This is a genomic window from Occallatibacter sp. FHG110214_02 (genome assembly GCF_059115385.1).
Genome location: NZ_JBZYWK010000025.1, coordinates 1 through 56361, shown reverse-complemented (window position 1 = coordinate 56361; position 56361 = coordinate 1). Strand labels below are relative to the sequence as shown.

General features: G+C 56.8%; 55 protein-coding genes (1 of these 55 only partly in view). 19 read left to right on the top strand and 36 right to left on the bottom strand.

Annotated features, from left to right (window positions below; genetic code table 11):
• The 10 genes from AC5S3R_RS17840 to AC5S3R_RS17795 all read right to left on the bottom strand — a co-directional run.
• Positions 1-266 carry the 5' portion of a hypothetical protein gene (locus AC5S3R_RS17840; protein WP_494268517.1) on the bottom strand. It extends 190 nt beyond the left edge of the window, so only the first 266 of its 456 coding nucleotides appear in the window; its start codon is at positions 264-266; its stop codon lies off the left edge, out of view.
• 3 nt (positions 267-269) lie between these two features.
• Positions 270-1589 (bottom strand): FliI/YscN family ATPase, encoded by a 1320-nt coding sequence (locus AC5S3R_RS17835; RefSeq protein ID WP_494268516.1) that lies wholly within the window; start codon positions 1587-1589, stop codon positions 270-272.
• 5 nt (positions 1590-1594) lie between these two features.
• The gene (locus AC5S3R_RS17830) at positions 1595-2440 is read right to left on the bottom strand and encodes a FliH/SctL family protein (RefSeq protein ID WP_494268515.1); all 846 of its coding nucleotides are present in this window, start codon (positions 2438-2440) and stop codon (positions 1595-1597) included.
• 21 nt (positions 2441-2461) lie between these two features.
• Positions 2462-3565: a flagellar motor switch protein FliG gene (fliG, locus tag AC5S3R_RS17825; protein ID WP_494268513.1), complete on the bottom strand. Its 1104-nt coding sequence runs from the start codon at positions 3563-3565 to the stop codon at positions 2462-2464.
• Positions 3566-3568: 3 nt separating this feature from the next.
• A complete protein-coding gene (gene fliF / locus AC5S3R_RS17820; RefSeq protein ID WP_494268512.1) occupies positions 3569-5206 on the bottom strand; it encodes a flagellar basal-body MS-ring/collar protein FliF in 1638 nt (545 codons plus the stop codon).
• A 112-nt stretch (positions 5207-5318) separates the two neighbouring features.
• The gene (fliE, locus tag AC5S3R_RS17815) at positions 5319-5675 is read right to left on the bottom strand and encodes a flagellar hook-basal body complex protein FliE (protein WP_494268511.1); all 357 of its coding nucleotides are present in this window, start codon (positions 5673-5675) and stop codon (positions 5319-5321) included.
• Positions 5676-5710: 35 nt separating this feature from the next.
• Positions 5711-6202, bottom strand: a complete 492-nt coding sequence (gene flgC, locus AC5S3R_RS17810) for a flagellar basal body rod protein FlgC (RefSeq protein ID WP_494268510.1) — start codon at positions 6200-6202, stop codon at positions 5711-5713.
• A gap of 57 nt (positions 6203-6259) precedes the next feature.
• On the bottom strand, positions 6260-6622 hold the full coding sequence (gene flgB, locus AC5S3R_RS17805; RefSeq protein ID WP_494268509.1) for a flagellar basal body rod protein FlgB: 363 nt from the start codon (positions 6620-6622) through the stop codon (positions 6260-6262).
• Between the two features lie 34 nt (positions 6623-6656).
• Entirely contained in the window at positions 6657-7982 is a 1326-nt protein-coding gene (locus tag AC5S3R_RS17800; RefSeq protein ID WP_494268508.1) for a sigma-54 interaction domain-containing protein, read from the bottom strand.
• A 31-nt stretch (positions 7983-8013) separates the two neighbouring features.
• Positions 8014-8760: a response regulator transcription factor gene (locus AC5S3R_RS17795; protein ID WP_494268507.1), complete on the bottom strand. Its 747-nt coding sequence runs from the start codon at positions 8758-8760 to the stop codon at positions 8014-8016.
• A 312-nt stretch (positions 8761-9072) separates the two neighbouring features.
• Between AC5S3R_RS17795 and lexA the strand changes: the two genes are divergently transcribed.
• On the top strand, positions 9073-9678 hold the full coding sequence (gene lexA, locus AC5S3R_RS17790; RefSeq protein ID WP_494268506.1) for a transcriptional repressor LexA: 606 nt from the start codon (positions 9073-9075) through the stop codon (positions 9676-9678).
• Between the two features lie 97 nt (positions 9679-9775).
• On the opposite strand, the gene trxA is transcribed toward lexA, so the two are convergent.
• From trxA to thrC, 3 genes are all read right to left on the bottom strand, one after another.
• Complete coding sequence (gene trxA, locus AC5S3R_RS17785) at positions 9776-10108, bottom strand: thioredoxin (RefSeq protein WP_494268505.1); 333 nt, start codon at positions 10106-10108, stop codon at positions 9776-9778.
• 412 nt (positions 10109-10520) lie between these two features.
• The gene (gene thrB / locus AC5S3R_RS17780) at positions 10521-11429 is read right to left on the bottom strand and encodes a homoserine kinase (protein ID WP_494268504.1); all 909 of its coding nucleotides are present in this window, start codon (positions 11427-11429) and stop codon (positions 10521-10523) included.
• Entirely contained in the window at positions 11426-12781 is a 1356-nt protein-coding gene (thrC, locus tag AC5S3R_RS17775) for a threonine synthase (protein ID WP_494268503.1), read from the bottom strand. The genes thrB and thrC overlap by 4 nt, the downstream gene beginning before the upstream one ends.
• A gap of 53 nt (positions 12782-12834) precedes the next feature.
• Here thrC and modA point away from each other — a divergent pair, with 53 nt between their 5' ends.
• The 3 genes from modA to AC5S3R_RS17760 all read left to right on the top strand — a co-directional run bounded on the left by modA (position 12835) and on the right by AC5S3R_RS17760 (position 15056).
• On the top strand, positions 12835-13623 hold the full coding sequence (modA, locus tag AC5S3R_RS17770; RefSeq protein WP_494268502.1) for a molybdate ABC transporter substrate-binding protein: 789 nt from the start codon (positions 12835-12837) through the stop codon (positions 13621-13623).
• A gap of 49 nt (positions 13624-13672) precedes the next feature.
• On the top strand, positions 13673-14350 hold the full coding sequence (gene modB, locus AC5S3R_RS17765; protein ID WP_494268501.1) for a molybdate ABC transporter permease subunit: 678 nt from the start codon (positions 13673-13675) through the stop codon (positions 14348-14350).
• Between the two features lie 115 nt (positions 14351-14465).
• Positions 14466-15056: an ATP-binding cassette domain-containing protein gene (locus AC5S3R_RS17760; protein WP_494268547.1), complete on the top strand. Its 591-nt coding sequence runs from the start codon at positions 14466-14468 to the stop codon at positions 15054-15056.
• On the opposite strand, the gene AC5S3R_RS17755 is transcribed toward AC5S3R_RS17760, so the two are convergent.
• Positions 15042-16079, bottom strand: a complete 1038-nt coding sequence (locus AC5S3R_RS17755; RefSeq protein WP_494268500.1) for a UDP-N-acetylmuramate dehydrogenase — start codon at positions 16077-16079, stop codon at positions 15042-15044. The two genes, AC5S3R_RS17760 and AC5S3R_RS17755, sit on opposite strands and share 15 nt — an antisense overlap.
• A 102-nt stretch (positions 16080-16181) precedes the next feature.
• Here AC5S3R_RS17755 and AC5S3R_RS17750 point away from each other — a divergent pair, with 102 nt between their 5' ends.
• Positions 16182-16610: a BrxA/BrxB family bacilliredoxin gene (locus AC5S3R_RS17750; RefSeq protein ID WP_494268499.1), complete on the top strand. Its 429-nt coding sequence runs from the start codon at positions 16182-16184 to the stop codon at positions 16608-16610.
• On the opposite strand, the gene AC5S3R_RS17745 is transcribed toward AC5S3R_RS17750, so the two are convergent.
• From AC5S3R_RS17745 to AC5S3R_RS17705, 9 genes are all read right to left on the bottom strand, one after another.
• Positions 16607-16825, bottom strand: coding sequence for a type II toxin-antitoxin system VapC family toxin (locus tag AC5S3R_RS17745; RefSeq protein WP_494268498.1), 219 nt, complete (start codon positions 16823-16825; stop codon positions 16607-16609). The genes AC5S3R_RS17750 and AC5S3R_RS17745 overlap by 4 nt on opposite strands.
• A 545-nt stretch (positions 16826-17370) precedes the next feature.
• Positions 17371-18903, bottom strand: a complete 1533-nt coding sequence (locus AC5S3R_RS17740; RefSeq protein ID WP_494268497.1) for an amino acid permease — start codon at positions 18901-18903, stop codon at positions 17371-17373.
• A 24-nt stretch (positions 18904-18927) separates the two neighbouring features.
• On the bottom strand, positions 18928-20520 hold the full coding sequence (locus tag AC5S3R_RS17735; RefSeq protein WP_494268496.1) for an APC family permease: 1593 nt from the start codon (positions 20518-20520) through the stop codon (positions 18928-18930).
• Positions 20521-20612: 92 nt separating this feature from the next.
• Entirely contained in the window at positions 20613-21260 is a 648-nt protein-coding gene (locus tag AC5S3R_RS17730) for a thiamine phosphate synthase (protein ID WP_494268495.1), read from the bottom strand.
• Between the two features lie 49 nt (positions 21261-21309).
• Entirely contained in the window at positions 21310-21807 is a 498-nt protein-coding gene (locus AC5S3R_RS17725; protein WP_494268494.1) for a DinB family protein, read from the bottom strand.
• Between the two features lie 137 nt (positions 21808-21944).
• Positions 21945-24305 (bottom strand): c-type cytochrome, encoded by a 2361-nt coding sequence (locus tag AC5S3R_RS17720; protein WP_494268493.1) that lies wholly within the window; start codon positions 24303-24305, stop codon positions 21945-21947.
• Positions 24306-24398: 93 nt separating this feature from the next.
• The gene (gene accC / locus AC5S3R_RS17715) at positions 24399-25751 is read right to left on the bottom strand and encodes an acetyl-CoA carboxylase biotin carboxylase subunit (protein ID WP_494268492.1); all 1353 of its coding nucleotides are present in this window, start codon (positions 25749-25751) and stop codon (positions 24399-24401) included.
• A gap of 35 nt (positions 25752-25786) precedes the next feature.
• Positions 25787-26266 carry an acetyl-CoA carboxylase biotin carboxyl carrier protein gene (accB, locus tag AC5S3R_RS17710; RefSeq protein ID WP_494268491.1) on the bottom strand — a complete coding sequence of 160 codons (480 nt, stop codon included), beginning with the start codon at positions 26264-26266 and terminating at the stop codon, positions 25787-25789.
• A 52-nt stretch (positions 26267-26318) separates the two neighbouring features.
• Positions 26319-27383, bottom strand: coding sequence for a M24 family metallopeptidase (locus AC5S3R_RS17705; protein ID WP_494268490.1), 1065 nt, complete (start codon positions 27381-27383; stop codon positions 26319-26321).
• A gap of 185 nt (positions 27384-27568) precedes the next feature.
• On the opposite strand from AC5S3R_RS17705, the gene AC5S3R_RS17700 reads away from it, so the two are divergent.
• Both AC5S3R_RS17700 and AC5S3R_RS17695 read left to right on the top strand, forming a co-directional pair.
• Complete coding sequence (locus tag AC5S3R_RS17700) at positions 27569-28468, top strand: nucleotidyltransferase family protein (protein WP_494268489.1); 900 nt, start codon at positions 27569-27571, stop codon at positions 28466-28468.
• Positions 28459-29571, top strand: a complete 1113-nt coding sequence (locus AC5S3R_RS17695; RefSeq protein WP_494268488.1) for a phosphotransferase enzyme family protein — start codon at positions 28459-28461, stop codon at positions 29569-29571. The genes AC5S3R_RS17700 and AC5S3R_RS17695 overlap by 10 nt, the downstream gene beginning before the upstream one ends.
• Positions 29572-29578: 7 nt before the next feature.
• On the opposite strand, the gene AC5S3R_RS17690 is transcribed toward AC5S3R_RS17695, so the two are convergent.
• The gene (locus tag AC5S3R_RS17690) at positions 29579-31093 is read right to left on the bottom strand and encodes a glucuronyl esterase domain-containing protein (protein WP_494268487.1); all 1515 of its coding nucleotides are present in this window, start codon (positions 31091-31093) and stop codon (positions 29579-29581) included.
• A 120-nt stretch (positions 31094-31213) separates the two neighbouring features.
• Between AC5S3R_RS17690 and AC5S3R_RS17685 the strand changes: the two genes are divergently transcribed.
• Entirely contained in the window at positions 31214-31756 is a 543-nt protein-coding gene (locus AC5S3R_RS17685; RefSeq protein ID WP_494268486.1) for an SGNH/GDSL hydrolase family protein, read from the top strand.
• Between the two features lie 258 nt (positions 31757-32014).
• The gene (locus AC5S3R_RS17680) at positions 32015-34555 is read left to right on the top strand and encodes an ABC transporter permease (RefSeq protein WP_494268485.1); all 2541 of its coding nucleotides are present in this window, start codon (positions 32015-32017) and stop codon (positions 34553-34555) included.
• Positions 34556-34623: 68 nt separating this feature from the next.
• Here AC5S3R_RS17680 and AC5S3R_RS17675 read toward each other — a convergent pair whose 3' ends face one another.
• The 6 genes from AC5S3R_RS17675 to AC5S3R_RS17650 all read right to left on the bottom strand — a co-directional run bounded on the left by AC5S3R_RS17675 (position 34624) and on the right by AC5S3R_RS17650 (position 37751).
• On the bottom strand, positions 34624-34893 hold the full coding sequence (locus AC5S3R_RS17675) for a helix-turn-helix domain-containing protein (protein WP_494268484.1): 270 nt from the start codon (positions 34891-34893) through the stop codon (positions 34624-34626).
• Positions 34894-35132: 239 nt separating this feature from the next.
• Positions 35133-35357, bottom strand: coding sequence for a type II toxin-antitoxin system PemK/MazF family toxin (locus tag AC5S3R_RS17670; RefSeq protein WP_494268546.1), 225 nt, complete (start codon positions 35355-35357; stop codon positions 35133-35135).
• A 151-nt stretch (positions 35358-35508) separates the two neighbouring features.
• Complete coding sequence (locus AC5S3R_RS17665; protein WP_494268483.1) at positions 35509-35748, bottom strand: hypothetical protein; 240 nt, start codon at positions 35746-35748, stop codon at positions 35509-35511.
• Between the two features lie 66 nt (positions 35749-35814).
• A complete protein-coding gene (locus AC5S3R_RS17660) occupies positions 35815-36129 on the bottom strand; it encodes a hypothetical protein (RefSeq protein ID WP_494268482.1) in 315 nt (104 codons plus the stop codon).
• A gap of 108 nt (positions 36130-36237) precedes the next feature.
• On the bottom strand, positions 36238-37557 hold the full coding sequence (locus AC5S3R_RS17655; RefSeq protein WP_494268481.1) for a M48 family metallopeptidase: 1320 nt from the start codon (positions 37555-37557) through the stop codon (positions 36238-36240).
• Positions 37554-37751: a hypothetical protein gene (locus AC5S3R_RS17650; protein WP_494268480.1), complete on the bottom strand. Its 198-nt coding sequence runs from the start codon at positions 37749-37751 to the stop codon at positions 37554-37556. Before AC5S3R_RS17650 ends, AC5S3R_RS17655 begins: the two co-directional genes overlap by 4 nt.
• An 89-nt stretch (positions 37752-37840) precedes the next feature.
• On the opposite strand from AC5S3R_RS17650, the gene AC5S3R_RS17645 reads away from it, so the two are divergent.
• From AC5S3R_RS17645 to AC5S3R_RS17635, 3 genes are read left to right on the top strand one after another with little or no spacing between them, the layout of a single operon-like run.
• Positions 37841-39982 carry a PP2C family protein-serine/threonine phosphatase gene (locus tag AC5S3R_RS17645; RefSeq protein WP_494268479.1) on the top strand — a complete coding sequence of 714 codons (2142 nt, stop codon included), beginning with the start codon at positions 37841-37843 and terminating at the stop codon, positions 39980-39982.
• 54 nt (positions 39983-40036) lie between these two features.
• Positions 40037-40285, top strand: a complete 249-nt coding sequence (locus AC5S3R_RS17640; RefSeq protein WP_494268478.1) for a type II toxin-antitoxin system Phd/YefM family antitoxin — start codon at positions 40037-40039, stop codon at positions 40283-40285.
• The gene (locus AC5S3R_RS17635; RefSeq protein ID WP_494268477.1) at positions 40282-40695 is read left to right on the top strand and encodes a type II toxin-antitoxin system VapC family toxin; all 414 of its coding nucleotides are present in this window, start codon (positions 40282-40284) and stop codon (positions 40693-40695) included. Before AC5S3R_RS17640 ends, AC5S3R_RS17635 begins: the two co-directional genes overlap by 4 nt.
• 83 nt (positions 40696-40778) lie before the next feature.
• Here the strand turns inward: AC5S3R_RS17635 and AC5S3R_RS17630 are convergent, their stop codons facing one another.
• On the bottom strand, positions 40779-42101 hold the full coding sequence (locus AC5S3R_RS17630; RefSeq protein WP_494268476.1) for an inositol-3-phosphate synthase: 1323 nt from the start codon (positions 42099-42101) through the stop codon (positions 40779-40781).
• A gap of 89 nt (positions 42102-42190) precedes the next feature.
• Complete coding sequence (locus AC5S3R_RS17625) at positions 42191-42832, bottom strand: DedA family protein (protein WP_494268475.1); 642 nt, start codon at positions 42830-42832, stop codon at positions 42191-42193.
• A 197-nt stretch (positions 42833-43029) separates the two neighbouring features.
• Here AC5S3R_RS17625 and AC5S3R_RS17620 point away from each other — a divergent pair, with 197 nt between their 5' ends.
• The 3 genes from AC5S3R_RS17620 (at position 43030) to nth (ending at position 45238) form a co-directional block, all read left to right on the top strand.
• A complete protein-coding gene (locus tag AC5S3R_RS17620; protein ID WP_494268474.1) occupies positions 43030-43293 on the top strand; it encodes a hypothetical protein in 264 nt (87 codons plus the stop codon).
• Positions 43294-43353: 60 nt separating this feature from the next.
• Positions 43354-44184, top strand: coding sequence for a hydrogen peroxide-dependent heme synthase (gene hemQ / locus AC5S3R_RS17615; protein ID WP_494268472.1), 831 nt, complete (start codon positions 43354-43356; stop codon positions 44182-44184).
• A gap of 346 nt (positions 44185-44530) precedes the next feature.
• The gene (gene nth / locus AC5S3R_RS17610; RefSeq protein ID WP_494268471.1) at positions 44531-45238 is read left to right on the top strand and encodes an endonuclease III; all 708 of its coding nucleotides are present in this window, start codon (positions 44531-44533) and stop codon (positions 45236-45238) included.
• A 17-nt stretch (positions 45239-45255) separates the two neighbouring features.
• On the opposite strand, the gene AC5S3R_RS17605 is transcribed toward nth, so the two are convergent.
• Genes AC5S3R_RS17605 through AC5S3R_RS17590 form a run of 4 tightly spaced genes read right to left on the bottom strand, consistent with a single transcriptional unit; the run spans position 45256 to position 49173 of the window.
• Positions 45256-46026 (bottom strand): uroporphyrinogen-III synthase, encoded by a 771-nt coding sequence (locus AC5S3R_RS17605; RefSeq protein WP_494268470.1) that lies wholly within the window; start codon positions 46024-46026, stop codon positions 45256-45258.
• Positions 46023-46955: a hydroxymethylbilane synthase gene (gene hemC, locus AC5S3R_RS17600; RefSeq protein ID WP_494268469.1), complete on the bottom strand. Its 933-nt coding sequence runs from the start codon at positions 46953-46955 to the stop codon at positions 46023-46025. The genes AC5S3R_RS17605 and hemC overlap by 4 nt, the downstream gene beginning before the upstream one ends.
• Positions 46952-48349, bottom strand: a complete 1398-nt coding sequence (gene hemA, locus AC5S3R_RS17595; protein WP_494268468.1) for a glutamyl-tRNA reductase — start codon at positions 48347-48349, stop codon at positions 46952-46954. The genes hemC and hemA overlap by 4 nt, the downstream gene beginning before the upstream one ends.
• Positions 48346-49173, bottom strand: a complete 828-nt coding sequence (locus AC5S3R_RS17590; RefSeq protein WP_494268467.1) for a cytochrome C assembly family protein — start codon at positions 49171-49173, stop codon at positions 48346-48348. Before AC5S3R_RS17590 ends, hemA begins: the two co-directional genes overlap by 4 nt.
• 278 nt (positions 49174-49451) lie before the next feature.
• On the opposite strand from AC5S3R_RS17590, the gene mutS reads away from it, so the two are divergent.
• Genes mutS through AC5S3R_RS17570 form a run of 4 tightly spaced genes read left to right on the top strand, consistent with a single transcriptional unit; the run spans position 49452 to position 55924 of the window.
• Positions 49452-52106 (top strand): DNA mismatch repair protein MutS, encoded by a 2655-nt coding sequence (gene mutS / locus AC5S3R_RS17585; RefSeq protein WP_494268545.1) that lies wholly within the window; start codon positions 49452-49454, stop codon positions 52104-52106.
• 2 nt (positions 52107-52108) lie between these two features.
• Complete coding sequence (nagZ, locus tag AC5S3R_RS17580; protein ID WP_494268466.1) at positions 52109-53251, top strand: beta-N-acetylhexosaminidase; 1143 nt, start codon at positions 52109-52111, stop codon at positions 53249-53251.
• Complete coding sequence (locus AC5S3R_RS17575) at positions 53248-54417, top strand: anhydro-N-acetylmuramic acid kinase (protein ID WP_494268465.1); 1170 nt, start codon at positions 53248-53250, stop codon at positions 54415-54417. Before nagZ ends, AC5S3R_RS17575 begins: the two co-directional genes overlap by 4 nt.
• Complete coding sequence (locus AC5S3R_RS17570) at positions 54410-55924, top strand: ABC transporter substrate-binding protein (protein WP_494268464.1); 1515 nt, start codon at positions 54410-54412, stop codon at positions 55922-55924. The genes AC5S3R_RS17575 and AC5S3R_RS17570 overlap by 8 nt, the downstream gene beginning before the upstream one ends.
• Positions 55925-56361: the final 437 nt, after the last annotated feature.

Genomic DNA, 56361 nt, shown 5'->3' with positions numbered 1-56361 from the left:
GCATGCGAAAGCATCGGACCGAGCGCAAATCTATGTCGTTCGCCAATGTTCGTTTCTACAAGAGCTGTATGACGCACGACAGATTCACCTGCACCCACGCTTGCAGTGAACTCACCACGCCCGTTATGTTCCCGTTCCGTTGCTGCGGAGAGTGCATCTTCGAGCATACGCAGTTCAGAAAGCGCTGATTCAAGCGCTATACGATGCTGCTCCTGCTCTATATCGCGTATACGAAGAAGACGTTTGAGTGCGTTCGAGACAGGCACAGGCTAAACCTCGCTGGCAATCGCTTCAAGCTGGCTAAGCGCAGCATCAAAGCGTACCTGGTCATGTGCCTTCTGCGTGAAAAATCCTCTCAGTTTAGAACGCGCAGCGATAGCTCTATCAAGTTCAGGATCTGTGCCTGGGCGATAGGCCCCAATGCGTATAAGATCTTCTGAGCGTGCGTAAATAGCTATGAGCCGGCGCAGAAGCGCTGCCTGTTCACGATGTTTAGGAGATGCAACCGCAGGCATGAGACGGCTGATAGAATCGAGCACTTCGATAGGTGGATACCAGCCTTCCGAAGCTAGAGCACGAGAGAGAACGACATGGCCATCCAGCAACGAACGTACTGCATCTACCAAAGGGTCTTGCTGGTCGTCTCCTTCCATGAGCACGGTATAAAAGGCCGTAATAGATCCAGAGCGAAACTGTCCGGTGCGTTCAATCAGCTTAGCAAGCCGCGTGAAGACCGAAGGTGTATATCCTTTCGCCGTCGGCGGCTCTCCCGCTGCAAGCCCAATCTCACGCGCAGCCATGGCAAAGCGTGTCAATGAGTCCAGGACAAGCAGCACATGTTTCCCTTTTGCCGCAAAAGACTCAGCGACGGTGGTGGCAACAAGTGCTGCCCTCATACGCAACAGCGGAGATTCGTCCGAAGTAGACACAACAACAACAGAGCGCTTGCGCCCCTCTTCACCGAGCGCGTCTTCGAGAAACTCGCCAACCTCTCTGCCGCGCTCGCCCACAAGGCCAACGACTGTCACGTCTGCCTCAGTGTTACGCGTCATCATCCCTATCAGCGTGCTCTTGCCAACCCCGGAGCCCCCGAAAACACCTACACGCTGACCGCGTCCGACAGTAAGAAGAGAGTCAATCGCGCGAATGCCTGTACCTAGCGGGCTCTTGATCGGCACGCGGTCAAACGGAGAACGAACCTGTCCGTCAATGGATGCCGTTGCGGAAGAAGCAGGGGGGCGAAGTCCATCGATTGGCTCACCCAATGCATTGAGCACGCGGCCTATCAACTCGGGGCCTATTTCAATCTCTGGATACGTACCCGATGCCCATACTTCATCGCCAAAGCGAATGCCTTCATTGCTTTCTACTGGCATGGAGAGAACGTTAGAGCCACGAAAGCCAATCACCTCAGCACGGTGTACTCGACCGAAGCGGTCAACAGTCTCACAACACTCCCCTACCGAGGCAAGCGGACCAGTTGACTCGATAGTCTGACCTATAGATTCAAGTACCTGCCCTCGCCAGCGCCATGGCTGAACCCTATTCAGGCGGCTAAAGTATCTGCACAGTGAAGGGGTCGTTTGCATTGCCATCATGCACTCGCCTCGTTTGCCGTTTCTACAGAAGCGCTGGAAGGCACCGTCAGGGCATTTGGGCGATCAAAGAAGCCTCGTTCAATCTCGCTCAGCTGTGCACGTACACCGAGATCGACAGAACCTAGTTCTGTTTCGATAATGCAATCGCCAAGACGCATATTTTCACCCGGAAAAACCTCTGGACGAACAGAAAGCTTAGGCAGATGCGCAATCGCTTCCTTCCATAACTGCAGATCATTCGATGGAACCTTCAACCGTACCTTGCTCGAAGCAGAAATCTGCCCGAGGGCCACCCGAACTGCCCCGGTGAGCAGAAGTGGATCCATCTGCGCCTCGCGGCGCAAAATACGGGCGGCAACGGCAAGAGCCAGCCGAACAACCTCTGGCTCCATCGTGTGTGAGTAGCGCTCGCATGCTTCATCAAAATTCTGAGCCAGTTTTACGAACTCCGATTTGCGCATCTCATCTACGGAGCGGGAGCGCTCCATCAATGCTGTGTGCGCCTCCTCCTCTGCGGCAAGTCTGCCTTCTTCGTACCCCTGCTTATGGCCAGCCTCGTACCCTTGCTGACGAACTTCACTTAAGAGAGCTTCCGTTGCTGCAGATGATGACAAAGGATCATCTTTAGAAGCAGCGACTTCACCCTCTGGAAAAATATCTTTCGCCTCATCTGGAATCACGCCAGGTTCCCACGCCTCGACAACCTCTTTTCCGAAAGCTGCGGAATCCTGCTCAATCAAATTAGGCTCGAATATTGGATACTCAAACTTCTTGATAGTCCATGCCGCTCCAGAGCGGTCTAGCGAAGATGACTCAGTGAACGACATACGGATTTTCTGCACGATTACTCCTCTTTCGACACGTTATGCAATCATTTCGTCACCGGTCTCAAGCTTGAGAATCACCTTGCCTTCTGACTCAAGCTTACGTGCAAGGCTAAGAATTTCCTGCTGGGCCTGTGCCACCTCACGCGAGCGTACTGGGCCAAGCACTTCCATATCTTCCTGCAGCATTTCAACAGCACGTGAACTCATGGCCTTGAAGACCTGTGCTTGCAGATCTTCCTTTGCACCACGCAGGGCAAGCGCAAGCTGCCGCTTATCAACACCGGATACGATTTCGCGAATCGTCGCCGGAGGAACGGTGACAAGATCTTCAAAGGTAAACATGAGATTGCGTATGCTAATTGCCATCTCAGGTGCGCCTTCTTCAATCGCTTCCAGGATATGCTTGGATTCCTCGACATGCAGCCGGTTAAGAAGATCGGCTACGGCCTTAAAGCCGGAATACGCCTTGCGTCCCGTATCGCCAACATTCTCAAGCCGCCTGTGGAGAATGTGCGCAACCTTCTGCGCCATCTCGGGAGAAAACTGGCGCATCTCGGCAAGCCTGCGAACCGCTACAACTTTATGCTCCGGACTGAGATTATCAAGCACTTGCGCAGCGCGCCGTGGATCAAGATGCGCAAGTACAAGTGCAATGGTCTGCGGATGCTCGCTATCAAGAAGCTTGCCGAGCTGTACAGGATCCGTGCGCTGTAGCTTGGCCAGATTCCCCTGCGATGCTTCCTGCGAGCGACGCACCATATGCATCAAATCTTCGGCGCGCTCTTTTCCAAAGGCTTCCACCAGCAACCGGCTAGCGTATTCTGCGCCACCATGCATGATGTAGTTTTGCGTTTCGATCAACTGCCAGAACTCTTCAAGAACCTGTGCCGAGAGCGCTGGCTGAATATTACGCAGATCGGCAAGTTCCTCTGTTAGCCGCTGCACATCGGGCTCTGGCAGTGCACGTAAAACCTCTTTGGCAGTATCTTCGCCTACAGCAACCAGCAGGATGGCAGCTTTGCGCACCCCTTTGATCTGTGCGGTGATACGCCGATTCTCTTCGCGATTTTCGATTTCAAGCTGCGTAGTCAACTCTGCCGTCCTTGCTGGTTGTTCCTGATTGGGCATACTGTTTGGCATCGCTTACTCTGAGTGGATCCAGCTCTGCAATAGACGCGAACTCTGCGCCGGTTCCCTTTTCAACTGATCAGTAACCTGCTCGAGAATCTGCTGCGCACGCGTTCTCTCAAATTCAAGTTCGAGTGGAGAATCAGAGGATTCAAGAGTATCGAGAGCAACCTCTTCGGGAGTCGCAGATGCGGGCAACTCCGGCGTGGTGTTCTTTTCCGAAGGACGTGCGGAACGTGCTCGATGCAATGCGGGACGTACTCCGAGCGCCAAAATCAGTACCACAGCCAGCAGGAGCGCCACATATTTGATAAGCACCGGAGATTGCTCCGCCGTCTTGAGCGCGCGATCTAGCGATGAGACTGGCACTTCGCGATTCGTGTCAAAGGAGAGATCTTCCACTGTTACAAGATCGCCGCGAGCATTATCGAATCCCACTGCAGCCTGCGCCAAGGCAGTGAGATTACGCAGTTCATCTGCTGAGCGAGGTTGCCATACTGCAGGCTTGATGCTTGTAGATGCCTGCATCAGGCGGTCATTGACAACGATGGCTGCAGTAAGACGACGAATCTTGCCAGGATTTTCGAGTGTATGACGCATCGTCTTTGAGACACCATAGGTCCCACTCTCTGTCTTAGCAGTCTGTGGAGGTGTGTTTACCTGGGGATAAACCGGAAGTGCTTGTGCGTTAGGCGCGTTCGATGCTGTGCCTGGAATTCCAGCAGCGACAGGCTGAGGGCCTGTCGATTGCTCTGTTCGCTGCATCGTGAGCGTAGCAGTCTGATTAGGATCGTAGCTCTCAGCGGTAACTTCCGTCGCCGTCGGATCATAGTCAAGCGTAACCGAGGCGCGCACGTTCCCAACCCCTGTGACAGGCTCAAGCGTAGCAATAAGCTTCTCTTCAAGTGCCTGCTCTGCAGTGAGACGCAATGCGTCCGGCGTCTTGGGGCCAAGAGGGAGATGTCCGGCAGCATCAACGAGAGCAACACGATCGGGAGTTAGTCCATCGACCGCAGACGCAACCATATTGCGAATCGCATCGGCCTCACCATCCGCAAGATTCGCATGACGCAACTTGAGCACAACAGATGCTTTCGCAGGACGCTCTTGTTCCCGGAAAAGAGAGTCATGCGTCATCACAAGATGCACGCGTGCTGATTCCACATCAGAAAGCGTCCCAATAGTATGCTCCAGTTCCCCCTCAAGAGCACGTTGATAATTCACCTGCTCGTCGAACTCCGAGCCAACCCAATTAGGCTTATCGAAGATTTCAAACCCCATGCGCCCACTCTTGGTGCCACCTTTTGCCGCTGTGGCAAGACGAGCTTTATCAAGCTGGGCAGCAGGCACACGAATCGTACCGCCCTGTGCGGCAACGTCAAAAGGAATCTGCCCCTGAGCAAGAACCTGCTCGATCTGCCGAGCGTCGTCGGTATCAAGGCCCGTGTAGAGAACTTTCCAATCGGTATGCAACCCATACCAGGCAAGGAATCCAGCAACCACTGCCAGAAGTGCGGCGGCAGTAATTGCCCATGTACGCTGGCGCGGCTCCATCTCTGCCCAGCGGATTTTAGCACGCGTTCCGAGCGCGCCTACTCTCCCGGCCCATTGCGCCTTGCCGGTTTCGCCATCTCTGAGAGGCGGCGTACTCATCTCTAATTGTGTTCCTGCAGCCATGCTCGTATGCACCTTGTGCTAATGAAGCTGGTTTGAAGAAAGATTTCGTCCGTTCAGTTCCGCTCTCACCTGCGGATCACTTGCACGCCTAGAATTGCATGCTCATAACCTGCTGATAGGCCTGCACTGCTTTGTTGCGAACCGAGAGTGCAAGCTCAAAAGCCATGTTGGCTTTTTCTGTTGCAATCATCGCCTGATGCACATCCACTCCGGTGCCCGTCATCAACCCTTTCACCGTGGAACGCGCCGTATCCTGCAAGCGATTTACCTCACCAACCGCATCCGTAAGCAAATCGGCAAAGGGCATCGTTTCTGAGCCATCTGCAGGGAGCACAAACCCAGAAAGCTGCGAAGTTTGGGCCGATTGCAGTTGAGTCGGAATGCCGTTGGTCAACATCGCATTATTGATGCTACTGGCAATAGCCTGGATAGCTGCTGCGGACATTCTTGTTCTCCCTTTAGATGAGTTCCGTGAAAATGCTAAGCCTTGGCGATATCGAGCGCTGTGCCGATCATGCTCTTTTCAGCCTGTACCGCAGAGCCATTCAGTCCATAAGCACGAGTGGCTCCCATCAGATCCACCATCTCCGTGAGAGGATTGATGTCGGGATATTCGACATAACCATCCGCGCCAGCGTCCGGATGGCCAGGGTCATAACGGCGAAGAGGCGCGGCAGGATCCTGCACCACCTGCGCAATGTGCACGCCACCTGCTGGTCCCTCATTCGTGTTCATTCCCGGCAACGGAAGAAGTGGGAGCGGTGCAGGCGCATCCAATACTCCATTCATGGTTTGTGCAAATGCTGGATCATTGCCATTCGCGGCGAAGACAACATGCTGACGGTGATAGGCTCCTCCGTCGGCCGTACGTGTTGTCTCCGCATTGGCCATATTCGTTGCGACTACTTCAGCTCGCATGCGCTCCGCCTGCATAGCACTCCCCGAGGTCTCCATCAATCCAAATAAATTCATTTCCTGCCTCTTCCTCCTGGCAAATCTGCTAAAGATTCCGCTGCAAGCATAGACATACTACTTACTGTCCGCATGAATCGCGTCCATCTCTGTCTGGTACTCCTGCTTGATAAGCGCAATCCCCGTCTTGTACTTCAACTGTGACTCCGCCATATGCAAACTCTCGCGGTCCATCGAAACATTATTACCATCAGGACGCGTGATCAGGTTTTCTTCTGGACGCAGCTTCGGACGGGAAGGAACGATGCCCTCTTCTATTCCAAACATTGCCTGTCGCATCTCGGTCTCGAAATCAAAGCCCATAGCCCGGAATCCAGGCGTGTCCACATTCGCCATATTCGTCGCAGTAAGCTTTGTCTCATCAGCCGCAAGATCCAGGTATCGCGCTAGTTGATCGCTCATCATCGTTTGAATCTGCATCGTTTCCTCCAGTCATTCCCATGCACACGCACAGTCAATTCGTCATAGCACCAAAATCAATCTCGTTCGCTGTAATTACCGGCGCGTCGCCAGCGAGAATTGCTGCACGCTCAAGCACATGCTGCAGTTCGCGTACATTGCCGGGCCATGCGTGGGAAGCCAATACGGCCATCGCATCCGCGTCAATGCGCTTCACTGGCTCCACGCGTCCCAGCTTGTCAAGAAAGTACTGCACAAGCGGTTGCAGGTCGGAACCGCGCTCAGCCAGCGCGGGAGTGCGAATGAGAAAAACCGCAAGACGATAGTAGAGGTCTGAGCGGAAGATACCCTCAGTCGCATTTTTCGCAAGCGGTCGGTGTGTAGCAGCAATAATCCGCACATCCACCTTGATGGTTTCGTTATCGCCAACACGCTGCAGTTCTCCACACTCCACAAAGCGCAGTAGCTTCGATTGCAGGGCCAGCGGCATCTCCCCAATCTCATCCAGGAAGAGCGTGCCTCCATCTGCCGCCTCAATGCGCCCCTGTCTTCCCTGCACCGCCCCCGTAAAGGCGCCGCGCGTATGGCCAAAGAGTTCAGCTTCGAGCAGCGCTTCCGGAATTGCCGCGCAGTTAATAACAGCAAATGGCTTTCGGTTGCGCGGGGAAAGACGATGCAATGCGCGAGCCACCAGTTCTTTGCCAGTGCCCGTGGGCCCCTCAATCAGCACAGGTGTTGAACGAGGGGCAACGAGACGAATGCGGCGACTTACTTCGAGCATCTGCGGCGCATTACCAATCAGCTCGGGAAGGCGTTCCACCTGTGGCGTAACAGAATTAACTGTTTGTGAAACCAGCGCAGGAGCATAACTCGTTTTCGTAAAGGTTGCAGAAGTAGCTGCCTCAAGCACAACAGGTGCCGTATTCCAAGCCGCCGTGTCAGACCGGCTAGCCCCTGAAACATCCACCGATTCAGCGCCTATGCTCTGATTGCTGCGCAACACATACAGCAACTCCTGTCGATACGCGCTGCGCGTTCCCTCAACAGGAGTCTCTCCCTCTGCTGTCAGAATATCCACGCCTGCAAAAACTGCCTGAAACTCCCGAAGGAATTCTCCCAGATCAAGATCTGGCAACCAGGAATCGACAATGACCGCCTCAAGCGCGGCAGCATCGGCTTCTGCCCAGGCCTGCGCTCCGCTTACAGCCTCACGCACCTGCCACCGAAGCCCCACAAGCACATCGCGCAACCGTTGCCGAAAGCCAGCATCCGTGCTGACCACAAGAACTGTACGCTGACGTGACCGTGCTGCCGAAATAGACGCAGAAGAGGGGCTAAACGGCAGCGAGCCATGATTCAAATATGAGGCGGGTTGCGGCATGAGCGATTCTCCTTTGCAAAAATAGTTAGGCTTAGGCCTGAGACGCGATTCTCGCGATAGGTCCGGTTCCCGAAGGATCGACTATCGCCACCGGGGGCAACGCAAGCTCAGCATCCGAAGGGATGCGGTACCCCTGCCCGCGTACGGTACGCACCAAGTGGCCGGGCGGAGGATCCTTAAGCTTGCGACGCAGGTAGTTCACATAAACATCTACGATGTTGGTTGTCTGCGCCGGCTCCATATTCCAAACCGAGTCGAGAAGATCAACACGCGAGACACACTGGCCGCGATTGAGCATCAGTTGCTCAAGAAGTGCAAACTCTTTGTTGGTAAGCGAGACGGGTTGGCCCGCACGGCGTACAGAGTGCTCCATGCGATCCACCTCCAGATCACCCGCGCGAAGTACTAGGCGAGCCTCCCTCTTGCGGCGCAGCAGGGCACGGCAACGGGCACGCAACTCATGCAGGCTGAAGGGTTTGCTCATCAGATCGTCCGCGCCAAGATCAAGACAACGTACCCGTGTTTCAAGCTCCGTGCGCCCGGTCAGCACAAGCACTGGCAGATCCGCATCCAGCCGACGTAGTTCTTCCAACACCTGCTCGCCATCCATAACCGGCATATTTAGATCAAGAATCGTCAGATCGGGAAAATCCTCTCGGAATGCGGCCAAGGCCTCAGCTCCGTTCTGGGCCAGTCGAACCCGGTGTCCGTCGGACTCAAGGCCGCGCGAGAGAAATACCCCCAGCGCTGGATCGTCTTCGGCAATCAGTAGTCTCATGAAAAACCTTTTCTCCTGCGCCCTGTCTTAATGCAGTAGCTTGTCCACATTTAAGCCATCTGAATAAGAAAGCTCTCATGTGTGCATCTCCACCATCGCGTGAGAATCTTTTGAAGACAAGATTGGAAAGCAGAAAAGATAAGAGCGAATTCCATGTATGGGATTCGCAGTTTATAAGTTTCAAAATGGGCGTCTACTAAGAGCGGACAAAGAGATAACAAAACTCAGGCACATCTCAAGAGTTTTTGTTATTGCCTTACTTTCTGCTCCTTATTTTTTTGCAATTCGCTTTTTATTCGCTATAATGCGCCCATGGCTATTACCCGTAGACAGAAGGAAGTCCTCGATTTTCTCGAATCCTTTGTGAGCCGCAATGGCTACTCCCCCTCCTTCGAGGAAATCGCACGCGGCATGGGGCTCAAGAGCCTCGCAACCGTGCACAAACACATCACAAACCTCGAAAAAAAGGGCCTTCTGGACCGTGTACACAACCGCAGCCGCTCGATTGACCTACTACCGCCTGGAACGCGTTCGCGTACCAGCGATAGGCTCCCGCTTGCGGGCCGCATCGCAGCCGGCAGGCCCGTAGAGACAAATGAGGCAGCAGAGAGTATTTCCCTGCATGATGTAGTGGGCAACCGCGATGTCTTTGCACTCGAAGTGCGCGGCGACTCCATGCGCGATGAGCACATCATCAGTGGCGACTATGTGCTCGTAGAGCGCACCAATGTCGCACGGCAGGGAGAGATTGTGGTTGCCTTGGTCCACGGTGCGGAAACGACGCTGAAGCGTTATTATGCTGAGGGGAAAACAGTGCGTCTTCAACCGGCAAACCTGGAGATGGAGCCTATCTACATACCAGCCTCCCAGGTTTCCATTCAGGGACGCGTGCTGGGTGTCTTAAGAAAGTACCACTGAGACAACGTTCAGGAAGCCGTCCACATAATCAACAAAAGCAAAGGCCCGGCATAATGCCGGGCCTTATGTCTTTCTAACCACGAATCACTGAGCGCCGTTACGCAATCAGCTTTTCAACCTTCTCGGCAATCGCTTCCTGCGGGACATAACCAACAATCTGGTCAGCCACCTTGCCTCCCTTAAAAAACAAAAGCGCAGGGATGCCACGGATACCATAGCGCGAGGGGGTGGCGCCATTCTGGTCCACATTCACCTTCGCTACCTTGATCTTGCCCTCATATTGGGCGGCAATGCCGTCCACAAAAGGCGCAATCATCTTACAGGGGCCGCACCAACCTGCCCAGAAATCTACCAGAACGGGCTGCTCGCTCTGCAGCACCTCCTGCTCAAAGCTACCATCCGTTACTTCCAAGATACCTGCTCCCGCCATGTTCCTCCTTCGTGCATCTGCCGACTCAAGCCGGCTTCTCTGCAACCAGTCTCTCATGGGATGCGTTAGAGAAGCAGAAAGTCGCAAAGGGGGCATTCGGAAGAGCAACGAAGCGGAAAATCAAAGACCTAGAGGAACAAAAACGCACTGCAAAGGAAAAGCGCCCGGATCCCCATCAAGGAATCTCGGGCGCTAGAGCAGCCCTCCCCCAGAACTGCCCACGATGCGTAGAGTATGGGTTTTGTCCACTTGAAGCAAGAAATCTTAGGTAACCAAAAAGTAACCAAATTTCGCAGTATGAAACTGGCCTGCACGCGCCGATAAATAGTGCCTTTTGTGCGGGATTCCGTCGAAGAACGCTCACGAACGTAACCGGGGTAACATAGTTTGAGGCACTGGCACTGTAGAAAACCTAGTCAGTAAAAATCGATCCGCCAACAGGCTCAAATTGGCTAACTTGCAATTCGACAGCAGGCAGGCCAGCGAGCGAGTCTCGAATCGCCGCAGAAGCTGCTACGACTCCTGCTTCGCTCTCGGCAATTACTAGTACTGCCGGTCCGGCCCCACTCAGTGCCACGCCCAGAATGCCAGGCGTCCCCGCCAATGGCAGAATGCGTGGCAGCATAGGACAGATTAACTCCCGGTACGGCTGATGAATCGTGTCGGACATGGCCGTCTTAAGCAACTCACCATTTCCCTGGGCAAAGGCAAGCCCTAATAGCGCCACGGACTGCAGATTCGCAACCACATCCGCTCGCGAATAGCTTGAGGGAAGTACAGCGCGGGCTTTACTGGTCGCCAGAGGTTCAGCGGGTATCACCACAATCGCACGCCAACTTGCCGGAGGCTTAACACGAACTACTTCGACTTTACCGCCCCTCTGCGCCGCTACGACAAAGCCCCCCAGCCAGCAGGCGGCCACGTTATCCGGATGGCCTTCCAACTGCACAGCTTCTTCCAGTATTTGCTCGTTGGACCACCCAAGGTTCCCGAACCTTACTGCTAACATCAGCGCCGCCAAACGACCGGCAGCCGAAGAGCCACATCCCATCCCCAGCGGAATTTCGTTCCGCATGCGAACGGCAAGCGGAACCACCTGCTTTCCCTCCCGCGCAAGCATGGCGCGATAGAGGTCAAGCACCAGATTGTCTTCCAAACGGCCACAGCGCTCCGCATCGCGCCCCGTGGCTTGAATGGAAAACACCTCTGCAGGCTCTGCTTCAACTTCCAGATGAAAATCGAGCGCCACGGCTGCGGTATCAAAACCGGGGCCAAGGTTCGCCGATGTTGCCGGCAGTTTGATCCGGAAAGGTTCACTCATGCCGAGGCGTCCTTCATGGCTGCAAGTACCGCAGAAGCAGTTGCATCGACAGAAACAGCATTTCGCTGCAGTGGCTCAATCTGCCCCGAAACGCCAGCCTTCTCCTCGTCCATCAGCAAGCTGCCGCGGTGAAAACCGATGGTGTAATCCGCATCCTTGAGAGTATGCCCTGTCAGCACAAGCACTACCGTGTCGCTAGATCCGATGAGCCCCTTCGCACGCAGTTTTTTCAAACCTGCAAGCGTGACAGCCGAAGCAGGCTCACACCCTAGCCCTTCAGCGCCAATTTCTGCCTTGGCAATGGCGATCTCCGCCTCTGTAACGTCAATGCACCAGCCGCCGGTCTCCTCAATCACTTTGGCAGCCTTGCGCCACGACGCAGGGTTCCCAATGCGAATTGCCGTAGCACGCGTATCGGCTTCGACAGGCTCAAGCGTGGCGCCCGGCCCAAGCGCCAGCGTCCGCACCAGCGGATTTGCCCCCTGTGCCTGCACTACGGTAATTCGCGGAATCCGAGAAACGAGCCCGAGCTCCTTCAGTTCGCGGAAGCCCTTACCCAACGCGGAGCTGTTGCCCAGATTGCCGCCGGGAACAATCAGATGGTCCGGCACATTCCAGTCCAGCGCTTCGGCAATCTCAAACGCGGGAGTCTTCTGGCCTTCCAGACGATAAGGATTGACCGAGTTCAGCAGATAAATAGGCGCCTCATTCACAATCTGCGTAAGCAGCCGCAGGCAGCCGTCAAAGTCTGTTGGAAGCTGGCATGTTACCGCACCATAATCCATCGCCTGCGAGAGCTTGCCCCAGGCAATCTTCCCTTCCGGAATCAGCACAAGGCTCCGCATGCCGGCACGAGCCGCATAGGCGGCCATAGCAGCAGAAGTGTTGCCCGTCGAAGCGCAGGCCACCCACTCAAAACCCCGCTCATGCGCAACGCTAAGAGCCGCTGTCATGCCGGTATCTTTGAAAGAGCCGGTCGGGTTCATGCCCTGGTGCTTGGCATAGATCTGGTCAATGCCAAGAGCTTTTTGAGCACGCGTGAGCGGATAGAGCGGTGTATTCCCTTCCCGCAGCGTCACGGCATTGCCAAAACTATCGAGAAACGGAAGCAGCTCTCGAAAACGCCACACACCGGAGTGGTCAATCGTCTCCGAGGAAGCTCGTCGCTCGCGCCAAAGCCACTTGAGCGCGCCGGGGTTGGGCCGGTCCGGCCCGCCACGCTTAGCCCAACCAGGATACTCCACTTCAAACAGGTCTCCACAGACAGCGCAGCGGAAGTCCGGCCGTGCCTCCTGGCCGGAGATACGCGCACCGCAGCCAAAACAACGTAACTGATGCAGATTGTCGTTCATCTCTGCTGATAGCCTACCAGTGAGAGGGAAAGTTTGTTTTTGGGGAGAAGAGAATGCGGAGAAAACCTGTTCAATTTGCGCTGATTTTCATGCTGGGAATCCTTGCGAGCTTCTCAGGCGCGGCGCAAACCACGCTCCGCATTGCCGCAGCCGCGGACCTGCAGCCGGTACTGCCTCCAATCCTTGCAGAGTTTGAAAAGACAACGGGAATTCATGCAGAGGCAACCTACGAGGCCTCCGCTGCACTGACCACGCAGATTCAAAACGGCGCGCCGTTTGACGTGTTTCTTTCCGCGGACCTGAGCTATCCGAAGAAGCTGGTGGATGCAGGGCTGGCAGATGCGACGGGCTTCGCAGATTCTTCCGCACCGATTACCTATGCAAAAGGAACGCTGGTTTTGTGGACGCGCAAAGACTCAGGATTAGGCACCCCCACGCTCGACACGCTGAAAAGCCCTGCGCTTAGGCGGCTGGCGATTGCGAATCCCGACCGTGCGCCCTATGGCCGGGCTGCTGTCGCTGCTCTTAAGAGCCTTGGGCTGCATGACTCGCTGCAGCCAAAGCTGGTGACGGCGGAAAACATTGCGCAGACTGCGCAATTTGCGGATTCCGCAAATGCGGATGCTGGGCTGATTTCACTGACATCGGCCAATACTGCGCGCATGTCGTCTTCTGGAAGCTACTTCGTGATTCCGCGTAATCTTTATCCGCCGATTGAGCAGGGCGCAGTCATCGTGAAGAAGACCTCGCAGCGCGACAGAGCACACAAGTTTCTCAGCTATCTGCTCTCAGCTTCGGTACAGGCGCAGTTCGCAAAGAGCGGACTGGCTCCGGCAAAATAACGGAACTAACCGCGCACCGACTTAGCCACGTATTCTGTTTAATAAATACATGGACTGGCAGGCTCTCCTCCTCACCTTACGGCTGGCAACGCTGACGACAGTCATTCTGCTCGCAATCGCAGTGCCGTTGGCTGCGCTCCTCACCCTGGGACGCGGGCGCTGGCTTGCCGTGCTGCAAGCGCTCACAGCTCTGCCTCTGGTGCTGCCGCCCACGGTGCTTGGCTTCTTCCTATTGGTGCTGCTTGGGCCGCGCACATCCATCGGACAAGCCATTATTGCTGTGCTTGGGCATCCACTTGCGTTTTCCTTTTCCGGACTGGTCGTTGGATCGGTAATTTACAGCCTGCCCTTTGCTGTGCAGCCAATTACTGCCGGATTCTCTGCCGTCCACCCTTCGCTGATAGATGCGGCCCGGTTGCTCAGTGCAGGCAGGCTACGGCTAATTGCAACCATCCTCATACCGTTGGCACGCAGGTCGTTGATTACCGCCGCAGTGCTCAGCTTTCTGCATACCGTGGGCGAGTTTGGCGTGGTACTGATGCTCGGCGGTGACATACCGGGTGCTACGCGCACGCTTTCTATCGTGCTCTATAACCAGGTGGAGAACTTCGATTACGCATCTGCAACGCGTACGGCGGCAGTTTTGCTCGGGATGAGCCTGGTTGCACTTGCGGTAATTTATGCCACAGGCCAACAACGCAGCGCACGGAGTACCCATCATGATTGAGTGCTCCATCGATATACGGCGCGGTAGTTTTCATTTGCAAATGCAATGCCGCTTTGCCTCTGAGTGGACAGTACTCTTTGGTCCGTCCGGTTCCGGGAAAAGTACGCTATTGCGTGTGATGGCAGGGCTTGAACGTGGTGGCTTGATGCGAGTTGCTCTCGACGGTCAGGAGATTGCGAACGTGAAGCCAGGTGCGAGACGAATCGGGATGGTTGCTCAGCAGCCCGCTCTCTTCCCTCACCTGAGCGTGACCGGCAACGTTGGCTATGGATTGCATGCGCAGGATAGCGCAACGCGAAACAAACGTGTGCAGCAGATGTTACAGCTTGTGCAGGCGGAGCACTTGCTGAGCCGCCGTGTGCAGCACCTATCCGGCGGCGAGTCACAGCGAATTGCATTGGCGCGAGCGCTGGCGCCAATGCCGCGTTTGTTGCTTATGGATGAGCCTTTTTCTGCGCTCGACGGCAAAGCCAGTGACGCGTTGCTGGAACGCCTGCAACCGTGGCTGCATGAGCATGGCGTGCAGGTTATTCAGGCTACGCATGACGCAACCGATGCGTTTCTGACAGATGCGGAGGTTGTGCTTGTTCGCGGTGGACAGCTTGTGGCGCAGGGGCCTGCGCAGGAAGTGCTGCGCGAAGAACGCGAACGGCTGGAACGCAGCCTTCAATCTGCACACAAGCCTGCGGACTTAAAAACCGACTAGCACTGGTTCCATCTCCAACTGAACGCTGAATTTTTCTCGTACGGCGATGCGGATTTCTTCTGCAAGTGCGAGCACGTCGGAAGCTGTTGCAGCGCCGCGATTCACGAGGGCGAGCGTATGGCATGTTGAGACGCCTGCTTCTCCATGCACATAGCCTTTTGAGAAACCGGCTTGCTCAATTAGCCATGCGGCGGAGATTTTTGCATGCTGCGCATCTCCGGCTGGGAACTTTGGTGGTTCTTTTCCGGTGGCTGCTGTGATTGCGCTTACTGTTTCGAGTGGCACTATCGGGTTTTTGAAGAAGCTTCCGGCGCTGCGACAGTCTGCATCGCCTTCTACGAGCAGCATGCCTTTGGTTTGGCGAATGCGGCGTACTGTTGCGGCGACCTCTACGAGAGAAGGATGCGCGTTTCCGGCAAAGCCTTGCTGTAAATCGGCGTACTTCAGGGTTGGTGCTCCGTTGTACTGCAGGCGGAAATCTACGCGGGTGACAATGTAGCGGCCTTTGTCTGTTGAGTTGAAGCGACTGCGGCGATAGGAGAACTCGCACTCTTCTGCAGAAAACTCGATGAAAGCCTGTTGCTGTGTGTCAAAGGCCCGGACGCGCTCGATTACGGAGGAAACTTCCTGGCCGTAGGCTCCTACGTTCTGGACGGGCGTTCCGCCTACTGTGCCAGGGATTCCGGCGAGGCATTCGATTCCGGCGTTGTTGTCTTCTACGGCTCGCTGAACGAAGTTATCCCAGTTTTCGCCTGCGGCTGCGCGGTACACAACAGCAGCGGAATCCGCGCTTGCAGCTATTTCAATGCCGGTCAGGGCGATGTGCAGTACGAGGCCGTTGAATCCGGCGTCGGAGATGACGAGGTTGCTGCCGCCGCCGAGTACGAAGAGCGGCAGGCCGCGTGTAGCTGCCCATTCGCAGGCTTCTGCAATTTCCTGCTCGGTTTGGGCCTGGCAGAAATAGCGGGCTGGGCCGCCGACTCCCAATGTGGTGAGCGGGCCGAGCGGTTTGTTTTCTTCCATGAGTATCACTAAAGCTACGCTACACGGCCCGGCTGCGCTGTTTTGCATCCCGAGGGCGGGTTTAGAATCAAATTAGGCAAATTCCCCTGCCCGGAGGCAGTAATGTACCCAGAGATTATGGTCATTCCGATGCGCGAAGAACTGGTGCGCGCCGGAATCCAGGAAACAAAGACGGCGGATGAGGTGGATGCAGCCATCGCTCAGCCCGGCACCACGATGGTTGTGGTGAACTCCATTTGCGGCTGCGCCGCCGGCAAGATGCGCCCCGGCGTTCGCCTTGCGTTGGCTAATGCCACTAATCAACCCGACCACAAGATTACGGTCTTCGCCGGTCAGGACCGCGAAGCCACTGATCGTGCCCGCGGCTACTTTGAAGGCCAGCCGCCGTCATCCCCGTCCATCGCCATTATGCGCGACGGCAAACTCATCTACATGATGCCGCGCTTTGTTATCGAGCAGGCTACGGCGCAGCAGATTGCCGGTGAGTTAATTCGCGCGTTTGATGAGTTCTGCGCGAAGGCTACGGCTTAAACTTTCTTGATTGGTTCTGAGTAGCGGGCGATTATCGCATCCGCTGTAAGCAATGTGATCCCTTCGACTATTGCCTGAGCAATCAGCAGACGGTCGAAGGGATCTTTATGTATGGGTGGAAGAGAGGACACGGCCAGAACATGCTGGCTTGTGATTCCAATCTCGCTGTATCCAACATTGCAGGACAGAATCACGTACAAGATGCGGATCGGCATCGAATCCTGAGAGGCCTTTTGCCTGCTTGATGACGATCTCCCAAATGCTTACCGTACTGAAATAAAACTCGTTATCAGCATCGAGAAGCAGTTTTCGTGCTACACGCGAAAGTCGCGGTGAATCTTCTGTTGTGCATGAAAAGATGCGTCCGTGTGTATGCGCACAGTGGGGTGCTTTCCCAGTTCGTTTATTTTGTTTGCGTTGCGGACGATTGCACAGGGACTGTGCAGAATCTTTATTTGTGAACTGTGGAACTGTGGGGAAGACTGGTTACAGGTTTCAGGTGTCAGGTTACAGATGGTTGTGCCTGCCGTTGCGTGCATTAGGGGCTCCTTTCTTTTGAGTTAGCGGAAAACAGAACGGCCCAGTTCCTAAGGAACCGGGCCGTTTTTCTGCTTATTGTTAGTTTGGCATATTTGAGGTTAATTGAGCGCAAACTGGCTGGAGTTTTTTGCTCAATGGAATCAACGTGTTAGAAAATATTTTCCGGCCAGGGGCTTGACAAGAGTTTTCCACATGGCCGGAGAGATGTTCTCGATACGGACTAGTCGCCTTCCGGTGCGACAGCCAGCTTTTGCACCTTGCTGTTCTTGATGGAATAGCTGAAGTAGATGGCCAGGCCGACGACGAGCCAGATGAGCATCACAATCCAGGTGATGGCCGACAGGCGTGTCATGAGGTAGAAGGCTGACACGATGCCGAGGAACGGCACGAGCGGCACCAGCGGGGTTTTGAAAGGCCGCTCCATGTTGGGATGGCGTACGCGGAGAATCCAGACACCAGCGGAGACGATGGTGAAGGCCAGCAGCGTGCCGATGTTGACCAACTGGGCGAGTTTGTCGATGGGAAGGAATGCGGGCATGATGGCCGCGAACAGGCCGAAGATGATGGTGGTAATCCACGGCGTACGGAACCTGGGATGAATCGAGGAGAACGCCTTGGGCAGCAGGCCGTCGCGCGACATGGAGTAGAAGACGCGCGTCTGGCCGAGGAGCATGACGAGCATGACGGTGGCCAGGCCGAAGATGGCGCCGACTTTGACCAGCACCGAGCCCCAGCCTACGCCGGTTGCGTCGATGGCGAGTGCGACGGGAGCTGAGACGTTGAGCGCCTTGTAGCTCACCAGGCCGGTCATAACGAGCGAAACGAGAATGTAGAGAATGGTGCAGACGACCAACGAACCGAGGATGCCGATAGGCATGTCGCGCTGCGGGTTCTTGGCTTCCTGTGCGGCGGTGGAGACGGCGTCAAAGCCGATATAGGCAAAGAAGATGGATGCGGCTGCCACGGGGATTCCAGCCCATCCGAAATTGCCGTTCCCGTCGGGAGGAGGAACGAAGGGATGCCAGTTTGTGGCGGCGATGTGCGGATGCTGCAGGAGGAAAAAGCCGCCGACCACGATGAAGATGCCAACGATGCCGAGCTTGACGATGACGATGGCTGAGTTGAAGTTTGCCGATTCCTGGATGCCGATGACGAGGACCGTTGTTACCACGAGCACGATAAGCACGGCGAGCAGATTGAAGAGGCCGGTGACGTGCGGCAGGCCGAGGTCGCTAACGCCTGTTGGGAGCGACATCTTATCGATCCAGATGCCGTTGTACTTTACCAGTATGTTGCCGGTGGTGGTGGTGAGGGACGGCGGAAAGGTGATGCCGAGTTGCTGGAGGAAGCTGTTGAAGTACCCGGCCCAGCCCGAGGCGACTGTGGATGCGCCAAAGGCGTATTCGAGCGTGAGGTCCCAGCCGATGATCCAGGCGACGATTTCGCCGAGCGTGGCGTAGCCATAGGTGTAGGCCGAGCCGGCGATGGGGATGATAGAGGCGAACTCCGCATAGCACAGGCCGGCGAAAGCACAGGTTAAACCCGCGACGACGAAGCTGAGCGCAACTGCCGGGCCGGCGTGAAGAGCAGCAGCCTGTCCGGTGAGCGTGAAGATGCCCGCGCCGATGACGGCTCCAATGCCGAGCGTGACAAGATTCAGCACTCCGAGCGAACGCTTGAGTGTGTGCTCTCCCTCTTCGTTCGCTTCCTGCGTCAGCAGCGACAAGGGTTTAATGCGAAGCAATCTGGACATAGACGAGGGCTTCCTCCTCAGCAATTAATCAGAATCAGAAACACGTTGGCTGGAGGCACCACGCGACCAGACAAAATAAACGGGAATGCCAAGCAGGACAAGCACCAGTCCGGGCCATGTGTACTGCGGCTTGTAACGCAATAATACGACAGAGACCCATACGGCCATCACGATATAGAGCGCGGGCAGAACGGGATAACCAAGCGCGCGGTAGGGCCGCTCGGCATTGGGCTTTTTAGCACGCAGAACAAAGAGTCCCACGATGGTGAGTGCGTAGAAAACAAGCTCGGCAAAGATGATGTAGTCGAGCAACTGCCCGTAAGAACCGGAGATGCAGAGCACAACCGTCCACACGGCTTGCAGAAGCAGCGCGGCGGCGGGTGTGCGCCACTTGGGATGCAGCTTGCCGACGGACTTGAAGAAGAGGCCGTCCTGGCTCATGGCGTAGTAAACGCGGGCGCCAGCGAGGGTGATTCCGTTGGCGCAGCCGAAGGTGGAGATGAGCACTGCCGCTGCCATGATTTGCGCGCCACCGGAGCGGAAGATCTGCTCCAAGGCTGCCGTGCCGATGCGGTCTTCCGTGGCGTGCTGAATGCCTCGTGCGAGCGCGGTGGCTCCGGCGGGATCACCGTGCATGGGGAGTACGACAAGATAGGCCAACGAGACCAGGAAGTAGACGGTCAGCACAAAGCCTGTACCAAGGATGAGCGAGAGTGGGATGTTGCGCTTAGGGTTCTTCACTTCTCCGGCGGTGAAGGTGATGCTGTTCCACGAGTCTGCCGAGAAGAGCGAGCCTACCTGCACCACGGCGAGGATTACCAAGAGGTTGACCATGGCCATCGGTCCGCCGACGCCAACCTGAACGGGATGCAGGTCATGCCAGCCGGAGCCTTGCCAGAAGTTGTGCCAGCCTGTGCCGAAGTTGGCGTTCCATGCGGTGGCGTTGATGCCGACGGTGAAAGCCAGCAGAATGACTCCGGCGATGGAGATTGCCTTGGCGGAGGTGAAGATGTTTTGGATGAGCGCGCCGAGGCTGACGCCGAACATATTGATAAAGGCCAGCAGCAGGACGATGATGATTCCGACAAAGTTGGCGGTGTTGACGCCGATGTCCATGTTGCCGAGAACCATGGGGCCGACGGGAATTGCCGGAACGTGGGTAATGTGCCAGAGCCAGTGCGTGGTGGAGATGGACGGAAAGAAGACACCGAGGAATTTGCCGAAAGCTACGCAGACGGCGGCGATGGTGCCTGTTTCAATGACCAGGAACATGGTCCAGCCGTAAAGGAATCCCCATACTGGGCCTAGCGACTCGCGCAGGTAGACGTATTGGCCGCCGGCGCGGGGCATCATGGCTGCCAGTTCGCCGTAGCTGAGCGCGGCGATTACGGTCATGATGGCGGTTACAACCCATGCGCCGAGGTAGAGCGCGGGCGAGTTGGTTACGCGGGCAATGTCGGAGTCTACGAGGAAGATTCCCGAGCCGATCATGGAGCCGACGACGAGCGCTGTGGAGCTATAGAGTCCCAGGCTTTGCACCAGCTTGTTGGAAGACGATGCGGATTCAGCAGTCTTGGGCGTTTCGGTCAGCGTTTGGCTCGGGCTCGGAGAAGTCACTGGAAAGATTTTTACCTGATTTTCGCGGGTCTGTCTTTCAAATTCTATCTGCTCAGGTATCAGAACCGCATAAGCATCTGGAAACCAACAGGCTAGCCTAGCTGCTTATGCCAGCGAAGGAATTCGGCTGCCGGGTCTTCTGTGCGGAAGATGGCGGAAGCGACGGCTACGGTGGTGGCTCCTGCGGCGAGGACGTGCGGGGCTGTTTCGAGGGTGATTCCCGCGGCAGCAGTGAGGACGGTGGTGGGGCTGGCCTGGAAGCGTAGCTCACGGACGCCGTCAATGCCGATGGGGGGCTTGCTGGTCTGCTTGGTGGTGGTATGGAAGACGGGGCCGATGGCGAAGTAGTCGGCGGGCTCACTCAGAATGCCGGTGAGGAACATGAAGTAATCGTTGGCCGGGCCGCCGTAAGTGCCAATGATGCGGTCGGGGCCGAGGAGCTTTCGCGCTTCGGCTACGGGCATGTCGCCGGTGTCCAGATGTACGCCGTCAAAGCCAGTTTGCGGGACGAGGTTGGCGCGGTCATCGAGGATTAGCTTGGTGGATGGCATGGCGCGGCGGAGGATTTCGCTGTCGGCAAGGAGTTCGGTGTCGGCGCCGGTTTTGTTGCGGTATTCCAGCAGCGTTACGCCGTTGTCGGCGAGCTTGCGGCCCAGCATGTCGAGGAATTCCGCACGACCTGCCTGCGGGATGAAGGACGAGTCGAGAATCGGATAGATGCGCGGGAACGAAAATGCCATGCACACAGATTAGTGCGCCGTGGCCGGTTGCGTCCCGCGTTCTGGATTGCTACATTTCGTCGGCAGAGGGGCCGTAGCAGCCGGGGATTTTGGCTCCGAGCAGACGCAGGTAGACCGTTAACTGGCCGCGGTGATGTGCGCCGTGGTTGAGGACGAAATTGCGCCAGACTTCGTACTTGGGCTGGTCGATGAAGACCTGTCCGTTGGCGGCAAGTATCCAGTGCTTGTCCCAGTCGGCGGGGCTGAGGGCGGCGAGCGCGGCCTTGGCTTCGGCGGTTTCTCTTGTGAGCGTTTCGAGCAGCTCGGCCTTGTTGGCAGCGGTCACGGAGTGCTTCGTAACATCCCAGTCAAAACGGTCTTTGGCGAGTGTCGTGGTGGCCCAGTCTCCGCTCATTTGTGCAACGTGGGATGCGAGGCGGCCCAGCGTCATGGATTTTTCGTGTGGCTTCCAACTAAAGTCCGCAGTGTCGGGGATGGCTTCGAGCAGCTTGCGCGTACGCGCCGTCTCAAGGTCGAATTCAGCAATCAGTTGTTTTTGAAGGTCCATTCCGCAGCCTCCTTGGATTGCGGAAAGGATACTGCGCCGGACGGGGAAAACGGGCTGATTGCGAACAAATTTTTGGGGATTTCAACTTATGGATGAGGAAGCTGCTGGATAAGATTGCGTTGATATGCACTTATTGCTCAGGGGAGAGCGAAGGCTACGTAGGCTCCGCCCTGGGAGTTCTGCGGTGTACGGGCGTTGCTGGCGGCGATGACTACGTACTGCCGTCCGCCAATCATGTAGGTGGCGGGGGTGGCTACGCCGGCGAAGGGCAGCTCGGCGTGCCACAGCAGGTCTCCAGTTGTGGCGTCGAAGGCGCGGAAGGTGTGGTCGTAGACCGTGGCTCCGATGAAGACGACTCCGCCAGCGGTGACGATGGGGCCGCCGTAGTTTTCTGAGCCGGTATTGGCAAGGCCGTGGCGCGCCAGCTCGGGGTATTCGCCGAGATTTACTTTCCAGAGATATTTGCCGGTGGTGAGATCGATGGCGTTGAGGGTTCCCCATGGAGGGGCTACGGCGGGGTAGCCGTCGGGGTCGAGGAAGCGGTGGTAACCGGTGAAAACGTAGTCCTGCGATTGCTGGTCGGCGGGGTTGGGCTGGCCGTAGCCGAGGAAGCGGAGCAGCGCATCGAGATCGCCTGCCTGAATGTCCGGGGTGGGCGGCATGCGGTCTTTGCCTTTGTGGATGAGGTCCGTGGCTTGTGCGGCGGAGACGCGGCCACTGACGCCGAGAAGCATGGGGAAATGCGAGGAGACGCCGCGCCGGTCGTCTCCGTGGCAGACAGAGCAGCGCTCGGTGTAGATTTCTTTTCCGTGCGTGTCGAGCGGGTCGTCCGCGGTCTTTGTGGTGGAGGCTAGTTCTGTCTTCTCCAACTCGTTGGGCTTGGTGTTGCGCAGGAAAGCAATCAGGCTCGGGAGGTCATTCGCGGAGATATTTGGGAAAGCAGGCATGCGGCCACTTCCCTTCCGGATGGTATCGATGACCTTGGCTTCGCCGAGACGCTTGACTACGTCCACGAGAGACGGGAGTACGGGAGGTGAGCCGCCGAGCTTGGGACCGTGGCAGACCATACACTGCGAGCGGTAGATGCGCTCGCCGGGTGTGCCACCTTGTCCTGCGGAGGTGAGGCCTCCGGTCCAGACCATCTCGTTGGCGTTGACGTAGAGGATGTTGTGCAACGGATCAATGGCGGGACCGCCCCACTCCCCGCCGCCGTCAAAACCCGGAAAGATGACCGTATCCTTGTCGAGGGAGAACGGAATGAACTGACCGTCGCTGTGGAATGACCGGAAGGTTTTAACGGCCCAATCGTGCGCATCCGGAGTACGCGTGGTGAGCATGTCTTCCGTGAGGCGCTGGCGGGCGAAGGGCTCGGGCCAGTCAGGCAGTGGCTGCGTTTTCGCAGTCTGCTCACCGGGAACCGTGCTGGCCGGGTAGGAATGCTCGTGAATGGGAAAGAGCGGTTCGCCGGTCATGCGATTGAAGAGATAGAGCCAGCCCTGCTTGGAGGTTTGCGCAACGGCTGAGATTGTTTTGCCATTACGCACCACGGTGAAAAGTGCTGGCGGAGAGGGAAAGTCGCGGTCCCATATGTCGTGATGCACCGCCTGAAAGTGCCAGATACGCTTGCCGGTGTTGGCGTCGAGCGCAAGCAGTGAGTTGGCGTAGAGGTCATTCCCGATGCGGTCGCCGCCGTAGAAATCCATGACAGCAGAGCCCGTCGGCGCGTAGAGGATGCCGTTCACTTCATCGAGCACCATGCCGGCCCAATTGTTTACGGCTCCGGCGGACTTCCATGCGTCGGGCGGCCATGTTTCATATCCGGGCTCGCCGGGGAGCGGAATGGTGTGGAATGCCCAGCGAAGCTTGCCGGTGTGTATGTCAAAGGCACGGATGTAGCCGGGAGGCGCGGGGTGCGTCTCCGGAAAGCGGCCACCGACGATAATCATGTCCTTCCAGAGCACGCCGGGAGAGGTCAGGACTACCGATTGTTTCTCGTAATCGGCGTCGCTCGGGTCACGACTGAGGCCTTTGCGCAGGTCGATTCTTCCCTGCTCTCCAAAGCCTGCAATGGGTTTGCCGGTATCCGGGTCGAGGCAGTAGAGAAAGTTCATGACGCCGGCAAAGAGGCGCTTTTCCCTGCCGTCGGTCCAGTACGTGAGGCCGCGCGACGGCTGCGTGCCTACAACGCCGGAATCAAACTTCCAGAGGAGCTTGCCGGTTGCGGCATCGAGCGCGATAACTTTTTGCGTTGGCGTGTAGGCGTAGAGCGTGCGGCCAATGATGAGCGGGTTGGTTTGGATGCCGCCCTTTTCGCCTGTGTCGAAGCGCCATGCTTCTTTGAGGCGGTCCACGTTGGAGCGGTTAATCTGCGTCAGCCTTGAATAATGGTCGCCGTCGGTGCCGCCGTTATACGCAGGCCATGGAACGTCCTTCTGCGTAAACGCAGTTGCCGGGATAAAAGAGAATGCCAGCAAGGCAACAACAATGCGAGACAGCACGTATCCAGTGGGCCTTTAAGGTCAAATTAAGTCGCGCACTGTGATTGGACCATCTGACGGGCAAGACGGGCAAGCGGACTGCGCCAGGGCGGATTAGCCCTGGCGCGCTGCCAGAAACCGCTCCATGAATTTGGTGTCAAACTCGCCTTTGCGGAAGTTCTCATCCGCGAAGATTTCCTGATGCAGCGAAATCGAGGTCTCAATTCCCTGCACCACGAACTGACCCAGCGCGCGCTGCATGCGGTTCATGGCTTCTTCACGCGTTGCCCCGTGGACGATGAGCTTGGCGATGAGCGAATCGTAGTAGGGCGGGACGACGCCTTCCGCATACTGCGCTGTATCCACGCGGACGCCGTTGCCGCCGGGAACGTTGAAGGCCGTGATGCGGCCTGCGCTTGGCGTGAACTTGACCGGGTGCTCGGCGTTGATGCGGCATTCGATGGCGTGGCCACGGATTTCCAGCTTGGGCGGAAGAATGCTGCTCAGCTTTTCGCCTGCTGCAATGCGGAGCTGCGCTTTCACCAAATCCACTCCGGTGATGAACTCCGTTACCGGATGCTCCACCTGGATGCGAGTGTTCATCTCGATGAAGTAAATCTGGCCGTCTTCGTCCATGAGGAATTCAACGGTGCCCGCGTTCTGGTAGCCGATTTCCGTAAGGCAGCGACGCAGAGTCTTGTCGATCTCTTCGCGGATTTTTGGCGTTACCTGCAGCGAGGGAGCTTCTTCAATGAGTTTTTGATGGCGGCGCTGGATGGAGCACTCGCGCTCAAAAAGCGTGGCCACGTTGCCGTGCTCATCAGCCAGCACCTGGAACTCAATGTGGCGCGGCTGCTCGATGAACTTCTCCATGTAAAGCTCGCCGTTGCCGAAGGCATTGGCTGCTTCCGTGCTGGCGGCGTGATAAAGGTTCGGCAGTTCTTCGGCGCTGCGCACAATACGCATGCCGCGCCCGCCGCCGCCCGCCTTGGCCTTGAGAATGACGGGGTAGCCGACCTTCTTTGCCCATGCCAGAGCGTCTTCTTCGGAAGCAATGACGCCATCGGAACCGGGCAGAATCGGCACCTTGGCCTTCTTCATAGCCTGACGGGCTTTTTCTTTTTCGCCCATGAGGCGCGTGACTTCCGGCGGAGGTCCGATGAACTTGATATTCGAGGCGCGGCAGACTTCGGCGAAGTTGGCGTTTTCGCTAAGAAGGCCGTAGCCAGGATGGATTGCGTCCACGTCGGCGATTTCCGCGGCGGAGATGACGGCAGGCACGTTGAGATAGCTGTCTGCGGGGCGTGGCGGCCCGATGCAGATGGCCTCGTCCGCAAAGCGCACATGCAGCGAGTTGCGATCGGCTTCGCTATACACGGCAACCGTGCGAATGCCAAGCTCCCGGCAAGCGTTAATCACACGCAGCGCAATTTCGCCACGATTGGCAACTAGAACCTTATGAAACATTCCTATCCTTTGAGGCGAAGGGCACCAAGAGCCTGTTATGCCGTGCGAATCGAAAAAAGCGGCTGGCCGTATTCAACAGGCTGGCCGTTGGTTACGAGCACCTTTACGACTTCGCCGGAGGCATCGGCTTCAATCTCGTTCATCAGCTTCATGGCCTCAACAATGCAAACCACCTGGCCCTTTTCCACGCGTTCTCCGACAGAGACAAACGACGACGCACCCGGAGACGGCGAGCCATAGAACGTGCCTACAATCGGCGACTTGATGATATGCAGGCCTTCGTCAACGACAGGGGCAGCCACCGGCGCGGCAACGGCAACGGGAGTAGCGGCGACAGGCACCGGCAGCGGAGCCGCAACGGCGGACGACGGCGAAAACGAGACAACCGGAGCCACCGGCTGCGCAAACTTGAGCCGCACCTTTACGTCTTCGCGCTCAAGGTCGAATTCGGCAACGCCGTGTTCCTTGAGGAACTCAATCAGTTGCTGCAGGTCCTGAATATCTTCTTGTTTCATTCGTTCCTTTGTATTTCACTCGGCCCGAAGGCACAAATCCTGTCTTAAAAAATCAAAGCTCAATGAGGGCCTTTGGCGCTGGCGTAAGAATCTCGCCACCCGTGCGCGTTACGGCCACCATATCTTCAATACGGATGCCGAACTGCCCCGGCAGGTAGACACCCGGCTCAATTGTCACCACCATGCCAGCCTCAAGGCGGGTGGTTTGCCTAGCGGCAATCCGCGGCGACTCGTGAATCTCCAGCCCCACGCCATGACCGGTGGAGTGCGAAAAAGCCTCCGCCAATCCTACGGCGCGCAGCGCGCTTCGCGCTGCCTCGTCCACGTCTCCGCAGCGAACTCCAGCTGCCACGGCGGCTACTCCTGCTTCCTGCGCCTCAAGCACCGCTTCATATGCGGCTCGCTCTTCCGGACGCGGTTTGCCAAAGTACACCGTGCGGGTCATATCACTGCAATAACCCTTGTGGATTATACCGAAGTCGAGGGTTAAAAAGCCTCTTTTGGGCAGCCGTGCTTCCGTTGCTCGGCCATGCGGTAGCGCGGAACGCACGCCCGAGGCAACGATGGTTTCAAAGGACATACCTTCCGCACCGGCGATGCGCGCGGCGTGTTCCAGCTCGGCTGCGACTTCTACTTCGCGCAGGCCGGGACGTAAAACATTCAGGATGTAGTCGAAAAGGTTGCTGCCGATAAGGGCGGCTTCGCGGATAGTTGCCAGTTCTGCTTCGTCTTTTACCACGCGCAGCGGTTCCACCATGGGCGCGGGCAGCACGGTCAGGAAAGTGCGGCGCAGACGCGCGGGAAGAGCCTCTTTCCACCGAGAAAACTCGGCAACAGTGGTATGCGCGGCGTCGAATCCGGCGAACTCTACGCCCGGCTGCGCGGCCAGCCACTCTACGGCGGCGACGGCGGCGGGACGGCTAATGATTTCCACATCGGCGGAGCGCACCTCTTCCGCGGCCTGCGTGCGATAGCGGCCATCCGTAAAGAGCCGCGCCCTGCGGCGGGTAATTGCCAATGCGGCATTAGAGCCGGTGAATCCGCACAGGTAGCGGACATCATGCAGATGCGTAACCAACAGCCCAGACAATCCGGCCCGTGCCAGCTTGCGGCGCACTGCGCCTATCCGACGAGAGTATTCCACCCGCTTAGTTGTATCACGGGACTGGCCGTCCAGACGGATGCGCCTTTGGCGCCTGTTCCTGTAAAGGAAAGTTTTATGCGCCTGTAAAGAGTATTGCGGAGTGCAACGTGCAGGCATTATGGTGTCGTATCCTGCGAAGTGAGGATTTACGCAAACCTATGACAGCTCCTACATTGCTTGTACTTGCCGCAGGAATGGGCTCGCGCTACGGCGGCCTCAAACAGATTGAACCCGTTGGGCCTTCCGGCGAAGCCATTCTCGATTACTCCGTTTTCGATGCGCTTCGTGCCGGGTTTGGCAAAATCGTTTTCGTTATCCGTCGCGATATTGAAGAAGCATTCCGCACCGTCATTGGCAGCCGTTATGAGGGCCGCGTGGATGTGGAATATGTCTTTCAGGAACTCACCGATCTGCCTGCCGGATACACGCTTCCCGAGGGACGCACCAAGCCGTGGGGAACGGTGCAGGCCGTGCTTGCCGCGAAAGATGCCATCAAGACGCCGTTTGCTGCGCTCAATGCGGACGACTTCTATGGTGCGGACAGCTTCCGCACGCTCGCCGCTAACCTGCAATCGGGTACATCCGATTATTCGCTGGTTGGCTACACACTGCGCAATACGCTTTCTCCTCACGGCTCCGTAGCGCGCGGCGTTTGTGAAGTGGATGAAAACGGTTACCTGAAGGCAATCACCGAGTACACCGCCATTGTGCCGGAAGGCGATGGTGCGCAAACCGTCGAATCAAGCGGCCAGTCGGCACGGTTTACGGGCAACGAGCCTGTCTCCATGAATTACTGGGGCTTTACGCCGCAGGTTTTCTCGCAGCTTGAAGGTGTCTTCGAGAAGTTTCTGGCAGCCAACCACGCAAGCCTCAAGGCTGAGTGCTATCTTCCCAACGCCATTGGCGAACTGGTGAAGGCGGGCAGCGCCAAGGTGCATGTTCTGCCCACCTCCGGCACATGGTTTGGCGTTACCTATCGCGAAGATCATCCGCAGGTTGTGGAAGCTATCTCCGCGCTGGTACGCTCCGGCGCTTACCCGGAGAAGCTGTGGCAATAGGCAACGGACAATGGAATCAACAAAGCCTCGTGGAGATTGCCTCACACTTCTCTTTTGAAGGTGAGTTTGTCTCCGCCGAGGCCATCACCGCCGGGCACATCAACGATTCCTTCCGCGTATTTTTTCGCGACGGCAATGGCACGCGCGACTACTTTCTGCAGCGCATCAATCACCACATCTTCACCAATCCTGCCGCGTTGATGCAGAACATCGAGCGCGTCACTACGCATATCGCGGGCAAGAGCAACACGCCTTCCCGCTCTGCGTTGCGGCTTATCCCTACGCGTGAGGGTGAGGTTTTTCTCACGCACTCTGACGGTACGTACTGGCGCGCCTTTCCGTTTCTTGAAGGCGCACATGCGGGGAGCGCAGTTGCGTCGCCGCACCAGGCTTACCAGGCGGCTTTTGCCTTCGGGCAGTTTCAGCGCCAGTTGGCGGACCTGCCCGGAGCGCGGCTGCATGAAACCATTCCCAACTTTCACAACACGCCGTTGCGCTATGCCGCGTTTGAAAAGGCTCTCGCTGCTGACTCAGTCAATCGCGCATCGGAAGCGTTAGACGTAATTGCATTCGCAACGTCTCGACGGGCCATTGCCGGAGCATTGCTCGCGCTGAATCTTCCCGAGCGCGTGACGCACAACGACACGAAGTTCAACAATGTCTTGCTGGATGATGCAACGGAAGAAGTTCTCTGTGTCGTTGACCTTGATACGGTGATGCCGGGGCTTGCGGGGTATGACTTCGGCGACCTTGTACGCACTGCCGCTACCACTGCAGCCGAGGACGAAGCAGACCTATCCCGCGTTGCCATTGATCTGAAATTCTTTGAGGCGCTAGCACAGGGTTATCTGGCCGCAGCGCAGGGCTTCCTCACGCAGGCCGAGCGCGCCTCCCTTCCGCTGGCGGGCAAGCTCATCACCTTTGAGCAGGGGCTGCGCTTCCTTACCGATCATCTCAACGGTGACACGTACTACAAGATTGACCACCCCGGTCATAATCTGCAGCGGGCTCGTGCGCAGTTTGAGCTGGTGCGCTCCATCGAGCAGAACGAAGAGCAGATGTCGGCCATCATCGAGACAACGCACAATCGCATCGAGCCTTGATTGCGCGTTACTGCGGCTTGTAGTCCATGAACTTGTTGGCCCACTGAATGAACCACTTCATATTCGGCGCATCGGTGTGCCCGCCGTCATGTTGCCGCCACGCAAGCTGACCATCAAGCCAAGCTGTATTTACTGGAGGCATCTGCGCTGTGTGGTAATCCTCCGTTACAGGCAATGCCTTTGCGCCAAGCAGACGGAAGACGCGGCCTGCGTCCACTGTTGCCATGAAGCTTCCCAGGTGGTCGAGCCAGTGTGCATCGCCCTTCTCAGGCGCTCCATAGCTAATGAACGTAAGACGCGGCGCGCACAACGCAATCAACTCATTCGAGTCCACCGGAAGCTGGCCCGGATTGCCGCTGCCGAAGCTGGCCTCCGATGCGCCATACTTCATGAAGCTTCCTGCCATCCAGTAATACTCGCCGCCTGTCAGGCTCTCGACGGCCTCGCCATAGTTACGCCGCAGCAACGTTGCGCCACCTTTGCCCGACGAACCTACCAGCACCATATAGAAGCGCTGGTCATAAGCCATGGTAACGAGCGCCGCTTTGCCATAGCGTGAAACGCCGTCAATGCCAACATGCTTTGCATCCACGCTGGGCTCGGTCTCCAGATAGTCAAGCACGCGACCCGCTCCCCATGCCCATGCACGCAATGCGCCCCAGTCTTCCGGCTTGCGCGGCTGGCCCTTGTTCACCAGTCCGATAATTCCACGCGTCAAACCTGCTCCGTTATCCGCTTGCACACTTGCGGGGTCCAGCAGGACAAAACCCCAGCCTGCTGCGGCTAGCTGCCACATATTCGGCGGGTCACCATCCGCATTCAACTCCGGCGCACGAAACATCGGGGAGTTCTGGAAGGGCATCCATGCTGGATGCTCCTCGAAAATATTCTTCAACGAAGGGTCCTGCTGCACCAGCAGCGACTTCATCGCCGCATTCAAGTGCTGCATCTCTTCTCCGCGAGGCTCATTCGGATTTGGAAAACCCGCCGGGCCGAGCATGATGAGTGTTGGTACAGGGCCTTTTGCGTTTGCAGGAACGACAAGCGTGGCATGAATCTTTACGCTGATTGCCGGATAGTCTGAGTTGTCCACTGTGCCGATGAGGTCTTTGGCAATTACAGGAGTGAAGCCGATCCTCTCGTAGTCGGTCGTTGCGCTCCAGCTTACCTTTGGCACATGGCTTGGCACGCGGCCGTAGACATACCTGGAAAACAGCTCAAGAATCTCTGGCCGCCGCACATCCCACCACTGCTGTGCTGTTGTTACTTTCTGTCCGTTGTTCAACATCAGCGAGTCGGGAATATCCGAATAGGGGTTCGCCTTTGACTCGTCGTAGTTGGCATGGTTCGACGCTTTCTCATCGCCGCTTGGTCCCGGACGCAGCGCCTTGATGCCAAGCTGGTCCATCATGTTCTTCTGGTCCTGCTCCGCGGTAAAGGTTACTGGCGCATTTTGCGAATGGGCAGCAACAGAAATTACATACATCAGCGCGATAAACAATGGCTTGACCAGGCAACGCACAGCAGCCTCCGCGAGTGGTATTCTTTCAGCGTTTTGAGAAAACCGATTGATTCGGCGATTTATCCTACACGGCCAGATATGAAAATTACACTTCGATTCCCCGCCCTTCGGTTTTCAATCTTGATTTGTGCAGCGCAGCTTCTGAGCACAACCTGCAGCAATGCGCAATCGGGAAACTGGATTGTCTCGTGGGGCGCGTCGCACCAGATTCCAGAACCGCAGAATGCTCTTCCCGCAGACGACTTGAAAGATGCCACCGTGCGCCAGATTGTGCATCTCTCGATTGGCGGTTCTACGCTGCGTGTTCATATATCGAATACCTTTGGTACCGAAGCGCTTCACTCTACATCGGTGCATATTGCCAAGCCTGTTTCGCTTATGACGTCTGCGATTGATGCCGTCTCCGATAAGGCGCTCACCTTTGCGGGCAAGAGCGATGTGCTTGTGCAGGCCGGGGACGCTGCCGCCGTTGTTGCTCTTGGGGATTCCATTACCGACGGCCACGGCGCAACCACCAACAGCAACGACTGCTGGACGGACGTGCTGGCTACCCGCCTGCAAGCCAACAAAAAAACACAAAACATCGGCATTACGAACCAGGGCATCGGCGGCAACCATCTGCTCAGTGACGGGCTTGGGCCTAACATGCTCGCCCGCTTATGACAGCGGCGACCATCTGCACCCCGGCGTTGAGGGATACAAGGCGATGGGCTCGGCAATTCCGTTGGGTTTGTTTGCCAAGTAGACTGCCGCTCGGTCGGCGCATTTTCGTCCATTTCCGAACACTCCGTACGCCTTCGGACAGTTACACTCTGTAACAGTTTGATAACTCCCTGATTTTGTTGCACAAAAACCTATCGCGCAGTGGAACCTGGCGTGCATCTCCCACGTACACCGAACTATGTACCGGAGGTCGAGGGGATGAAGGTTCTTTTGCAAGACATAACCTATGCGCTGCGGCAGTTGCGCAAAACACCGGGATTCACCATTACGGTGCTGCTTACGCTGGCCCTGGGCATTGGCGCAAACTCGGCGATTTTTACGCTGGTTAACGCCATTCTGCTGCGCAATCTTCCCGTCACAGACCCTAAATCCCTTGTTCGTATTGGCGACCGCGACGATTGTTGCGTCAACGGTGGCTGGCATGACAACGGCGACTATTCCCTCTTCTCCACTGACGCTTATTACACGTTCAAGAGGAGCTTGCCGGAGTTTGAAGAGCTGGCGGCGATGGAATCCGGCTACGCGTGGCGTCCGCTGACCGTGCGCCGCGAGGGGCCGAACACCGTTGCCAAGTCCGTGATGGGCACCTTTGTCTCCGGCAATTACTTCCGCGTCTTTGGGCTTACGCCTGCGGCTGGGCGCTTCTTTCTCGACTCCGAAGACCAGAAAGGTGCACCCATGACCGCCGTGATGAGCTACGAGGCATGGCAGCAGGATTTTGCAGGCGACTCCGGCGTGGTGGGCAGCACCTTCTTTGTGAACACCAAGCCGGTTACGGTTATCGGCGTTGCGCCCAAGGGGTTTTACGGCGACCGCGTAGACACCAATCCGCCGAAATACTATCTGCCGATGAACGCGATGGACGCTATCAGCGGCGCGCCTTACTTTAACGATCCCGAGACCTCATGGGCATACATCATTGGGCGCGTTAAGCCGGGGACGTCCCTGCCTGCGCTGCAGTCCAAGACCAGCGCCATTCTCAAGCAGGAGTTCACTCCGCTCAAGATGTTCTCCACGCAGCGCGCCAAGCCTTACCTCGACCGCACGCATGTTGTTCTGACACCGGGCGGCGGCGGCATTCAGAATATGCAGGACGACTACAAAGACCATCTCAAACTGCTGCAGTGGATTGCCGCGATGGTTCTTCTTGTTGCGTGTGCCAACATCGCGAATCTTCTGCTTGTTCGCGGCATGAGCCGCCGTGCGGAGTTGTCTATTCGCTCGGCACTTGGGGCGCAGCGTTCGCGCATTGTGCGGCAGCTTCTTACGGAAAGCATTCTGCTTGGCGGCATTGGCGGGCTGCTGGGGCTGGCTATCTCTTTCCTTGGAGCCCACGCTTTGCTTCTGCTTGCCTTCCCCAACCAGCAGAATATGCCGGTGAACGCTTCACCTTCGCCGCTGGTGATTGCTTTTGCCTTCGGCCTCTCGCTGCTTACGGGAGTTCTCTTCGGGCTTGCTCCCGCGCTGATGGCCGCGCGCACGCAGCCTGCTGAGGCGCTTCGCTCCAATGCGCGCACCACTGCGCAGGGAGCATCGTTTCTGCAGCGCGCGCTGGTTGTTCTGCAGGCGGCGCTTTCCCTGGTGCTTCTGGTGGCTGCCGGGCTTTTTGCGCAGAGTCTCAGCAAGGCTGAAAGCACCAACATGCGGCTGGACGCTACGAACCGCTACATCATCCATATCAACCCGCAAGCTGCGGGATACAAGCAGACCGAGTTGGAAGCTCTTTACCGCACTATTGAAGACCGCTTCCACGCGCTGCCAGGCATGGTTAAAGTGGGCCTCGCCACTTACACGCCCATGGAAGAAAACAACTGGGGCACTGGCGTGAAAATCCAGGGCGAGCCCGATCCTAACAAAGGCGCATCGTGGGTGAAAGGCACGTCGGAGTACTTCGACTCGGTGGGAACGCACGTTGTGATGGGGCGCGGCTTCCTGCCTTCGGACACGCTCGCTGCTCCGCCGGTGGCTGTCGTCAACCAGGAGTTCGTCAAGCAGTTCTTCGGCACGCGCAATCCTATTGGCCACCGCTTTGGTTATTCCGACCCCGGCAAAGACGGCAACTATGAGATTGTCGGCGTCGTAGAAGACACCACCTACACCAGCATCTATTGGAAAAACCATGCGATGTACTTCGTGCCGCTGACGCAGCGCCCGCTGGTCAACGACCCGGAAGACACCATCGACAAGGATCTCTCGATGTATGCAGGTGCGATTGTTCTGCAGACCAGCCATCCGATTGCCGGCCTTGAAAAGCTTGCCGGCGATACGCTTGCCAGCATCAATCCCAACCTGACGATTGTGAAGTTCCAGACATTCCAGCAGCAGATTGATGACCGCTTTACGGAAGAGCGCCTTATTGCGCGGCTTACTTCCCTCTTCGGAGTGCTGGCGCTTCTGCTTGCGGCCATCGGCCTCTACGGCGTAACAGCTTACACCGTTGTCCGCCGCACGCCGGAGATAGGCATCCGCATGGCGCTGGGCGCGGCACGTACGCGGGTCATTGGCATGGTTATGCGCGGAGCCATGCTGCAGGCCGCCGTCGGGCTTGTTATCGGAATCCCGGTAGCCGTCTTCTGCGTGCGCTATGTGAAATCGCAGCTCTATGAAATTACAACGGTGAATGTGCCGGTAATGGCAGGGGCGATTGGCGTGTTGCTACTGGCTACGGCGATTGCAGGGCTCATTCCCGCACGCCGCGCTGCGTCGATTGATCCAGTCAAGGCGCTGCGCGTGGACTGAAAACACTTCGCCCGGAGAGCTTAGGCATCTCCGGGCGAATGCTGTTCTGTCCAGAACTGGCAAATCTCTTAGAGCGCTGCGCGAACCGGCTTCTTCTGCTCCGGATCTACGTCCGCAGCCGTATTCATACCTGACTGCTGGTCCATCCACTCGTCCAGCCGCGACCGCTTGAAGCGCCAGCGGTTCCCCAGCTTGAAGGCCGGCACAAACCCCTCGGAGGCGTATTTATAAAGCGTGTCGGGCGAGATTCCCAGGTAATCCGAGGCCTGGCGAATGTCCATGACCTCGCGGATCTCAGGAACCAGAAGGTTGGAACGACGGGCTGCCGCGTTGCTCATGGAACTCCTCCAGATGGGGATGACGATTGGGAACGGCGCGTGCGTTATCTGCCGGTGTTCTTGTATATAACGCGGTTTTACCGGACGTTTCAAGGAGTTTTCGGGTTTTTTCGGTAATTTTTCACCGAGCCATAAGCCATGATCCGGCCCATAAAGGCAAAGAATCGAGCATCTTGGGCCTATCGACAAATACAAACCCAAGATATTGGGTTGTTATGCCGGATGGTGCGCGAATCTTCTTACTGCTTCAGATTAAGGAATTCTGCCAGAGCTATACGGACGGTCTTGAGCGTGTCCTTATCTAAGTATCCGATCCACGTGCCTACCTTATTGCGAGGAACAGTTACGGCTTTGTCGATCATGATTTGCGAACGACGCTGAAGGCCGTTTTCGCGTGTAGGCTCCACCAGAATACGCAACATATTCGATGGAATAATTTCACTCGATATACGCAGAACCGTCATCGAAGGCAAGAGCGAAAAATATCCGACTGCACCACAAGAGCCGGACGTGGTTTGCCATAATCTCCCGAAACGGCAATCGCCACGATGTCCCCATATAGTGCTTCCCTTACTCGCTCCAAAGCGCTTCATCCTTGAGATCTGCTTCGAGTTCTTACATCACAGCAAATTCCTCACTCAAAGAATTTTTTGCATATTCTGCAATCATTTTGGATTGGCGCTCGGCTTCTGCTTTATATGCGCGACGTTCGACGTAGGCCCGCATAAATGTGCGAATCAATTGCGCAGCAGGCTTGTCTTCCGCCTCGGCTGCCTTGGTAAAGGCCGCCTTCAGCTTCGGATCAATTCGCATGGTAAAACTGGTGTCCTTAAGATGCTTTGAGGTGCGTGGCATTCCGCCCTCCTTAAATTTCTATATGTAATAATGCACTTACATTTCACATACAACAAACAAATAGCCTCAAAGCACGTTGCGCCACCAGGAACTCTCTTCACTGCTCAGGAACTTCGTCTTTTCGCCACGCGAGAGGTAGTAATCCCGCCACTCTTTCGGGTGCATGGTGGAGCAGTCCGGCCAGCTAGCGTCCTTTTCCAGGTGCGTAGAGTCGTTGTGCTTGTCCACGAGAGTAACTTCCGTAGCGGAACACTGAATTACCCGCTGCCCCCTCAGAGAAAACGCCGTGCCCGGCGGAGGAGGCGGTGGCACCTGGTTAGCAAGCTTGGTGAGCAGCAGAACGAATACAAATACCGCAACAGCCGTGGCAATCTTCTTCATGCAATATGCAGCCCCGTTGCCTCAAAAAGTTCCTCCAGGCATCCCAAAAAATGCCGTAGGAAGACACAACCAGACTACAGGCGCACTCACCTAATCACAAGCGCGCTGCTACTGGTTCTTCTGATTCTGTTGGCTTTGGCTCTGCCCCTGATCCTCGCGGCGCTTGAGCGTCGGACGGTCATCGCCACCCTTCGAGTCATCATCGCTGCTGTTCGGGTCCGAACCTACGCTGGCGCGACGCAAAGAAGGCTTCTTCGTCTTGTTATCCGTCAGGCGGCGCTTGTTCTCAATGCGGGCAAGCCGCGCCTTGATGTCGTCGAACTCCGACGTTGTGACCGTGTACTCGTCCTTGGCAGGGAGAATCTTCGCAATCTCCTCCTGCGAGTGCAGGATGCGGTCCGGTGTCTGCGGATGGTCTGAGAACGCCTTGGCTACCATGCCCGGCTTCCGCTTCTCCAGCGCCTGCACTTTTTCAAAGAATGCGATAAACGCCTGCGGGTCGTATCCGGCGCGATACATGTATTGCACACCTAGGTAATCGGCCTGCGCTTCAAACTCACGCGAGAAATGCAGGAAGGTTACCGGGATGCCAATGGAGGCCGCTTCGTAAATCCCGTACCCCGTCCAACCACCAATAAAGATGAGCGGAATGGTGCCAAGCTGCGCGTAGTTGGCGCGGGTCATCTCGCGGGCAACATGGTGCGCGCACACATGCGCCGTCTCGTGCGCCATTACGCCGGCAAGCTCCGCCTCTTCATCCGCATTCAAAATCAAGCCGGAATTGACGTAGAAGAATCCGCCCGGCAGCGCCATGGCGTTGATTTCGTCGGAATCAATCACCTTAATCGTGAACGGCACCTTGCAATCGGAGTTCTTCACGATGTTCTGGCCAATGCGATTCACGTACTCCGTAATCACGGGGTCGGTAATGAAGCGGGTACTCTTCTCGATCTCCATGGAGTACTGCTTACCCATCTTGATTTCGGTGTCGGTGGAGTACCAGTTGCCGATGCCGCGTCCGCCAATATCGCGATTGCCGACCGCGCTTACATCGTCAATGCTGCCAGCCTTCACATTTTCCTTCTGGCTGCCCACTTCGACAGTCTTGTCCGGGTCTACATTGGTAGGGGCAACGTCACCTTTCACAGCCTCCGTCCCCGGCTTGTCCTTGTCTTTATCCTTGCTCTTCTTGTCGGACTTCTGGTCCTGCGCGGAATTCTGGGTTGAATTCGCGGAACCCTGATCGGAAGGCTGCTGTGCGGCTGGCTTATCCCCGCCCACCGGAGCTGTGCCGGGGGCAGGCGTTGCCGGGGGCGTTGTTTGAGGGGCGGTCTGCGGAGTGGTCTGCTGGGGCGACTGCGCGAAAGCCGTAGCGGCTGCCGTAAAAACCGCCAGTAAAACTGCTTGCGCTATCTGTCTCTGCTTCATTGCGCCCTCCCCCTCCAGCCTATTATGGAGAATACACCCGCTTCGCTTAATTGTTTAGACGGCGCAATCCGCATCCCGGTCAGCAATGCGCGCGTAATTTTCGCCATATCAAGTTTTTCTTTCCATTCAGTGAAACCAAACTCCGCCCGCAATCGTTCCTGATGCAACAAGCGCTTGAAAACATGCGTAATCACAGGGGAAGAAGATGGTTCCCCACCCCGGAAAGGCTTTGGTCCCGCACCCCCTTCTGCTTTAAAGTGGAGTCCACAGACAGAGATAGCGAATGCCACAAAACTCATTCCTGCGCCGCAGTTTGCTCACCCTGGCCATGCTTTTTGCGTGCATGGGTACGTATGTTTTTGCGCAGCCGTATCCTCATCCGGGCCATCCGCCGGTTCCGCCTGCTCCTACCTCTGCTCCGGCCTTCCTTGACGCCACCCATATCGGCTCGCCCGTTCCGCTCACCAAGGGCTGGCGCATTGGCGTCTCCAGCGACCCAGCAGCAGCCACTGCGAGCTATGACGACTCCAAATGGGATATTCGCGACGCTGCCGAATCCATTGCGGATGTTGACGACGATGCTGACAGCGATTCGGATTCCGGCAATAAGGCCCCCAAAAACGCAGAACGCGAGAATAAGAAATCCCCCAACGATTTCGTCTGGTTCCGTCTGCACGTAAAACTCGCTCCCAACCATGGCCCGCTTGCACTGCTCATGGAAGTGCCGATTAAAACCAGCACGACCATGAACCTTGGTTCCTCTGGCTCCGATGCGGTTGTCTTTGCGAATGGGCAGGAGATTCGCCCGAATGGTCCGAATAGTGGCACCCCGGAGCGCTACCAATCCATCTCCCGCATCTACATGCTGGATATTCCGCCTGGGCAGACCGACCTTACGCTCTCCATTCGCACCCTGTACACGCCTTTTGGCCTGACGGCATATACTCATTTCTTTGCCGCGCGCAAGCTTATGCTGGGCAACCCGGAGTCGCTCGACAGTTGGCTGGAGTTGTGGCACAACCACAGCCTCTTTGAGCGCCTGCCCAAGCTGATTAACTCCATCCTGCTGGTTGTTCTGGCCGGGTTTCTTCTGGCGCTCTTCTTCACTCAGAAGGGGCATCGTGAGTACCTCTGGCTGGCTCTCTACGAGCTGGTGCAGGCGCCTATCAGCTATATCGATATGGCAGGCAGCCTTGCCTACATGGAAACACTGCTGTATTCCGCAATCTTTCTACAGCTTTTCCTGGTATCCGCGTATCTTTACTTCGAGTTCTTGATTGCTTTCCTTAACCTGCGCCGCACCGCGAAGTGGAAGATAACCCGCTGGTCTATCTTCGCGCTCCGCGTGACTGCCCCCATCCTGCTCGGCATGGGCCCCACGCTGCGTTTTGTGGGACATAACCACTTGATTGGGGTGCTGTTTATCCTTGTCGCGCTGGGCAGCACTCTCTGGATTGCCTATTGGCTTTTCTTCTGCGTAGCGGTGCTGATTATCGCAACGGTGCGCCGTAATTATGAAGCGGGAGTGCTGCTGATTCCGCTGGTGCTCACTTTCATCGGGCTGCTTGAGCCTATCTTCACATCGGGGATGCTGGATGTGGAAGGCCACGCTTACCACTCGCCGCTAACGATTTTTGCCGGGCCTATTCCGATTCACTTCGCGTCGATTGCAGATTTCGCAGGGCTGCTTGCCATCGTGCTTATCATCTTTGTCCGCTTTCAGCGCATTCACCGCGACCGCGAACGCAGCGCAAGCGAACTGCACGCCGCGCGCAGCGTGCAATCGGTAATGATTCCGCAGGAAAGAGTGAAAACGCCGGGCTTTGAAGTCGATTCGGTTTACACACCGGCTGCAGAAGTTGGCGGTGACTTCTTTCATCTTGAAACTACGGATGACGGTGGTCTGCTGGTGGTTATTGGCGATGTGGCCGGCAAAGGCCTTCAGGCCGCCATGAATGTCTCCATGCTGGTGGGAGCCCTTCGCCGCGGCGAGGAGCTCCGACCAGCCAAAATTCTCGAAGCCCTGAATCGCGTCCTTGTTGGCAGCGAGAGCTTTACTACATGCGAAGCTGCATGGTTCGGCCCGAATGGCGAACTGGCTGTGGCCAGCGCCGGCCATCTGCCGCCTTATCTCAACAGCCAGGAAATCAACCTGCCCGGCGGCCTTCCTCTCGGCGTCATCCCCAACGCCACTTATGACGAAGTCCGCCTCTATCTCCACCCCGGCGACCGCGTGCTGTTCCTGTCGGACGGTGTCGTAGAAGCTCGCAACCCTGCTGGCGATCTCTTCGGCTTTGAGCGCGTGCACAATCTCAGCAATCAATCGGCGTTCTATATCGCCGATGCCGCCAAAGCCTTCGGGCAGGAGGACGATATTACTGTGCTGACCGTTCGCCGTCTCGCAGCTGCTGTAGCTGCCGCGTAATCTCGCAAAGCAAATCATGTTAAGCTGGCTTAAGCTAGATTATCTGGAGGGCATATGCTTGAAATCGGTGCCTTTGAGGCAAAAAACACCCTTGGCGCTCTACTCGACCGCGTTGAAAATGGCGAAGAGGTTCGCATTACCCGCCACGGACGGCCTGTAGCCCGCCTTGTGCCTGACAAGCCCTACGATAAGGCCAGAGCTCTTGAAGCCGCAAAACGCATCCGTGAACGCGCAGCGCAGAGCAAATCAGGCCCTTTTAATTGGGAAGAGTGGAAGCCCCTGCGTGATGAAGGACGCAAATGAGCCTTGTTCTCGACGCATCTCTAGCATTGGCTTGGGTCCTTCCTGGTGAAAAGACTTCCGAGACAGAATCCGTTCTCGAAATGGTAATGAATGATGGTGCCATTGTGCCTGAACTTTGGCACATTGAAGTTGGCAATATCCTGCTTCACAGTGTTCGCCGTTCTCGTATTTCACGTACATATCGAGACGAATCACTCGATGATCTAAACGATATCCCGATCCTCATCGACAACGAAACCAGCAGTCATGCATGGTTTCACACACTTTCTCTCGCAGACAAACACAACCTGACACTCTACGACGCATCCTATCTAGAATTGGCAAAGCGCCTTAATCTGCCGCTCGCAACTCTCGACCGTGACTTGCGCACTGCTGCTGAGAACGAAAACGTCCCATTACTAGGTAAGTAGATTCAGGCTAAAAAGCAAAAGCCCCATCCTCACGGACAGGGCTTTTGCTTTTTGGCGCGCGGAGCGCGCGGTTGCCTGGACGGCTAGTCCTCGTAATACTCAAGCCCGAGGTGCGTAATCAAATCCTCGCCCTTGATATGGCGCAGCGTGTTCTTCAGCTTCGCCAACTGGATGAACAGGTCGTGCTCCGGGTACAGCCCTTCAGCCGTCTGCGGCGACTTCAGATAGAAGCTCAGCCACTCCTGGATGCCGATAGAAGCCAGTTCCGGCGTGCGCTTGGCGAGGTCGAGGAAGAGCACCAAATCCAGCGCAATCGGCGCAGCCAGAATCGAGTCGCGGCAGAGGAAGTCCACCTTGATCTGCATCGGATAACCCAGCCATCCAAAGATGTCGATGTTATCCCATGCTTCCTTGTCGTCACCACGCGGCGGATAGTAGTTGATGCGAATCTTGTGGTAGATGTCGTTGTACAGGTCGGGATAAAGCTCCGGCTGGAAGATGTATTCCAGCGAACCCAGTTTCGACTCTTCCTTCGTCTTGAAGCTCTGCGGCTCGTCCAGCACTTCGCCATCGCGGTTGCCGAGGATGTTCGTCGAGAACCAGCCCTTGACGCCCAGCATGCGCGCCTTGAAGCCCGGCGCAAGAATCGTCTTCATGAAGGTCTGGCCAGTCTTGAAGTCCTTACCGCAAATCGGCGCCGAGTTCTTCTTCGACAGCTCAATCAACGCCTTCGTGTCCACCGTCAGGTTCGGAGCGCCATTCGCAAACGGCACGCCTTCGCTCAACGCGGCATAGGCATAAATCTGCGACGGGGCAATGCCTGGGTCGTCATTCTCAAGGCCCTTCTCAAACGCCTCAATCGACTCATGCACAGCCGTCGGCTCAAGGAAGATTTCCGTCGAGCCCGCCCAGATCATCACCACGCGGTCCACGGTCTTCCTGAAGTTGCGAATGTCTTCGACAACCTGATCCGCAAGATCCTTCTTGTTCTTGCCCTTCTTTACGTGTGTGCCGTTCAGGCGCTTCACATAGTGCTGGTCAAAGACCGCGGGCAGCGGCTTGATGGTTTCGAGATAAGGCTTCAACTGCTCCAGCAGTTCCTTATCGAGAACCTTGGCATGCGCGGCAGCCTCGTAGACGTTGTCCTCAAAAATATCCCAGCCGGTAAAGACCACATCGTTCAGGTCCGCCAACGGCACAAAGTCCTTAATCTGCGGAGAAGTGTGGTCCGTGCGCTTGCCGATGCGGATGGTGCCCATCTGCGTCAGCGAGCCAATCGGCTTCGCAATTCCGCGGCGCACTGCTTCCACGCCTGCAATCATCGTGGTCGCTACGGCGCCAAGGCCCACAACCATTACTCCAAGCTTTCCCTTTGCCGGCGCAATCGCCTGCTGCTTGCTCGACATCGTTTACTCCCTATCCTTCCTTCTGCATTCCATGCGTGCACCTGCTGCATGCGCGCACTTGTTAGGCCCAGATGGGTAAGTTGAACCCGTCAGGCCTGATTCTCCTTGCGGGCGCGCTGTAGATGCGTCCACACAAACCACACACCGCCCACAAGAATCAGCACAATAATCGCCGTGTGAAAGCGGTGGAAGTATTCATGGAAAGGCGAATGCGGGTCGTCCCAGCTTTCGCCCAGCTTCATGCCGGCGTAAGCCAGTGCGTAGCACCACGGCCACGAACCCACAAACGTATATAGATGGAAGCGTCCCTGCGGCATCCTTGCAATCCCCGCCGGAAACGCGATGAAGGTCCGGACCACGGGCAACAAACGTCCCAGCAGTACCGTAATCGAACCATACTTGGTAAAGAACTGGGTCATGCGGTCCAGGTCGTGCCTGCTCATCAGCACCCAGCGGCCATAGCGTTCCACCAGCGGCCGCCCGCCTTTGGCGCCGATCCAGTAAGCGATCACCGAGCCGAGGTTGCAGCCGATGGCGCCGACCGTCGCCGTCCAGAACAGGTTCAAGTGCTTGAGGTATACGAGATACCCCGCAAACGGCATGATGATTTCCGAAGGCAACGGCACACACGCTGATTCAATTCCCATCAGCGCGGCAATGCCGGCATACCCACCCGCATCAATCACACTCGTTACAAAGTGCACCAGGAAAGCAACGATCTTCTCACTCATGCGTAGCCCACTCAGTATAAATGCCGAATCCAGGGGGATGTTCTGCCTCTGTAATTCGGCGAATGAAGATATAAGACAGCTCAAGATAACAAAAAATGCTCACCCAAGATTTATGAGAACATGGGTGCGCACGAAATAACAGGCTTGGCGCAGGCTTAAAGATGAAGCTACGGATTTCCCCGGAGATAACGCTCTTTGTGCTCGTGCTGCTTGGCGTGCTCAGCCTGCTCATCGAAGCATGGAAAGGACCAGAGCCGCTTTCGTTGGTGCAATTCCTCCTGGCTCACAATCTTTGGCACATCTGGAATGAACTGAGGTGGCAATTTATGTACACGCATGAGGTGCTGCATTTTCTTTCCGGCGTCTTCGGCTCCCTGCTGGGATGCTCCATTTACTTCGCATTGCAAAAGAGAAAAGTATCCTCTTCAAAAGACAAACAAGGCAGTGCCAGCGGACACTGACGCCCTGCCCTGCTTTGTTACCCTGAATAGTTATCCATTTATCCAGCAGAGGTGCGCACAGTGTCCGACTTTCCTCCCGTCCCCCTTACGCTTGAAGGCTCCGCCGTACTCCATCAGTTCTTCCGCTTCGATTGGAAAGCTTTTCGTGCCCTCGAATCCGGCGAACGTGAAAAGGCAACTGCGGAATTTACGAGCGTCTTTCAGTCCCTTGAAAAATCCGCGGACGGCAAAATCCAGTCTGCGATTTTTTCTCAGCTAGGACACAAGGGCGACCTCATCTTTTTGCACTTCCGCAACTCGCTTGAAGATCTGAATCAGGTTGAGCTGACACTCGCGCAGACTCGCCTGCATGACTTCCTTATTCCTACGCATTCCTATGTGTCAGTGGTCGAGCTTGGCCTTTACGAGTCCTCGCGCAAGACCTATGAAGCCGCATCAGAAAAAGGCTTTGCGCAGCACTCGCCGGAGTGGAATGCTGAAATTGCATCCTCGCTCCAGCGTGGAGCAGCCGCGATGACGCCGCGTCTCTTCCCCACCATGCCGGAAGCCAAGTACCTCTGCTTCTACCCCATGGACCGCAAGCGCGACGAAGTGAAGAACTGGTACAGCGTGCCTTTTACTGACCGCCAGCGCATGATGCACGACCACGGCATGATTGGCCGCCGTTATGCGGAGCAGGTGAAGCAAATCATCACTGGCTCGATTGGCATGGATGATTGGGAGTGGGGCGTAACGCTCTTCGCCGAAGACCCCGTTATCTTCAAAAAGCTTATCTACGAAATGCGCTTCGACGAAGTCAGCGCTGACTATGGGTTGTTTGGCCAGTTCTTTATAGCCCTGCGCCTGCAATCTGACAAATTGAATAATTGGCTCCAAGGTAGTCTCTCGTAAAATTTCCACGTGGATTGCTTCTATCAGGAATTGTTTTTGCGGCCATTTCACTGTTATGTATCACCTCCACCCTTTGGCTGTATCAAGGCAAACTTTTCGGGTGGATAACTGGAATTTGCAGTGTTACCATCTTCACGCTTGTCACACTCCTCACTGCTGGGGTGCTGTTCATATTTCCAGCCGGCGGATTGATGCTGTTACTCTCACGTCCTGTTCGTGAATTCTATTTTCGGAACTACTATCAATAAACTGCTGTCGAATCTCCAGTCTTTACCGGAGGGAGCAGGGGCCTTCAGGCCCCTGCTCCCTCCGGTGTTGCGTTAGCATAAATTCACTGAGAAAACCCATGCCTGCAATCAAGTCCGTATCAAAGAAATCTACCCCGAAAAAAGCCCCAGCCAACCGAGGCGATCTCGCTCCCGAGCGCATCGCTGCCATCCTGCGCGGTCTCGACGAAGCCTATCCTGAAGCCCTCTGCGCGCTGAATCACAAATCGCCGTGGGAGCTGCTTGTCGCCACGATTCTTTCGGCGCAATGCACGGATGTGCGCGTGAACATGGTCACACCTGCGCTCTTCAAGCGGTTCCCTACTCCACAGGCAATGGCAAAAGCTCCTATCGAAGAGCTGGAAGAACTGGTGAAGACTACCGGCTTCTACCGCAACAAGGCGAAATCGATTCAGGGAGCGGGAAAAGTCATCTCCGAAAAATTTGGCGGGAAGATTCCTGAGACGCTGGAGGAGTTGATAACGGTTCCCGGAGCCGCGCGTAAAACCGCCAATGTGGTTCTCGGAGTCAGCTTTGGCAAGGCGGAAGGCGTCGTCGTGGACACGCATGTCTTTCGCATCTCACGCAGGCTGAGCCTTGCAAAAGGCGATACCGCGCAAAAGGTCGAGCAGGAGCTGATGAAGGTTCTACCGCAGGACCGCTGGATCAGCTATTCGCACCAGATTATTCATCACGGACGGAAGGTCTGCATTGCGCGCAAGCCCAAATGCCACGAGTGCAACCTGGAAACACTCTGTCATTCCAAAGACAAGACCTGGCACTCATAAAAGCTGTGTTGGCGAAGTTAACTTAGTAACCGCACAACGGCTGCAATGAGCCCCAGAACATCATGCGGATCAGCCTCAGCAGCAGGCTCCCATCCGGCGGCGCGCAGCGTAGCGCTGGTGATTGGTCCGATGGAGATTGCCTGAACATCCGCCAGCGGAAACGCAAGGCCAGCCTTCGTGGCAGCTTCCGCAAGATGCGTAACAGAAGAGGCGCTTGTAAACGTCGCCGCATCGATTCCGCCAGCCAGCGCTGCACGCAACCGCTCCGGGGCATCAGCAGGCAGCACATTCCGGTAGGCATCGACAACATCCACTGTGGCCCCCGCCGTGCGCAGCGCATCGGGAATCACATCCCGCGCGACGGAGGCACGAGTCAGCAAAACGCGCTTCCCTGCCCAGTCGCTGCGCAACCCGGCTGTCAGGCTCTCCGCCACATACTTCTTCGGAATAAAACTCACAGGAACGCCCGTCTCCCGTAATGCCTCCGCTGTTGCTCCGCCAATAGCGGCAACATGTACGCTCGAAGGCAGCGCAAGCGTAAGCCCAAGCGCGGCTGCCCTCTTTGCAACAGCCTGCACGGTGTTGGCGCTGGTAAAGATGAGCCAGTCATAGCTGGGAAGCGCGCCAATCGCGGCATCGAGAGGCTTCCAGCTCTCCGGCGGCAGAATCTCCAACACCGGAACCTCAACAGGCTCCGCACCAAGCTCTCGCAATCCCGCGGAAAGCTTGCCTGCCTGCTGCGCTGTGCGCGTAACCAGAATGCGATGCCCCACAAGCGGTGTCGTCATTGTGCAACTTCCAGAAGTTTCGCAGCGCCTTCTTCCTTAAGCATGTCCGCTGTGAGCTGTCCAAGCGCAACGGGGTTTGCCTTATGGCGCGATATCTGTTCATGAATGCGAATGGCACTCCCATTCGCCGGGTCCGCAACCACGGCAAAGATTTCGACAGCCTCCGGCTCCACAAAGCGGCAGTGAACGCCAATCGGAACCTGGCATCCTCCGCCAAGCGCGGCCAATGCTGTGCGCTCTGCTGTTACAGCAAAGCGGGTCTCTTCATCATCCAGAAAAGCCAGCGCCGCAAGAGTCGCTTCGTCGCCAAGTCGTGTTTCAATGCCAAGCGCTCCCTGTCCTGCAGCGGGACAGAAGTCTGCAGGTGAAAGGCGCTGGCGAATCCAGTCAGTACGACCGAGGCGGTCAAGCCCGGCGGCTGCGAGGAGAACCGCTTCCACCTGCCCCTCCGCCAGCTTGCGAAGACGCGTATCCACATTGCCGCGGAACTCTACGGCTTCAAGATCAGGCCGCAACGCCTTCAACTGGGCACGCCGGCGCTGACTACTGGTTCCGATTTTTGCTCCCATCGGCAGCGCGTCAAGCGAGGCATGATTCACCGAGACAAGCACATCACGCGGGTCAACTCGTTTAGGAGTAGCCGCCAATGTAAAGCCATCAGGCAGTTCTGTCGGCAGGTCTTTCAAAGAGTGAACCGCAAGGTCAACTTTGCCCTCGGCAAGAGCCTCTTCAATCTCCTTGGTGAACATGCCCTTGGTGGTGCCGGACTGCTCCGCAACCTGCGCGAACGTTACGCCCTGCAGGCGGTCGCCAGTGGTCTTGATGATGTCAATTTCAACGGTGTGCCCCTGCGCACGCAGCAGGCCTGCAATATGGTTGGCCTGCCAGAGGGCAAGTTGTGAGCCCCGGCTGCCGATACGAAGGTTCATTTACGGCCTGCCTGTGAGATTTGATTCTGGTTCGAGTCCGCCTCAGACTCTAACGATTGTTTTTCAAATGGCACGAGCGGTTGCGGCGTCTCCGCGATAACAGGTAGCGAGTACGTTTCGCAAATCGTATCAAGGCGTGCGGTGTCATTCTCACGCGCCGCCTGCTTGAGCGCCTGCATGGGTGGATGAAGAAACTTGTTGACGAGCCCGCGAGTCAGCGCCTCAACAGCTTCGGCCTGTTCTGGAGTAAGGTTTGCAAGACGTGCCTGTGCGCGGCGAATCTCCGATTGGCGAAGCTCCTCCGCCTGCCTTTGCAGCGCAACAATAGCAGGCGCTGCGCTCACGGCGCGCTGGCGCTCGTGGAAGCGCTCCACCTCGCGGGCAATCATTGTTTCGGCATCTTCCGCAGAGCGGCTGCGCTCGGCGATATGAGATGCAGCTACCTGCTGCAGGTCGTCAATGTCGTAAACAAACAGGCCTTCGAGCTTGTTGACAGCGGGGTCTACGTCGCGCGGCACGGCAATATCGATGAAGAACATCGGTTTGTTGCGGCGGCGATGTAAAAGCGTCTGGCCGTGTTCGCGGCGGAAGATGGGGTGTGGCGCGCCGGTGGAGGTGATGACGATATCGGCTTCGGCTGCAGCCTCGTAGATTTTTTCAAACGGAATAACACGCCCGTGGAAGGTTTCCGCGAGTTTGTGTGCGCGCTCAGCGGTGCGGTTGGTAACCAGCACCATTCCCGCACCCTGCTGGACAAGATGACGCGCAGCCAGCTCGCTCATCTTTCCCGCACCAACCAGAAAGACCGTGCGGCCATTCAGGGAACCAAAAATGCGGCGGGCTAACTCCACGGCAACCGACGCGATAGAGACGGAGTTGGAGCCAATCTCAGTTTCCGTACGTACTTTTTTCGCGGCGGAAAATGCCGATTGCAGCAGGTGCTCAAGCTGCCCGCCAACCGTTCCGGCAGCGCGGGCCACCGTGTACGCCTCTTTTACCTGGCCAAGAATCTGCGGCTCACCAACAACCATGGAATCCAGCGAAGAAGCTACGCGAAAGAGATGGCGAACAGCCTGCTTGCCTTCGTGCTCATATACATGGCCATCCAGCGCGGATGGCGCAAGATTGAACTGCTCGCGGAGAAAAGATTCGAGGTCCACCTGGTTGCCGCCGGACTCAGGAGCCTCATGCGCAGTAATCAGCTCCACACGGTTGCAGGTGGAGACAATCATGGCCTCAGTAACGCCGGGAATAGCAGCAAGAGCGCGGGTCACATCCGGAAGGTCAGATGGAGCAATCGCAATGCGCTCGCGCAACTCAATCGGAGCAGTCTTGTGATTCACGCCGAAGACGCCGATGACAGGCTTGTAGTTCTGGTGCGAATTCTGGCTCATGGCGCACCGTACCTGTGCACGGCGCTGAACTGGTTGGCAGCCCAGACGGCGAGCATGACAAGCAGCACGGCACCAGAGAGATACGCCGCTCTGCGTCCACGCAGGCCAGCGGTCGAGCGAACAAAAAGCAGCAGAACGTAAACCGCCCACATAACGAAGGAGGCAATCACCTTGGGGTCGCGGAAATATGCCGCCCCAAGAGTCGAATCCTGCGCCAGGACAGCGCCAATGACAAGCCCCACCGTCATGCAGGGAAAACCGAAAAGCAGCGTCGCATGCGCAATGCGCTCCAGGTTATCCAACGGAGGAAGCCAGTCCAACGCGCGCGGGCCAGAGCTTGAAATCTTCGTCTTGATGCGCCGCTCCTGCACCAGGTACAAAATGGACGCAAGAATGCTGAAGCCCAGCGCCGTGTACGCGGCAAGCAGGGCGGCAATGTGAGCCACCAGCCAGCTAACCTTTACCCCTGTTGATGGAAAAACATAGCGTTCCACGCCCAGCGCTGGAATAAAAACAATGAAAAACGTGACAGGAAGCGCAAAAATTCCGAGCGAAGCCGCACCGTACAGCCACCAGACAAGGAAAAACGCTCCCGAGATCAGAAGCCCAAGAAGAGATTCCGTTTCACGCACGCCCACCGGGAGCCAGTGGTGCGCCCCGACCAGCATCTCCACCACGGAAACGAAGTGGAAGAAAAAGGCCAGCCCGCCAAAGTGAACCGTCCATTGTTTCCAGCGCTCACGGGCAAACAGAACGGCCGGGAAGACGGCAATTCCCGCCCCCGCATACAAAACCGTCGCCACCCTGAGCCAAAGCAAGTCCATCCTATGGAATCCCGTAACCTTCAGTATAGATTGCGCCGCGCTTTGTTTTGATTCTTATCGACTTCCGGCATGGCACGCAACATACCAAAGATGGAACATTTTGCCACCAGACGCCGTGCGCTGCGTCACAGTGCGTGTGATGGTTCCCTTTGGGCCGGTTGGCGGCGATAGCGAGGGGCCGCACACGGTATCTTGAAAAGAACGTGATTAAAGAAGAAAACCAGTCCGGATTGGAAAAAATGGCGGTGGAGACCTTTGCTCTAAGCAGCCCTGAACCCATGGAGGAAGCCGCGCCCAAATCCGGTACCAAAACCGAAGGCAAACAGGCCGAGCTGACCCCGTTCATGCGTCAGTGGACAGCGGCGAAGAACGAGAATCCCGATGCGCTGCTCTTCTTCCGCATGGGGGATTTTTACGAGCTTTTCTACGACGACGCAGTAGTGGCCAGCCGCGAGCTGCAACTGACGCTGACGGCGCGTGACAAGGAACGCCTCGTGCCGATGTGCGGGGTTCCGTACCACTCGGTTGAGGGCTATCTGACCCGCCTCCTGCGGCGCGGCTTCCGCATCGCCATCTGCGACCAGATGGAAGACCCGAAGCTGACGAAAAAGATTGTCCGCCGCGAAGTGACGCGGGTGCTTTCGCCGGGAACAGCATTGGATTCCTCGCTGGCGCAGGAGCAGAACAACTTTCTGGCGGCGTTTTTTGAGGCTCCCTCCGGCAAAGGACAGCCAGCCTTCTTCGGTGTGGCGCTGCTCGATGTTTCGACAGGCGAGTTCCGCACCGCCGAGTTCTCCGGCCCCAATTCCAAGGCTCAGGCAGCCGATGCAATCCTGATGGCCGGAGCCAACGAAGTGCTTCTGCCCGTGAGCGCCGAACTTCCCGCAGGGTTGGAGCGTGTATCTGCCCGCACCCGCGTGGAGGATTGGGTTTTCACGCATGACTTTGCCGTACCTCTTGTCGAGCGCCAGCTTCACGTCAAGTCGCTCGAAGGCTTCGGCCTTGTCGGACATGACCCGGCTGCAATAGCCGCTGGCGCAGTGCTGCATTACGTGCGAACCACGCAGAAGAACGAAGCGCTGCATATTGATTCGCTGCGTTTTCAGGAGCATGCAACCGCGCTGGAGCTGGATCAGGTCACCGTGCGGAATCTCGAATTAGTCGAGCCGCTTTTTCAAGGCCAGGACAACCGCGCCACGCTTTTTCATTCGCTCGATGCCTGCCAGACTCCCATGGGCAAGCGGCTGCTGCGGGCCACAATCCTGCGTCCGCTCATTGAAGCGCATGAGGTGGAAGCGCGCTATGAAGCCGTCGGCGAAGCTGCCGGCGACTTAATGCGCCGCGAAGACCTGCGCCGCTCCTTCAACGGTATTCTGGATTTAGAGCGGCTGCTGGCGCGGCTCTCGCTGGACTCTGCCGGGCCACGTGATGTGCGTGCTCTCGCTGCCAGCCTGTCGCACCTGCCCGGCCTGCTTACCGCGCTGCAGGCAATGAACGCAGCACAGTGGCAAACACTGGCGAAGCGCTTGGACACGCTCGTAGACGTAACAACGCGAATCGAAAGCATGCTGGTTGCAGAGCCGCCGTTAACGCTGGCCGATGGCGGAGCGGTCGCCGCGGGTGTAGATGCAGAACTCGACGATCTGCGCACAATCTCAACAAGCGGGCGGCAATCCATCGCAGCCATTGAAGAGCGTGAGCGGCAGCGCACAGGCATTGGCTCGCTGAAGGTTCGCTATAACTCCGTCTTCGGCTACTACATCGAAATTACAAAGGCGAATCTTTCGCTCGCGCCCAAAGATTACGAACGCAAGCAGACGCTCGTGAATGCGGAGCGGTTCACCACGCCGGAGCTGAAAGAGTACGAAGTCAAAATCCTCACCGCGCATGATCGCTCCATTGAAATTGAGAAGCGAATCTTTACGGAGCTTCGCAAGCTTGTCCTCGATGCGGCAGGACGAATCAGGAAAGCTTCCGCAGCCGTGGCGGAAGCGGACCTACTCGCATGCTTCGCGCATCTTGCTGCCTCGCGCCGCTATGCACGTCCTCAATTAAGCAACGAGCCAGTGCTGGAAGCAGTGCAGGCGCGGCATCCAGTCATCGAGCAATGGATGGAAGAGACCCGCGAAGGCCGCTTCATTCCCAACGATATTTTTCTGAATGCGAATGAGCAGGGACCAAGCCTGCTGCTCATCACCGGCCCCAACATGGGCGGCAAAAGCACCTACCTGCGCACGGCTGCAATGCTTGTGCTCATGGCGCAGATGGGCTCGTTTGTTCCCGCTGCGAGTTTGCGAATTGGCCTGGCAGACCGCATCTATACAAGGATTGGCGCAAGCGACAACGTAGCGCGTGGCCGCTCCACCTTTATGGTGGAAATGACAGAGACGGCTACGATTCTGAACACAGCGACGAAGCGCTCGCTGGTCTTGCTCGACGAAATGGGCCGCGGCACAGCGACATTCGACGGCCTCAGCCTTGCATGGGCCACCGTCGAATATCTCCATGCAGAGACAGGCGCTCGCACGCTCTTCGCCACACACTATCACGAGCTGACAATGCTGGCCGAAAAGCTGCCGCGTGTGCGCAATCTGCGCGTCGGCGTGAAAGAAGCTGCGGGCGGGATTGTCTTTCTACACACCATTGAACCGGGTGCAGCCAGCAAGAGCTACGGCATTGAAGTCGCAAAGCTCGCCGGCCTGCCTTCAGCAGTCATCGAGCGCGCCCGCCATGTGCTGCGACAACATGAAAAGCAGGAGCGGCAAAGCGTACAGGTAGAAACTGAGCCTGAACCGATGCAGCTCACTATTTTTACGCCACTCTCACAGCGCATCGTGGACCGACTCGCAGAGGTAGACGTGAACTCCCTCACCCCTCTGCAGGCATTGAACCTGCTGGAAGAACTGCAACACGAGCTGAAGCAAAAGGATTAGGAATGGCGATGAATCTGCGTCATGCTGCAGGCAGTCTGATTGTTGTTGGCGTCTCCGGCACGGAGCTTTCGGGCCTGGAGCGGGCATGGCTGAAACTTGTCCGGCCAGGCGGCGTCATCCTCTTCCGCCGCAACATTGCGGACGCGGCGCAGACGCGGGCTCTGCTAGAGGAAACAACTTCCTTTGCCGCCCCGCGCGCTCTGCGATGTGTTGACCTTGAAGGCGGCACAGTAGACCGTCTGCGTGACGCGCTGGCAGCTTCTCCCGCTGCTCAGTTTGTGGCCCGCGCCAATGTTCGCAAGGCTGGCATTGCACAGCAGCACGGCGCGTTGATTGCAAAAAGCGTGAAGGCTTTCGGATTCAACACAACGCTCGCCCCGGTGCTGGACTTAGCGCTGCACGACTCGGCAGAAGTGATGGGAACGCGAGCGACGGGCTCGACGGCAGCAGAAGTCGTTGCGTATGTGCGTCCGTTTCTTGCAGGTCTCGCTGCTGAAGGCATGGCAGGCTGCGGCAAGCATTTTCCCGGCCTCGGAGGCGGAACGAAGGATTCGCATTTCGAGACTCCCGCAATTGAGCGTCACTGGCATGAGTTGTGGAATGAAGACATCGCACCCTATCGCGAACTAAAGAACGAACTGCCGATGGTAATGGTAAGCCACGCAGCTTTTCCGCTTACATCAAGCAAGCATCTTCCAGCTACGGCCTCACCATTCTGGGTGACCAAGGTTCTGCGCGAGCGCATTGGTTATCGCGGCCTCATCTTTTCTGACGATATGGAGATGGGCGGCATTCTCAGAGCAATGCCGATGGAAGAAGCAGCCATTGCTGCAATTCGCGCAGGCATGGATACGATTGAGATTTGCCACAGCCCGGAGCTGATTCTGAGAGCCTATGAAGCACTGGTTACGGAAGCAGAACGCTCCGCATCCTTCCGCACGCTGCTGCTGGCGCGTGCAAGAGAAGCAGGCCGCAAGCGCACAAGGATTGTTCCAGCAGTCGCACCCAAGGCGCTAACGGCGAAGCAGTATGAAGCGTTGCAAGCAAAGATAAATGCCTTCCGCGAAAAGATTCTCGAACTGGCAGGCGAGACAAGTGCAGTTCCTGCAGGAAGCAAGCTGAAACCAGTGGCGGAGACGGCATGAGCGCGAAACCGATGATTGTTGCCGGCGTAATGAGCGGCACCTCTGCCGATGGCATTGACGTTGCGCTGGTGAAGATTGCTCCCGGCAAAAAGCGGCCCGCGCTTTCGCTGCTTGCGCATGAGGGATTCCCCTACCCTGCGGCGCTGCGGCAAGCAGTGTTGTCTGCAATGAATGCCGCTAACACCTCAACAGCAGAGCTGGCGCGTCTCAACTGGCGGCTTAGCCTTGAGTATGCCGATGCCATTCGCAAAACCGCAGCAAAGCACAGCACAACCATCGATTTAATCGGCTGCCATGGGCAGACGATTTATCACCAGGGCAAGGCCGAGCGCTATGCGGGACGCAGTTTTTCATTGACATGGCAGTTGGGCGAGCCTGCAGTCATTGCGCAATCGCTGGGCGTGCCTGTTGCTTCCAACTTTCGCCCTGCGGATATGGTTGCAGGCGGACAGGGCGCACCGCTGGTGCCGCTGCTGGATTACGTAATGTTTGCCGATGCAAAGCGCGGACGCGTTCTGCAGAATATCGGCGGCATCGCAAATCTTACGGCGATTCCTGCAGGTGCAGGCCCGGAAAAACTCATCGCCTTCGATACCGGGCCAGGCAACATGGTCATCGACGCACTTGTAGCAAAGCTCTTCGGCAAGTCTTATGACAAAGGTGGCGCCATTGCGGCGCGTGGCTCCGTGATTGAGCCTGTGCTGCAGGCAGAGTTGCGGCTCGGATACTACCGCGTCAAGCCTCCCAAGTCCGCAGGGCGCGAAGAGTTTGGCCGCGAATACGCAGATAAGTTCCTCGCGAGTTGCAAAAAACATAGCCGTAAGCCAGAAGATACCGTGACAACCGCAACTGCATTAACCGCGCAGACAATTGCGCAAAGTTATGCGCGATTTGTCGCCCCCACAATGCAAAGCTCAGTTGTTGACTACATAGTTTCAGGCGGCGGCGCGCGCAACCACACGCTGATGGCAATGCTGGATGCGCGCCTCAAACCACTTGGCTGCAAGCTGGCCTCAATGGATGCGTTTGGATTGCCGGTGGAAGCGAAAGAGGCCGCGGCCTTCGCGCTGCTGGCATGGCAAACATGGCATAAGCTCCCCGGCAACGTTCCTGCGGCCACTGGCGCGGAGCGCCCTGTGATTCTTGGGCAGGTGACCTATGCGTAAGCTCCTGTTACTGAGCATGGTCCTGCTCCTCGCCGGCTGCCGCACTGCGCAGCGCGATCCCAAAACGGTTGTGTTCCTGATTGAAAGCTCGCCTACCAGCCTTGACCCGCGAGTCGGGATAGATGTGCAGTCCGAGCATATTGACGAGTTGCTATTTGATGGCTTGGTGGAACGCGACCCGAGTTTTCATTTCACTCCGGCTTTAGCCGCCAGTTGGGATACGCCAGATACGAAGACAGTTATTTTTCACCTGCGCGATGGGGTGAAGTTTCATAACGGCAAAACATTGACCAGCGCTGACGTGAAATGGACGCTGGAGTCGATGCGGAATGGAACGATCATCACCGCGAAGGCTGCTTCTTATGCTTCTGTCGATACGATTGAGACTCCCGATGCAAAGACGGTTGTGCTGCATCTGAAGAGGCCGGATAACTTTCTTCTGACGAACCTTTCTACCGGCGCCATCGGCATTGTTCCCGAAGGCTCGGGGAAAGAATTCTGGCGGCATCCTGTTGGAACGGGGCCGTTCCTGTTTGACAGCCAGCAGATTGACCAGGATGTTGTCGTCGAGCGTAATTTGCAGAGCTGGCGCGTGGTTCCGAAGATTGAACGCGTGCGGTTCGCTGTTGTTCCAGACATTATTACGGAAGCTCTGGAGCTTGAAAAAGGCTCGGCGGATGTGACGATTGATTCGCAGTCGATGGATTCCCTTCCCGTGCTGGCCAGCAGGCCGAACCTGCAGGTGACGGCTGTGCCGGGAACCAAGCTGCAATACCTTGCTTTCAATGTGCGCGATCCGCTGCTGCAGGATGCGCGTGTGCGGCAAGCAATCAGTTGTGCGATTGATCGTGACCTGCTGATTCGCACGTTGATGAGCAGCCGTGCGCGCCCGGCAAAGAGCCTGCTTCCGGTTACGCATTGGGCATGGAACGGCGACGGACCAACCTTCAATTACGATCCGAAACGCGCCGAGCAACTGCTGGATGATGCCGGTTATCCGCGCAAGGCAGGCGGCGTGCGCATGCACCTGACGATGAAGACCAGCACGGTTGAGGACATTCGCCTGCTGGCAGCGGTGCTGCAGCAACAACTGGCAAAGGTTGGAATTCAGCTTGATATTCGAAGCTACGAATTTGCCACGTTTTATGCCGATGTGACGCGTGGGTCTTTCCAGATGTATTCGCTGCGCTGGATTGGCGGCAACGAGCAGCCGGATATCTTTTCGTACGCATTTACAACGGCACGCATTCCGCCGAAGGGCGCGAATCGTTCGCATTACTCAAATGCAAAACTGGACGCACTCCTGGATGATGCTTACCAAAACACCGACCAGGAAAAGCGCAAAGCCGACTATGCCGAAGCGCAGCAGATTCTGGCGACCGACCTGCCCGCAATCAACCTCTGGTATCGCGATACGGTAGTGGTACACAACAAGCGGCTAACCAATATTGCGCCGACGCCCTCGGGCAGTTTCACCTTTCTGGAGACTGCGGAGCTGACGAAGTAGTACACCCCAAAATGCGCCCAAGCCACAGCGCATACCTGCTTAATCGAAAGGACTTAGCTAAAACACAGGGGAAGAGATTCCCTCCGGGATCGGGCTGCTTTTTGCTCTGAAAATATATAGAACACAACCGTCGAAATAACACGCAAATGCGGCGGAAAAATTTCTGTAATAGGGGCGCATTCCAGAACCACAACCTATATAGCTTGATAATGAAGTCAGTACTCCCCCGCGCCCTTCCTGTTCACCCCATGCAAGGCTCAAGCGAACCGGCATGTTCTTAAGGGGATCTTAAGGAAATTCAACTATTCTTTTAGTTGTCGTCCTTTTAGCACACTTCTACGTCTACATGTTTGGATGCAATGAATTTTTTAGTTGCAGTTGCGAGCCAGTTGTAAAGGGCTTGCCTGCAGGGGAAGCAATGACACGCAAGGCACGCA

Excerpts from the sequence above, each read along its gene's own strand:
- AC5S3R_RS17605 (WP_494268470.1), bottom strand. The coding sequence starts at position 46,026 with ATGACGACACCGCTTGTGGGGCATCGCATTCTGGTTACGCGCACAGCG.
- thrB (WP_494268504.1), bottom strand. The coding sequence starts at position 11,429 with ATGAGTGAACCTTTCCGGATCAAACTGCCGGCAACATCGGCGAACCTT.
- AC5S3R_RS17655 (WP_494268481.1), bottom strand. The coding sequence starts at position 37,557 with ATGAAGCAGAGACAGATAGCGCAAGCAGTTTTACTGGCGGTTTTTACG.
- AC5S3R_RS17665 (WP_494268483.1), bottom strand. The coding sequence starts at position 35,748 with ATGCCACGCACCTCAAAGCATCTTAAGGACACCAGTTTTACCATGCGA.
- lexA (WP_494268506.1), top strand. The coding sequence starts at position 9,073 with ATGGCTATTACCCGTAGACAGAAGGAAGTCCTCGATTTTCTCGAATCC.
- flgB (WP_494268509.1), bottom strand. The coding sequence starts at position 6,622 with ATGCAGATTCAAACGATGATGAGCGATCAACTAGCGCGATACCTGGAT.
- AC5S3R_RS17745 (WP_494268498.1), bottom strand. The coding sequence starts at position 16,825 with ATGCCGATCCGCATCTTGTACGTGATTCTGTCCTGCAATGTTGGATAC.
- AC5S3R_RS17725 (WP_494268494.1), bottom strand. The coding sequence starts at position 21,807 with ATGGACCTTCAAAAACAACTGATTGCTGAATTCGACCTTGAGACGGCG.
- fliG (WP_494268513.1), bottom strand. The coding sequence starts at position 3,565 with ATGCCAAACAGTATGCCCAATCAGGAACAACCAGCAAGGACGGCAGAG.
- AC5S3R_RS17700 (WP_494268489.1), top strand. The coding sequence starts at position 27,569 with ATGACAGCTCCTACATTGCTTGTACTTGCCGCAGGAATGGGCTCGCGC.
- trxA (WP_494268505.1), bottom strand. The coding sequence starts at position 10,108 with ATGGCGGGAGCAGGTATCTTGGAAGTAACGGATGGTAGCTTTGAGCAG.
- AC5S3R_RS17835 (WP_494268516.1), bottom strand. The coding sequence starts at position 1,589 with ATGCAAACGACCCCTTCACTGTGCAGATACTTTAGCCGCCTGAATAGG.
- AC5S3R_RS17795 (WP_494268507.1), bottom strand. The coding sequence starts at position 8,760 with ATGAGACTACTGATTGCCGAAGACGATCCAGCGCTGGGGGTATTTCTC.
- AC5S3R_RS17675 (WP_494268484.1), bottom strand. The coding sequence starts at position 34,893 with ATGAGCAACGCGGCAGCCCGTCGTTCCAACCTTCTGGTTCCTGAGATC.
- AC5S3R_RS17590 (WP_494268467.1), bottom strand. The coding sequence starts at position 49,173 with ATGGACTTGCTTTGGCTCAGGGTGGCGACGGTTTTGTATGCGGGGGCG.
- nagZ (WP_494268466.1), top strand. The coding sequence starts at position 52,109 with ATGGCGATGAATCTGCGTCATGCTGCAGGCAGTCTGATTGTTGTTGGC.
- AC5S3R_RS17570 (WP_494268464.1), top strand. The coding sequence starts at position 54,410 with ATGCGTAAGCTCCTGTTACTGAGCATGGTCCTGCTCCTCGCCGGCTGC.
- AC5S3R_RS17800 (WP_494268508.1), bottom strand. The coding sequence starts at position 7,982 with ATGCCGCAACCCGCCTCATATTTGAATCATGGCTCGCTGCCGTTTAGC.
- AC5S3R_RS17645 (WP_494268479.1), top strand. The coding sequence starts at position 37,841 with ATGCCACAAAACTCATTCCTGCGCCGCAGTTTGCTCACCCTGGCCATG.
- fliE (WP_494268511.1), bottom strand. The coding sequence starts at position 5,675 with ATGTCCGCAGCAGCTATCCAGGCTATTGCCAGTAGCATCAATAATGCG.
- accB (WP_494268491.1), bottom strand. The coding sequence starts at position 26,266 with ATGAAACAAGAAGATATTCAGGACCTGCAGCAACTGATTGAGTTCCTC.
- nth (WP_494268471.1), top strand. The coding sequence starts at position 44,531 with ATGCCTGCAATCAAGTCCGTATCAAAGAAATCTACCCCGAAAAAAGCC.
- mutS (WP_494268545.1), top strand. The coding sequence starts at position 49,452 with ATGGAGGAAGCCGCGCCCAAATCCGGTACCAAAACCGAAGGCAAACAG.
- AC5S3R_RS17755 (WP_494268500.1), bottom strand. The coding sequence starts at position 16,079 with ATGGAAGAAAACAAACCGCTCGGCCCGCTCACCACATTGGGAGTCGGC.
- modA (WP_494268502.1), top strand. The coding sequence starts at position 12,835 with ATGCGGAGAAAACCTGTTCAATTTGCGCTGATTTTCATGCTGGGAATC.
- AC5S3R_RS17670 (WP_494268546.1), bottom strand. The coding sequence starts at position 35,357 with ATGACGGTTCTGCGTATATCGAGTGAAATTATTCCATCGAATATGTTG.
- AC5S3R_RS17740 (WP_494268497.1), bottom strand. The coding sequence starts at position 18,903 with ATGTCCAGATTGCTTCGCATTAAACCCTTGTCGCTGCTGACGCAGGAA.
- hemA (WP_494268468.1), bottom strand. The coding sequence starts at position 48,349 with ATGAGCCAGAATTCGCACCAGAACTACAAGCCTGTCATCGGCGTCTTC.
- AC5S3R_RS17575 (WP_494268465.1), top strand. The coding sequence starts at position 53,248 with ATGAGCGCGAAACCGATGATTGTTGCCGGCGTAATGAGCGGCACCTCT.
- AC5S3R_RS17750 (WP_494268499.1), top strand. The coding sequence starts at position 16,182 with ATGTACCCAGAGATTATGGTCATTCCGATGCGCGAAGAACTGGTGCGC.
- hemC (WP_494268469.1), bottom strand. The coding sequence starts at position 46,955 with ATGAACCTTCGTATCGGCAGCCGGGGCTCACAACTTGCCCTCTGGCAG.
- flgC (WP_494268510.1), bottom strand. The coding sequence starts at position 6,202 with ATGAATTTATTTGGATTGATGGAGACCTCGGGGAGTGCTATGCAGGCG.
- AC5S3R_RS17640 (WP_494268478.1), top strand. The coding sequence starts at position 40,037 with ATGCTTGAAATCGGTGCCTTTGAGGCAAAAAACACCCTTGGCGCTCTA.
- AC5S3R_RS17625 (WP_494268475.1), bottom strand. The coding sequence starts at position 42,832 with ATGAGTGAGAAGATCGTTGCTTTCCTGGTGCACTTTGTAACGAGTGTG.
- AC5S3R_RS17660 (WP_494268482.1), bottom strand. The coding sequence starts at position 36,129 with ATGAAGAAGATTGCCACGGCTGTTGCGGTATTTGTATTCGTTCTGCTG.
- fliF (WP_494268512.1), bottom strand. The coding sequence starts at position 5,206 with ATGAGTACGCCGCCTCTCAGAGATGGCGAAACCGGCAAGGCGCAATGG.
- AC5S3R_RS17635 (WP_494268477.1), top strand. The coding sequence starts at position 40,282 with ATGAGCCTTGTTCTCGACGCATCTCTAGCATTGGCTTGGGTCCTTCCT.
- accC (WP_494268492.1), bottom strand. The coding sequence starts at position 25,751 with ATGTTTCATAAGGTTCTAGTTGCCAATCGTGGCGAAATTGCGCTGCGT.
- AC5S3R_RS17730 (WP_494268495.1), bottom strand. The coding sequence starts at position 21,260 with ATGGCATTTTCGTTCCCGCGCATCTATCCGATTCTCGACTCGTCCTTC.
- AC5S3R_RS17680 (WP_494268485.1), top strand. The coding sequence starts at position 32,015 with ATGAAGGTTCTTTTGCAAGACATAACCTATGCGCTGCGGCAGTTGCGC.
- thrC (WP_494268503.1), bottom strand. The coding sequence starts at position 12,781 with ATGAACGACAATCTGCATCAGTTACGTTGTTTTGGCTGCGGTGCGCGT.
- modB (WP_494268501.1), top strand. The coding sequence starts at position 13,673 with ATGGACTGGCAGGCTCTCCTCCTCACCTTACGGCTGGCAACGCTGACG.
- AC5S3R_RS17630 (WP_494268476.1), bottom strand. The coding sequence starts at position 42,101 with ATGTCGAGCAAGCAGCAGGCGATTGCGCCGGCAAAGGGAAAGCTTGGA.